The sequence below is a fragment of the Enterobacter chuandaensis genome, assembly GCF_003594915.1.
In the GTDB taxonomy this organism is placed as follows: Bacteria; Pseudomonadota; Gammaproteobacteria; order Enterobacterales; family Enterobacteriaceae; genus Enterobacter; species Enterobacter chuandaensis.
Genome location: NZ_QZCS01000012.1, coordinates 57,672 through 113,974, shown reverse-complemented (window position 1 = coordinate 113,974; position 56,303 = coordinate 57,672). Strand labels below are relative to the sequence as shown.

Sequence of the window (56,303 nt, the reverse complement as noted above, 5' to 3'; positions counted from 1 at the left end):
AGTTGGTCACTTCAGCATTGATAGACTTAGACGCCAGGGTATTCGACTCGCGGTTGAACTCCTGCATCATAAAGTCCAGACGGCGGCCTACCGCTTCCTTCTTCTTCAGGATGTTGTAGGTTTCTTTCACGTGCGCTTCCAGACGATCCAGCTCTTCGGCGACGTCAATACGCTGCGCCATCAGCACCAGCTCTTGTTCCAGACGAGTGTTTTCCAGCTGAACTTCTGCTTCTTCCAGCTTTGCGACCAGGCGCTCGCGCTGCCATTGCAATACTTCTGGCATATGGGTGCGGACTTTGGCTACTTCGGTGCTCACGCCTTCAAGACGCTGCTCAATCATCGCTTTCAGCGCCTGGCCTTCGGTTTCACGAGCAACGATAAAGTCGTCCAGCGTGCCGTCGAGGGCTGCCAGGATTTCTGCCGCAATGGCATCCAGATCCTGTTCACCGGCGGCCATGACGCCAGGCCAGCGCAGAATATCAACCGGGTTGATTTCGCCTTCATCACTCTGCATTTTGACCCAGTTCGCCGCATTCACGAGCTGTTTCGCCAGCTTTTCGTTGAGGATCAATTCGCCCTGCGCGCTGGCATCTGGCTCAAAGCGCAGGTTGCATTCTACTTTCCCGCGGGTCAGACGCGTGCGGATACGCTCGCGCACCACAGGTTCAAGGCTGCGGAACTGTTCCGGCATACGGAAATATGTTTCCAGATAGCGCTGGTTTACCGAACGCATTTCCCAGGTAGCGCTACCCCAGCTACCCTTGATTTCACGCCGGGCGTAGGCGGTCATACTGCGGATCATAGACATTCCCGTTTTTAAAGGAGAGATGGGGGGATTATAGCTTTCGGGGGCTTCTCAGGATAGGAATAAGCGTCCTTTATCCGTATAATGCGCAGCCACATTCGTTTCAAGCCGGAGAATCCATCATGCGTCCATCAGGTCGTAGCGCCAACCAGGTGCGTCCCGTCACCCTGACCCGTAACTATACAAAACACGCTGAAGGCTCCGTGCTGGTTGAGTTTGGTGACACTAAAGTGCTGTGCACTGCCTCCATCGAAGAAGGCGTTCCGCGCTTCCTGAAAGGTCAGGGCCAGGGCTGGATCACCGCCGAGTACGGCATGCTGCCGCGTGCGACCCATACCCGTAACGCCCGCGAAGCGGCGAAGGGCAAGCAGGGCGGTCGTACCATGGAGATTCAGCGTCTGATCGCGCGTGCGCTGCGCGCCGCCGTAGACCTGAAAATCCTCGGCGAATTCACCATCACTCTCGATTGCGACGTCATTCAGGCTGATGGCGGCACGCGTACCGCGTCCATTACCGGTGCCTGCGTAGCGCTGGCCGATGCCCTGAACAAGCTGGTTGCAGCCGGTAAGCTGAAAACCAACCCAATGAAAGGGATGGTCGCGGCGGTTTCTGTTGGTATCGTTAACGGCGAAGCGCTTTGCGATCTGGAATATGTTGAAGATTCCGCAGCCGAAACCGACATGAATGTGGTGATGACCGAAGACGGTCGCATCATCGAGGTGCAGGGCACGGCGGAAGGTGAGCCGTTCACCCATGAAGAGCTTCTCTCCCTGCTGGCGTTGGCCCGAGGGGGAATCGAATCCATTGTAACGACGCAGAAAGCGGCGTTAGAAAATTGATTTTAAAGGCGACCAATGAGTCGCCTTTTTTTTGCCTGTAAGACAGAAAAAACCAAAGGAGCGAATCCATGAAATCGTATCAGCGCCAGTTTATTGAGTTTGCAATTAATAAACAGGTACTTAAGTTTGGCGAGTTTACGCTGAAATCCGGGCGTAGGAGCCCCTATTTCTTCAACGCCGGGCTGTTTAATACCGGGCGCGATCTGGCACTGTTAGGCCGTTTCTATGCCGAAGCGCTGGTGGATTCCGGGATTGATTTTGACCTGCTGTTTGGCCCGGCCTACAAAGGCATTCCGATTGCGACCACCACTGCGGTGGCGCTGGCGGAACACCATGACCGCGATGTGCCCTACTGCTTTAACCGCAAAGAGGCTAAAACCCACGGGGAAGGCGGGAATCTGGTCGGCAGCGCGCTGCAGGGCCGCGTCATGCTGGTGGACGATGTGATTACCGCAGGCACGGCGATCCGCGAGTCGATGGAGATTATTCAGGCCAACGGTGCGACGCTTGCCGGTGTGCTCATTTCTCTGGATCGTCAGGAGCGTGGCCGCGGCGACATTTCCGCTATTCAGGAAGTCGAGCGTGATTACGCCTGCAAAGTGACTTCCATCATCACCCTGAAAGACCTGATTGCGTATCTGGAAGAGAAGCCAGAGATGGCGGACCATCTGGCGGCGGTACGTGCGTACCGGGAAGAGTTCGGGGTGTAGTTAAATTGCCCGGTGGCGCGACGCTTACCGGGCTTACGGATTACTGCAACTGAGCAGCCACTAACGGCCAGCGGGCGTCAAAATCGTCCGTTGGACGGTATTTGAATTCGCTGCGCACGAAGCGGGAGAGCATGCCTTCACAAAACGCCAGTATCTGGCTTGCCAGCAGCGTTTCATCAATGCTGTATCCTTCGCCTTCACGCATTTTCTTCTCGCGCAGTACCTGGCGCAACTGCGCTTCAATACGTTCGAAAAGCTGATTGATGCGGCCCTGCAGCCTGTCCTGCTCAAACATCAGTGCGTGGCCGGTCAGGATACGGGTTAAACCCGGATTGCGTTCCCCAAAGCCCAGAATTAACAGCACAATCAGACGCAGACGCGCGGTGGTGTCTTTTTCGTCTTTCAAAATCAGGTTGATGCGCGTGATCAGGCTGTCTTCGATAAACTCGATCAGGCTGTCGAACATCCGGGTTTTGCTCGGAAAATGACGGTACAGCGCCGCCTCAGACACGCCCACAGAGGCGGCCAGTTTGGCGGTGGTGATGCGTTGACTGCCATCGCTGGATTCAAGCATCAGAGCCAGAGATTGAAGTATTTCTTCGCGACGATTCCTTTTCGCGGTTTGTTTTTCTGCCATGTTACAAAATACCCCTGAAAATAAGCACTTGCCAGGCTGGCATCCACACAGCGACCGCAAACTGACGTTTGCGGTTTGTTATTGCATTATGGCGCTGCGAGATACGTATATGTCGGGCGGTTATTTGCGCCCGGAATGGCCGAAGCCGCCTTCGCCACGGTCGGTGGCATCAAAGTCTGCCACCAGGTTAAATTCTGCCTGAACCACCGGTACAAAGACCATCTGCGCAATACGCTCGCCGGGTTCAATGGTGAAACTGTCCTGACCACGGTTCCAGACGGACACCATCAGCTGACCCTGGTAGTCGGAGTCGATCAGGCCGACCAGGTTACCCAGTACAACGCCGTGCTTATGGCCCAGGCCAGAGCGCGGCAGGATTACTGCTGCCAGAGACGGGTCAGCAATGTGGATCGCAAGGCCAGTCGGGATCAGGGTAGTGGCACCCGGAGCCAGTTCTACGGCGTCATCGAGACAGGCGCGCAGGTCAAGTCCAGCAGAGCCGGAGGTGGCATAGGTTGGCAGCGGGAATTGCTCGCCAACACGCGGGTCCAGAATCTTAACGTCGATTTTTTTCATCATAACGGGTAACGATCTCGTCCAGTAATTGTTGGCCCAGGAGTTCCTTGCGCTCAAGCGGTAAGATTTTATCTCCATCCTGCCAGAAAAGGTGCAGTGCGTTGCTGTCGCTGTTAAATCCTTGCGTGGCCAGCGATACGTCGTTCGCGCAAATTAAATCGAGGTTTTTGCGGGTACGTTTTTGCCGGGCATATTCTTCCACATTATTCGTTTCTGCGGCAAACCCAACAACGTAAGGACGATGGCTTTTTAATGCGGCGACACCGGCAACGATGTCCGGGTTTTTCACCATTTTCAGTGTTAATTCATCGCCTTGCTTTTTGATTTTCGACTCGGCGATGGTCTCGGCGCGATAGTCTGCCACGGCCGCACAGCCGATAAAAATCTGCTGACTTTGCGCATGGGCCTGCACGGTGGCTTCCATCTCCAGCGCGGTGGTCACATTAATACGCTGCACAAAAGGTGGCGTAGGTAACGAAACCGGGCCGCTGACCAGCGTGACGTTAGCACCGCGTTTTGCCGCTGCGGCAGCAATTGCAAAGCCCATTTTGCCGGAGCTGTGGTTGGTGATGTAGCGCACCGGATCCAGCGGCTCGCGCGTCGGGCCCGCGGTAATCATGATGTTGAGATGTTGCAGGTCGTTGACAGGCGAGAAATGGGCGGCGGCCATATCGACAATCGTCAGCGGGTCGAGCATACGCCCTGGGCCAACGTCGCCGCAGGCCTGGCTGCCGCTGTCCGGGCCCCAGATAAGCAGGCCGCGCGAGGCCAGCGTCTCCAGGTTGTGCTGGGTGGCAGCGTTGCGGTACATCTGCTGGTTCATGGCCGGCACGACGGCGACGGGTGCAGGCGTCGCGAGACAAATGGTCGAAACCAGATCGTTCGCCATTCCGGCCGCCACGCGGGCAATTAAATCTGCCGTGGCAGGGGCAAGAATAACCAGGTCTGCCCATTTACCCAGCTCAATGTGGCCCATCGCGGCTTCGGCTGCGGGATCGAGCAGGCTGTCAGATACCGGGTAACCTGAAACCGCCTGCAGGCTCAGAGGGGTGATAAAGGCTTTACCGCCTTCCGTTATCGCGACCCGCACATTCGCCCCTCGCTCACGCAGACGACGCACCAGCTCCGGCGCTTTATAGGCGGCAATACCGCCACTTACGCCAAGAACGATTTTTTTACCGGCCAGGCTCATCATGATTCTTTCCTGTTGGGTTTCACCAGAGAGCGGGCATTTTATCACAATCCCTAAAACGGGGTGATGATGTCCTTTGGTCACTTTGCGAGGCGCCACGCAAGAACGTAACGTCGCCGTCGAGTCCCCGATCCTGCTGTGGCAGCATGTGAATAAACACAGGGAGAAAGAGCATGGAAGAAGAGGATGAACTGCTATTGCCGCGTGAAAAAATGCTGCGCTATGGCGTCACGTTGTTAAAAGATGACGAGTTGCTGGCGCTCTTTTTGCGGACCGGGATACCGGGAAAAACGGTCTTTACGCTGGCAAAAGAGCTGATTGCGCATTTCGGTTCACTGTATGGTTTGCTGACCGCCGAACTGGCGCAATTTAAAAACGTTGAAGGAATTGGCGTGGCGAAATATGCCCAGTTGAGGGGCATTGCTGAACTTGCCCGCCGTTTTTACAACGTCCGCATGGAGATGGAAGATCCTATCCTGACACCCGCGATGACGCGTGAATTCCTGCAAAGCCAGTTAACCGATGTCGAACGCGAGATCTTTATGGTGATCTTTCTCGACAACAGGAACCGGGTACTGAAGCACAGCCGCTTGTTTTCGGGTACACTGAGCCACGTTGAGGTACATCCGCGTGAAATTGTGCGTGAAGCGATAAAAGTGAATGCAGCGGGCGTGATCCTCGCGCATAATCACCCCTCTGGCTGTGCAGAACCGAGCAGAGCTGACAAAGAAATCACCGAACGCATTATCAAATGCTGTCAATTCATGGACATTCGTGTGCTGGACCATTTGATAATTGGCCGCGGAGAGTACATTTCTTTTGCCGAACATGGCTGGATTTAGGCTATTTCTGGCGATCCATCGGGATCTTTGTCTGTTCGGGACTTGAGCACACCGCCGAGTCAGCGTATACTACGCCACCTTTGAGAATCTCGGGTTTGGCATTTGGGCCTGGCAATCGAGAGTTCACTTAGAACTACGCGATGACCGGGCTGTAAAGCCTGACGAGGCGCCGATACCCCATACGAAGCTCGAGCTAATTTGATTTTTGGAGAATAGACATGTCCCGAGTCTGCCAAGTTACTGGCAAGCGTCCGGTGACCGGTAACAACCGTTCCCACGCACTGAACGCGACTAAACGCCGTTTCCTGCCGAACCTGCACTCTCACCGTTTCTGGGTTGAGAGCGAGAAGCGTTTTGTCACCCTGCGCGTATCTGCTAAAGGTATGCGTGTAATCGATAAGAAAGGCATCGATACAGTTCTGTCTGAACTGCGTGCCCGTGGCGAAAAGTACTAAGTACTTAAAGAGGAAATAAATCATGGCTAAAGGTATTCGCGAGAAAATCAAGCTGGTTTCTTCTGCTGGTACAGGTCACTTCTACACCACCACGAAGAACAAACGTACTAAGCCGGAAAAACTGGAACTGAAAAAATTCGATCCAGTTGTACGCCAGCACGTACTGTACAAAGAAGCTAAAATCAAATAATTTTAGCCTCCTTGTATTGAAAAACCCCGCAACTGCGGGGTTTTTTGCATTCTGCATCTCAACGGAGGAACCATGCCTGAATTACCTGAGGTAGAGACCAGCCGTCGCGGCATTGAGCCCCATCTGGTCGGCGCGACTATTCTTCATGCTGTCGTTCGCAATGGGCGACTGCGCTGGCCGGTGTCCGATGAGATCCACGCGTTAAGCGACAAACCCGTCCTTAGCGTGCAGCGCCGCGCGAAATACCTGCTGCTGGAGCTACCTGACGGCTGGATTATTATCCATCTTGGGATGTCGGGGAGCCTGCGCATCCTCACTGAAGAACTGCCTGCGGAAAAGCACGACCACGTCGATCTGGTGATGAGCAACGGCAAAGTGCTGCGTTACACCGATCCAAGGCGTTTTGGCGCGTGGCTGTGGACGAAGGAGCTCGACGGACACAACGTGCTGGCGCATCTCGGGCCTGAACCGCTCTCAGACGCGTTTAACGCGGAATACCTGAAAGAGAAGTGTGCGAAGAAAAAGACCCCGATTAAGCCCTGGCTGATGGATAACAAGCTGGTGGTCGGCGTGGGGAATATTTACGCCAGTGAATCGCTGTTTGCGGCCGGGATCCATCCCGATCGGTTGGCCTCGTCGCTGTCTGCGCAGGAGTGTGAGCTGCTGGTTCGGGTCATTAAAGCGGTACTGCTGCGCTCTATCGAGCAGGGTGGGACGACGCTGAAGGACTTCCTGCAAAGCGACGGTAAACCGGGCTATTTTGCCCAGGAGCTGCAGGTGTATGGCCGTAAGGGCGAACCGTGCAGAGTCTGCGGTACGCCAGTTATTGCCACGAAGCACGCCCAGCGCGCCACCTTCTACTGCCGTCAGTGTCAGAAATAGGGCTACTTTAGCTTTTCCATCAGCGCCTGGTGGACGTTATCCGGCAGGAAATGGGTAACGTCCCCGTGATGGCGCGCCACCTCTTTCACCAGCGTGGACGAGATAAACGACCACTCTTTCGATGGCATCAGGAATACGCTTTCCAGCTCCGGCATCAGATGGCGGTTCATGTGCGCCAGCTGCATCTCATACTCGAAATCTGCCACCGCGCGGAGACCACGAATCAGAATATTGGCCTGCTGGGCGCGGGCGAAATTGGCCATCAGGTCGCTGAACCCGACAACTTCAACATTCGGCAGGTGCGCAATCGCATCGGTGGCAAGCGCCACGCGCTCGTTGAGATCAAACATCGGCTTTTTACTGGGGCTGGCGGCAATCGCCAGAATCACCTTGTCGAACATGCTCGCCGCACGGGTAATGATGTCAAGATGACCGTTAGTGATCGGATCGAAGGTACCCGGATAAATCGCTTTTGTGCTCATGGCTCACGTTTTCTCTGAGTAGCCGCGGCAGAGCGCCCACAGCTCGGTGTATTTGTTGAAAGTATACTGGGCATTCACTACCGCCAGTAACCAGCCCTGCTTACCGTCCAGTACGCCGCCGCGCAGCAGCAGCGTTTTCAGGAACGCCCCCAGCGTATGGGTGAAGATACCCGTCAGCGAAGCCTTCTTGCCGCGCTGGTGACGCTCCTGCGCCCATGCGGTGGCATAGTTGAGCTGCTTTTGCTGGAAGCTCGCGAAATCCCGGCAGGTCAGGTGCAGCAAATCACCCGTCAGGGGGATGACCCGGGCACTGTCGCAGGCCAGTGACTCATGGACCAGGTTGTCGTTGTACTGATAGCGCTCGCGCTCGTAGAGGCGCATCACGCGGTCGGGATACCAGCCGCTGTGGCGCATGAAGCGGCCAAGGAAGTAATTACGACGCGCAATGCTGTAGACCGCGCCAGGCTGAGGAGCGGCGAGTACGACCTGAATGGCCTGCTGAAGCTCCGGCGTGATGCGTTCGTCGGTGTCGAGCATCAGCACATAATCACCGGTGGCATACCCCTGTGCGCGTTGGCGCTGGATGCCATAGCCTTGCCAGTCAGTATCGGTAAAGACTTTTGCACCCGCTGCCCGGGCAACGTCCACCGTGTTATCCGTGCTTCCGGAGTCGAGGATAACAATTTCGTCGGCCCAGGCGACGGAGGCCAGGCAGTCCGGAAGCAGGTCGGCGGCGTTTTTGGCGATCATTACGACCGACAGACGCGTTGACATTAGTGGCTCCGCTGAGGCAGATAAGGTTGCAGAAGCTGCAGCAGACGGGTGAGTGCGCCCTGATTCTGGTGCAGCACTTCGACGGCGTGGCGACCGTACCACAGGCGGTAATCTTCGTCCGTCAGAAGGGTTGAAACCTCTTTGACCACCGAGTCCGCATCGGTCACGGTAATTAAACCATCGGCCTGCTGCAATTTCGCGCAGATATCTTTGAAGTTAAACGTGTGTGGGCCCATCAGCACCGGAATGGCGTGTGCTGCGGGTTCCAGCGGGTTATGACCGCCGCGCTCGACAAGGCTGCCGCCGACAAACGCGAGGTCAGCAATGCCGTAGAGCAACATCAACTCGCCCATCGTATCGCCAATCACTACCTGAGTGCTGCCGGAAGGGATCTCTCCGCTGCTGCGCAGCGTGAAGCTGAAGCCGCCTTTCTGCACCATTTCACGGGCATCTTTAAAACGCTCAGGATGGCGGGGAACCAGAATCAGCAGTAAATCCGGGAATGTTTCCAGCAGCTTACGGTGAGCCTGGAGGATAATCGCCTCTTCGCCGTCGTGAGTACTGGTCGCAATCCAGACCTGACGACGCGGCGCCCACTGGCGACGCAGCGTGATGGCGCGGGCAGCCAGTTCAGGGGTCACGGAAATATCGAATTTCAGGCTGCCGGTTACGGCAAGCTGATTGCGTTTCAGGCCCAGCGCGATAAAACGCGCCGCGTCTTCTTCATTCTGCGCGGCAATCAGCGTGATTTTGCTTAGCAGACGACGCATAAATTTGCCCAGCTTGCCGTAGCCCTTCGCCGAACGCTCAGACAGGCGCGCGTTGGCAATCACCAGCGGAATTTTACGGGCATGCAGAGCGGAAATCATATTCGGCCACAGCTCGGTTTCCATCACGATCACCAGCTTCGGGCGAACGGTATTCAGGAAACGATTCATGGCGCAGGGCAGATCGTAAGGCAGATAGACGTGATGCACGTCTTTACCAAATGCGGATAACGCGCGCTCGGAGCCGGTTGGCGTCATGGTGGTGACGGTTATCGGCAGAGATGGGTAGCGGTGACGCAGGGCGCGAACCAGCGGGATTGCCGCCAGCGTTTCACCGACAGAAACGGAATGGAGCAAAATACCGTCCGGAGCGACTTTATTGCGGCAAAAGCCATAGCGTTCAGCCCAGCGTTTACGATACGCAGGCGCTTTACGGCTACGAAGCAACAGTCTCAGCCACACCAGTGGCTGAATGATATAGAGCAGGGCGGTATACAACAATTCCAAGCGATTATCCGTCTTTTTAGTTTCGGCGGGCAAATTCTAAGCATTTAAGCCAGGTAAAGCTATCTCTTATGCCAGATACCGTTTTAAACGGAAGTAGCGTCGGCCCAGGCGCCAGCGCAAACGCGGGCTTTTGGCACTTTTCCAGATAAGCTTCCAGATCCCGGTATCGAAGAACTCTTTGATAATCATTGTTTTCTTCGTCTCATCCTTCATGTTGTCGAAGGTATGAATGATCCCGAGCCCCTCTTTGGCGATTTGCCAGTGGCAGGCGGGGATATTTTTCACTTTATCCGGGTAACGCTGGTTAATGGCATCAAGCATCTGCAGGATTTTCATGTAATGGCGCGCGGAGCGAATCAGCGTGTCGTCATTATCCGGCATGTGCGATACCGAGGCAGAGTGAATGTAGTAGTCATAAAAGCGTTCGCTGGTGTACTGAACGCGCTCTGCGGCAAGCAACACTTCGGTGGTCCACGGGATATCCTGATGGCGCAGGCCGGGTTCGAAATGGAAACGGTGCTTACGGATAAAATCGTGGCGGTAGATATTAAGCCAGGTCACGTGCAGGAATTTACGCGAATCCAGCGCCATTTTTAGCCATGCCGGGCCAGTCATAACGCCCGTCGAGGCGAGTTTATCCTCAGGGAAGATAGGACGAGATGGTTTCTTATCATTTTCCCAGACGTAGTTGCCGTTGCAGGTGGCGACATCCAGATCCTGCGTAACGGCCATATCCAGCAGACGCTGGTACATGCCTGGTTTGAAGACGTCATCAATATCCGGGAAAGAGAGATATTGACCAGTTGCAACGGCCAGGCCGGTATTACGCGCGATGGAAACGCCCTGGTTTTGCTGTTCAATCACCTGCAGCTGCGGCAGTTTTTCACGCCAGCTTTCGACGATCTGCAGCGAGCGGTCAGTCGAGCCGTCATTAACAATGATGACTTCCATGCTGTCGATGCGTTGATTTACAAGGCAGGTAAAGAACTGATCCAGAAAAGCTTCGCCGTTATATACGGCAACCACCACGCTTAACAATGGCGCTGAATTTTGCATAAGAAACCTGATTATTTTTGATTGTCGACCAAAGCAATGTATTGCTGGCAAATGGCATTGATACCGAACGACGCAATCGTTGCATCGCCAACGACCGGTGGGGCGGTATAAATGTCCACCAGCGTTTTTGCCAGTGACGCGTCATCTAGCTCTGCCAGCCCGCGCGCTAAGGATCCGGTGAGGATTTCTGCGGGGCCGCCGGGGCAATTGGTACTGACCGGTGGCGTCTGGCAGATTATGGATTCCACCAGCACATTACCAAAACCTTCGCAGTCAGAACTTAACACTAAGAGGCGTGCCCCTTTTATCCAGGGGTAAGGGTTGGCGTCGAAGGGACGGAAAACCGTTTTATTTTCAATACCCAAGTCGCGGGCAAGCTGTTTGAGCTTTTGAATTTTGGCGTCGGAACCATTGCCCATCATGACAAGCGTGGTGTCAAGCTGACTCAGCGCGAACGCGCGTAAAAGGCGGTCGTGACGCTTGTGTTCATGGAAGCGGCCTACGTGGATGATGTAATCCTCCCCTTGCATCTCAAAGGAAGCACCCGCCAGACGCTGAATTTCAGGGATATCGAAAGGATTGTGGATAACCGCCTGGCGCCGAAGCTTGAGGGCCAGCGTCTCTGAAAGATCTTTCAACACGGCGCCTGAGACGGCGACAACGTTTCGGTTTTCGTAGGTATGACGAATTTTAAGGTGTTTGAACCAGCGTGAAAGCCCGCTGCGATGGCGAAGATAAGAGAACGAGAACATGCCATGCACGCAGAACCAGACTTTATCACGCTCCAGCGCGCGGCAGTGCGCCACAATGCGGTCCGTTTTGTGCAGGTGAGAGAACACCACGTCAAATTTTCCACTGCGTTCAGCCCGCTCAATTGCCTGATCCAGCAGACGGGCGCGGCGTGGGATCTCCGTCAGCTTTCGCCACGGTTTTTTGCAGGTATCCTGAACGACCTGATAATCAATGCCTTCCGGGATGGCGTAGTCGCACACTTTCCGCAGAGAGAAGAGAGAGACCTGATGCCCCATCTCTGTTAATCCACTGGAAAGTGTAAGAACCGTTTTTTCAGCTCCCCCACCGGGTAAACCATCAATAATCATTAGGATGCGCATTTTTAATCCAGTAATTTTTGATAAAGCGTAATAAGCTGACTTGACAGTTTTTCAGGGGTGGCGTCTTTAACACGTTCACGTGCCGCTTGCCCCATATTGTTATTTTTTCCCAGAGAAGGGGTAGCAGCAATCGCTTCCTTCAATGTGTGGATATCAAGTGCGTCACAATAAAATCCGTTCCGGCCTTGCTGAATAAATTCGGCACCTCCACAACTTTCTGAAGTAATGACTGGCAATCCGCAGGCCATCGCTTCAAGAATGACGTTTGGAAAGGGATCATACAGCGTTGGCAGCAGTAAACCATCGGATAGCTGATAAAAAGGCAGCGTCTCTTTTTGCATCCCCAGGAAGCGGATTTGACCTTCGCAGCCTAATGAGCGGGCGAGGTCGCGATAACGGCTTTCTGCTTTATCCTGTCCCACCACAATCAGCCAGGCTGCTGTGCCTGCGATAGCGCGTATAGCGCTGGCCAGGCCTTTTCGTTCAAACCCTGACCCAACGAAGCAAAATATTACGGCATCGGCTGGCAAGCCAAACTGCTGACGTAGTGTAATACGCTGTGCCTCTTCAACCGGAACGAAACGGGTGGAATCTATTGAATTATAAATCACATGTATTTTTTTTGCGTCAATATCAAAGTCTTCTACGATTTCGCGTTTGATCATCTCCGCATTACAAATAACCGCTTTCAACTCGGGCGCCTGGTACATTTCACGTTCGGCGTGCATCACGTAGCGGTGATAGCGGTCGACCATCAGCATTTTCGCGCGCCAGGCGGGCAGAATGCGCGCGCGCTGCAGCAGCCAGCGTCGATGGACGCCATCGCCAGCGCGGTAAATGTCGCAGCCCGGAATTCGCTCGTGGCTTTGCACAATATCAAACTGCTGTTGCTGCCACAGCGCACGGGCAGCATGGGCAAACCCGCGCTCGCGGCTAATTCGGCCCCATTTGCGTGGGTCGCAAATATGGATATGCCAGTCGTCCTGCTTCTCGCCCTGCCACTCACGCGTAATGACGTTGAGTTCAAGATTCTGGTTGCTCAACGCGGTGAGCGCACGTGAAACGAAGCGCTCCGCTCCGCCATCAGGGCGATATTTTTGGCGAACAATCGCCAGACGATGGTGTTTCATGGCAAATATCTCCTTGCAGCGGAGACGACAGCATCAACAGGAATGGCGTCGAGATAGCGTTCTTTCGTTTTGGTATCAATAGCGTCGGGATCGGGGAGGGGGCCGTAGTCGCCAGCCCAGATGACTTCACCGTTGACTTGCCATGGAGACCAAAACGTCAGTTTGGAAGGACCAAACAGCGCCACGCAGGGCGTCTGCAGCGCGGCGGCCATATGCATTGGAACGGAGTCAACGCCAATAAAAAGACGCGCGTGATCGATAAGTGAGGCCAGCTGGCGCAACGTGAGCTGGCCCGCCAGCGAGACGACTCCCGTCTTCGGTGAGGTGGCGAGAATGCGTTCGATCATCGCCAGCTCTTTTTTATCCGGCCCGGCCGTGAGTACGATAGTGTGACCATCCTGCTGCAGCGCGGTGATGGTTTGCGCCATTTTGCCTTCGTCCCAGCATTTAAAGAACCAGCGCGACGTAGGCTGAATCACGATGTAGTTGTCGCCCACACCGTTTTGCCTCAGCTTTTGATGGGCGTCGTGCCAGTCTTCGGCACGGTAGGCCATGGTCACAGCAGGTTGAGCGGTTACCGGTAATGGCGACAAAATGGCGAGGTTCTGTTCGACAGTGTGCAGCGCGTTGTGCCCGGCCACAGAGACTAAATCGCTATGGCAAAACCGCCAGAATGCGTTGTTGCGTTTGTTAAAAGCGAAGCCGAGTCGAACCGGCGCACCGGTGAAACGGGTGACGATAGCGCTGCGCCACTGATCGGCAAGATTGATCACCAGGTGATAGTGCTGTTTTCGTAACGTGCTGAGCAACTGCCACTCTTTTTGCAGATGTTTCAGCGTGCCCAGCTGCTTCCATTTACGATCGATCTCGTAAACAGTACCGATCGCCGGGTGCGCAGCGAGCATATCGCGGGTTTCTTCATACAACAGCACATCAATCTGTGCCTGCGGCCATTTTTGACGTAATGAATCAATGACGGGAGTGGTCAGCAACATATCGCCGTGATGGCGGAGTTTGATAAGTAAAATGCGCAAATCAGGCGTGTCAGGTAAGTTATTCATCATCATCTTATCGGCGTTGTACTGTTGGCAATTCTAATAGACCTGATAGCGACTTGCACTCTTTCTCCATAATCTCAGGAATTTCCCAGGAAGGGTTTACTCAGGCTTTGGAGAGTGCGTAACATAGCGCTAACTTCCCTGTCTTGCGGACTCATTATGAAAAAACCAGCGTTTATCATCACGATTGATACTGAGGGCGATAATCTCTGGCAGAACCACCGCGTCATTAAAACGGAAAACGCGCGCTATCTGGCCCGGTTCCAGACCCTGTGTGAGCGTTTTGGTTTTAAGCCCGTCTGGCTGACAAACTATGAGATGGCGATCGAGCCCGTTTTCATCGAATTCGCAAGGGACGTGATCGCCCGTGGTCAGGGGGAGGTGGGAATGCACCTTCACGCATGGAATAGCCCCCCTGAGCACGATCTCACGGGAGATGACTGGCGCTGGCAACCTTATCTGATTGAATTTTCAGACGAGATGATGCGTGAGAAAGTGCTGTACATGACCCGTCTGCTGGAAGAGACATTCCAGACCAAAATGCTGAGCCACCGCGCCGGTCGTTGGTCATTTGATAGCCGCTATGCAAAATTGCTCGTTGAACTGGGCTACCAGGTTGATTGCTCCGTGACGCCACGCGTTAACTGGCGCAATGCGAAAGGTGCTCCGCAGGGTAATGGCGGAACGGATTATCAGCACTTCCCCGATCACGCCTATTTTATGGATTTAGATACGATTTCCCGGGAGGGCAATAGCCCTTTACTCGAAGTGCCAATGAGCATTCAGTATAAACATCCGGCCTGGCTGAATACGATCAAACAGGGATACGATCGGCTTCGCGGTAAATATCGTTCGCCCTCCGTGAACTGGCTACGACCGACCGGTGGCAATGCCTCGCAGATGATTCAGGTGGCGCAGCAATGCCTGTCGCAGGGGCAGGATTATGTGGAGTTTATGCTTCACTCGTCTGAATTTATGCCGGGTGGAAGTCCTACGTTTAAAGACGAAGCGGCGATTGAAGGGTTATATCAGGATTTAGAAGCGCTTTTTAGCTGGCTATCCGATAAGACGACAGGGATGACGCTGGCGGAGTTTTATCAATACAAGAAAAAATAATGCCCGCCAGGCGGGCATTATCGCTTAGTGATGTTGTCTGGTTTGCGAGAACGGTGTGCTCAGTGCAAACACGGTGACAAAGAAGATTAGGGCTTCTGAGCTCAGTAAAATAACGTCCGTCAGGCCATAAAGTAATAAAAGCAGCATGGTCGATAGCAGCAGGCCATTTCTGTTCTTCAGCGCGTACGCGATCATCGAAACGAAGAAAAAGAGTAATATCGCCAGACCCGGAAGCCCCTGCAGGGAGTATTTTTCGATGAATTCGTTGTGCAGATGTATCCTAATATACTGCAGCGCCGAGACGAGGTGGGGATGCCCCTCTTGAATATAACGCTGCGTCCATACCTCTCGCTCTTCAATTGATTGTCCCAGTGGGTGGGCAAGTCCGTTCTGAATACCAACAATCCACATGGAAAAACGCGCGCCGAGTGACGTGGCGTCATAGCCTTGTTGGTAGCGCTCTACTTCCATCTGCGTTTGATCTATTTTTGGCGAGATCAACGGCTTGTAGCTAACGATAATAATGCCCGCCACAACACATAAGAAAATGAGCATCGATTTAAGATGAATTCTTCTGAAGTGGTAAAGCGTTAGCACAATCGCCAGAAGCAAATACAGCCCCATTGCAGCACGCGTCCCCGTCAAAAGAATGACGAACCAGGAAATTAATACGGTGAAACCCGCTACCACATACAGTTTTCTGTTTTTTTGAAGATAAAGACTGTATACCAACGCCAGCGACAGAACAGAGTAAACATAGGCCGATACGGTAGGACGATTTATGGCCATCTCAACACGATCTACACCCTGCGTCGCCTGCCACAAGCCATATCCCGTGGCGAGGACAAACCCTGCACCTGCCGCGTACAGGAAGTACTTCTGGAAAGCGCGTTTATCGACGTAAGTTTTAAAGCGGTCAAGATAGAAAACGAGAACGCTCGCTAATATCAGTTTCTTACTGGCACCCAGATAATCACTGTAAGCGTTTAAACCTTCGCTATGATATTCGTACACCATATACCAGACAAGATTGAGCAACCCAATCAGCAATATGGGGAGCGCGATTGAAAAGGGGCGCAGGGTGATTTTTTTATATTCGCAAGCTAAGCCGATAATGCTGGCATAAACCGCAATATAGAAAAATTCGCGTTGTTTTCCTGAGCTCAGCAGCGCCAGTGCAAACGAAATGAGGCTCAAAATCAGCGTCAGCTGATAGAGCCGCAGTTTTACTTTTTCCATAATGCCTCAATGACCCTTTTTTTGTAGCTGAAACGTACATCTCCGGAGAGGAAGAAAGAGAAAGAATAAAGTGCGTTTACCCGCTGCTTAACCAGTTTGAGCTGCGGGTCGGTCAGATGTTGCCGATGGTTACTGTAGATATCAAACCAGTGGCAATTAACAAGATGCTTAAACGAGCGCGGGAATGTTTTTTCCATCTGTAACGTACATTCAACGAGTGTAGTGATTTTACCGGCGTCGAGACGGCTCGATAAACTGTCGCTGCGTTTGATGTAATAATAGTGCCCCTGACGCTGGTAGAATATTTTACCCGCTTGCATCAGCATGCCGGGAAATACCGCGAAATCCTCATAACAGACCATTGAAGGGATCGGATTGCTTGCATACAGTTTGCGATGCACGAATTGCCCGATGAGATGCGCCTGAAAATCTTTGTGCTGGAGGAAACGCTTTATTGCATCGCTTTGCGACAATAAGGCAGGCGTGAATCCCTGCCAGTCGGAGGTGATTTTCCGCATGTCCCGTATTTCCAGCAGGCGCGTCAGCAGCATATCAGGCCGCTCTGCTTTCAGGAATGCGACGGCGTCCCGGATGCTGCCTGGTTTCAACAGGTCATCGCTATCCAGCATCGTAATGTATTCGCCTGATGCCAGAGAGACCGCGCCGTTTCGAACATGTCCTACGTTACGGTACTCAACGTATCGGGATTGCGCATTCGGAAGCTTTGGTAACCACGTCTCAATGATATCCTGAGTGGCATCATCGGAACTGTCATTAAAGATAATGATTTCTACATCATCGCCTGCATTCTCTATCGCGTTTTGCAGGCTTTCCAGCGTGGCGTGAAGCGTGTTTTCGGCATTATGTGCGGCAATAATGATGCTGAGAAAAGCCATAGTAATTAGTTTCCCTGCGCATCAAAGGCAGAATTTGCTGTTGGCAGCCCGCAAATGAAATGTTTGAGTTCGTCCAGCGATTCATCTGTTACCGCGAAGAGCTCTTCCCGGCTTTGTGAGAAGTAATAACGAGTTTCAAAAACATACGAGCAAATATTGTCATCATTACCAATCAGCAATACGTTGCCAAGCGGGCGCTGCTCGTAGTGACAGCACGGACCGAACAGTAAGACGACCGGCACGCCCACTGCATCGGCAATGTAGACATTTCCGGAGTCAGACGCGATATAGCAGTCCATCTTAGAAATGGCCCACGGAAGTTCTTCCAGCGAGAGCTTGCCAATAAGATTAATAAAGTTGGGCAACTCACCGTAAGCGCGGGTGATATCGTCCATCCATGATTGTTCATTTGGTGCGCCAAACACGTAAAACTCGCAGGGCAGGTCGGCGAGGCGATCGGCAATCCGTTTCCAGATGCCCGGTGGAACGGTTTTCGCTTTATTCCCTGCGGCGATACTGATGCCAATGCGGATAACGCCGGGTTTATCAAGAATAGCCGGATAGGTTGCGGGTTTAAACAGTGGCTTTGTGGCGTGCTTGGGAGAGTCTTTCCAGGTCAGCGAGCGATCCGCCAGCTTAAGATAGTTCGTGACGGACAGCGTCTTCTTTTCGTGCTCAACCGTACCGTCTGCCGTTGCATAGAAAATACCGTGATACCACCTGCGCGTGTAAGTGCTCAAAAATTGCTTGTTTTTAGCATTGCACACGGAGGCGAAAAAGAGATTTACGCTGTTGGGTTGCAGGAGATAGACGTTGTCATAGCGGTTCATGATCCTGCAGGCAAAGAGCAGCTTTCGCCACAGGTTACGCTTATGCTGCTCGATAAAAAAAATCTCTTCGATTGTCTCATCATTCTTCGCCAGCGCGCCTACGCCGCGACTGATGAGCACGTCGCTTTTTTGCAGCCAGGCCAGAAGGGGCGTTGCATTAACAAAATCGCCGATTTTGGCTGTCTGAATGACCAGGTTTTTCCCTGTCTCTTTGCGGAACAGCTTTCGGAGAAGCTTTACCGGAAAGAGTAAAATCAGCAGAAATACGTAACTCATGGGTTAAATATCCCTGTTGGAAAGCCAATGGCTGCCCTGTAAAAATGAAAAAATTGCATCTGCGCTGATATCCTTCGTTTGCTGAGTCGGGCTGACCATCTGATGCTGGTTTTTGCCATAGCCCCCGATCAGGCCGGGATCGGTCGGGCCAAAAAGAGTGATATTTGGACGATCCAGCGCCGCGGTTAAATGGCTTAAACCCGTATCCACGGAAACGACGGCGTTAGCGCCTGCCAGCTCTGCGGCAACCTGTGCCAGCGTGAGTTTGGGTAACACCTCGACGTGGGTAAAGCCTGCTGCCAGACGCTCCGCACGTTGCCGCTCATGCTCAGCGCCCCACGGGAGTTTAATATGGATACCGGCGGGTTGCATTAGTTCAATCAGCCTTCGCCAGTGCGTTTCCGGCCAGTGCTTATCGTCGCGCGTTGTGGCATGCAGGAAGACAAGATAAGGCTGAGCAGAGGGATCTGTATTGTGCAAAAAATGCTGTGCAATGGCATAGTCACCCTGGGTTTCCGGTTTCGCATAGCCCAGGCTTTTCGCGAACAGCTCGCGGGTGCGTTCCACAGCGTGCTGCTGCTTCGCAATATGATGGCGACGGTTATAGAACAGGCTCGCCAGCGGTTCGCGGGCGGTGTGCCAGTCCATGCCGTGCTTTATGCCGTGCGCTAAACGCGTCACCAGCGCGGCGCTTTTGACCAGCCCCTGCGCGTCGATAATCGCGTCGTAACGCTGCGCCTGCACCGCCTCGCGGAAGGCTTTGCGTTCGGCCTTAATCGGTGCGGAGAACCACGCTTTGCGCCAGCGGCGAATCGCCACCGGGATCACGCGGTCAACCGCTTCATGCCAGGTGGGGATCTGCGCGAAGCCTTCTTCCACCACCCAGTCAAAACGGATGCCGGGAATGGCCCGCACGGCGTCCGTCAGCGACGGCAGCGTATGCAGAACATCGCCCATCGAAGAGGTTTTTACGATCAATACCCGCATCCGTTATCCTTCTTCGCTCAACAGCAGTGCGTTGAGTTCCTCAAGAACTCGCTGGGGGGTAATGTCGATCAGGCTCTGATGGTAACCTTCTGCGGCGTCGCCTTTGCGTACCTTGTGGTAGCCGGTGATCAAACGAATTACGCGCGCTTTGTGCGACAGCGGCGGCGTGAAGTCCGGGCTGCTTGGGCCATACAGCGCGACCAAAGGACGGTCCAGCGCGGCGGCGACGTGCATCAGGCCAGAGTCGTTGCTGACCACGGCCTTACAGGCGGCAATCAGGATAACCGCCTGCTCGAGCTGCGTTTCGCCGGCCAGATTGCGGCACCAGGCCTGCTGCTCGTTGCTCAGCGTGGCGAGAATTTCGTTGCCCGCCTCGTGATCCTTTGCCGAGCCAAACAGGACAATCTGATAACCTTCGTCGATCAGCTGTTTTGCCAGCTCGGCGTAGTGGTAGTGCGGCCAGCGTTTCGCCGGGCCAAATTCCGCGCCAGGGCAGAAGCCAATCATCGGGCGTTCGGACGAAATGCCAAACGCGTTACAGATTTGGGATTTCTCCCCGTCGTTAACCTGAAGCTGCGGCCACAGCAGCGGCTGCGGCAGGTCTTTCGCGCTGCGCATCACGCCTTTGTCGTAGGCCAGCGCCACGTAGCGCTCCACCATCAGCGGCCAGGCCTCTTTATCCAGCACTCGCGCGTCGTTCAGCAGGCCGTAGCGCATTTCACCGCGCCAGCCGGTACGGTGCGGGATGCCCGCAAAGAAAGGCACGAGGGCGGATTTAAAGGAGTTTGGCAGCACGTACGCGCGGTCATAGCGCTTCTCGCGAAGGCTATGGCCGAGCTTGCGACGTTCGCCGATCTCCAGCGCCCCGTGGCCAAGCGGCATCGGGATCGCCTCGTTTACTTCCGGCATACGCGATAACAGCGGACGGCACCATGCGGGTGCCATCACGTCGATTATCGCCTGGGGATAACGCGCCTTGAGCGTGCGATAGAGACTTTGCGACATCATCATGTCGCCCACCCATGACGGGCCGATCACCAGAATCTTCATGCTTATGCGTCGCGGTTCAGCCAGGACATATATTCCGTTACGCCTTCGGCAACGGTCTTGAACGGCTTGTCGTAGCCCGCGGCGCGCAGGTTGGTCAGGTCAGCCTGGGTGAACGCCTGGTAGCGGCCTTTCAGCTTGTCCGGGAACGGAATGTACTCAATGCTGCCTTTCTTATGGTATGCCAGCGTCGCGTCAGCCACCGCCTGGAAGGATTCTGCGCGGCCCGTGCCCAGGTTAAAGATGCCGGAGACACCGTTTTCCCAGAACCACAGGTTTACGGCCGCAACGTCGCCCACGTAGACGAAATCACGCTTAAAGCCGTCGCTGCCTTCGAACAGTTTCGGGCTTTCGCCGTTATTCAGCTGGGTGTTCAGGTGGAACGCCACGCTCGCCATGCTGCCTTTGTGGCCTTCGCGCGGACCGTAGACGTTGAAGTAGCGGAAGCCGACAATCTGCGAGTTCGCTTCTGGCAGAACCTGACGCACGTATTCGTCGAACAGGAACTTGGAGTAGCCATAGACGTTCAGCGGCTGCTCGTACTCGCGTGACTCGATGAAGTCAGAGGTGCGGCCGCCGTAGGTTGCCGCGGAGGAAGCATACAGGAACGGAATTTCACGCTCCAGGCAGTAGTGCAGGAGCTCTTTGGAGTACTGATAGTTGTTGTCCATCATGTACTTGCCGTCCCACTCGGTGGTGGAGGAGCACGCACCTTCGTGGAAGATGGCCTCGATCTCGCCGAACTCTTCACCCGCCATAATCTGGATAAGGAAGTCTTCTTTATCCATGTAGTCAGCGATGTTCAGATCCACCAGGTTAATGAACTTGGTGCCGTCTTTCAGGTTGTCCACCACCAGGATGTCGGTGATGCCTTTGTCATTGAGGGCCTTGATAATGTTGCTGCCGATAAAGCCCGCGCCGCCGGTAACGATGATCATAACTGTAACCTTTGAAGTGTGGAGCCCGGGGACAATCCCGGACGCTAATATTCATATCATATCATTAGTATGGCGACCCTTCAGCCATTCACCGATATGCAGCAGGGTTACACGTGATTTATGCTGCAAAAACGAGAAGAGATACTGCGTCATCTCGTCATGAACTATAGGTTTGGGTAATATGTGCCGAAATTTGCCGAGTCTGGAGAATTGCAATGCGTGGTGATTTTTACAAACAGTTAAACAGCGACCTCGACACCGCACGTGCGGAAGGGTTGTTCAAGGAAGAGCGTATTATCACGTCTGCTCAGCAGGCGGACATCACCGTTGCCGACGGCAGCCACGTGATTAACTTTTGTGCGAACAACTATCTGGGGCTTGCGAATCACCCTGAGCTGATTGCCGCTGCAAAAAACGGCATGGATACCCACGGTTTCGGCATGGCCTCCGTACGTTTCATCTGCGGTACGCAGGACAGCCACAAGCAGCTTGAGCAAAAGCTGGCGAGCTTCCTCGGAATGGAAGACGCGATTCTGTACTCCTCCTGCTTCGACGCCAACGGCGGTCTGTTTGAGACCCTGCTCGGCGCAGAAGATGCGATTATCTCCGACGCCCTGAACCACGCCTCCATCATCGACGGCGTACGCCTGTGTAAAGCGAAGCGCTTCCGCTACGCCAACAACGACATGGTTGAGCTGGAAGCCCGCCTGAAAGAGGCCCGTGAAGCGGGTGCTCGCCACGTGCTGATCGCCACCGACGGCGTGTTCTCCATGGACGGCGTGATCGCTAACCTGAAGGGCGTGTGCGACCTGGCGGATAAATACGACGCGCTGGTGATGGTCGATGACTCTCACGCGGTTGGCTTTGTGGGTGAAAACGGCCGTGGTTCCCATGAATACTGCGACGTGATGGGCCGCGTGGACATCATCACCGGTACGCTGGGCAAAGCGCTCGGCGGCGCGTCCGGCGGCTATACCGCCGCGCGTAAAGAGGTGGTCGAGTGGCTGCGCCAGCGCTCCCGCCCGTATCTGTTCTCCAACTCCCTGGCACCGGCGATTGTGGCTGCGTCCATCAAAGTGCTGGAGATGGTGGAATCCGGCGCCGAACTGCGCGACCGCTTGTGGTCCAACGCCCGCCTGTTCCGTGAAAAAATGAGCGCCGCAGGGTTCACCCTGGCCGGTGCCGACCATGCGATCATTCCAGTGATGCTGGGCGATGCGGTCATCGCGCAGAAGTTTGCCCGCGAGCTGCAGAAAGAGGGGATCTACGTCACCGGGTTCTTCTTCCCGGTGGTGCCAAAAGGTCAGGCGCGTATCCGCACCCAGATGTCTGCGGCGCACTCGCCTGAACAAATTGAACGTGCGGTGGAAGCCTTTACCCGCATCGGTAAACAGCTGGGCGTAATTGCCTGAGGACGTGTGATGAAAGCGTTATCCAAACTGAAAGCGGAAGAAGGGATTTGGATGACCGACGTGCCGGAGCCGGAAGTCGGTCATAACGATCTGCTGATCAAAATTCGTAAAACCGCCATCTGCGGTACTGACGTTCACATCTACAACTGGGACCAGTGGTCGCAGAAAACCATTCCGGTACCGATGGTTGTCGGTCACGAATATGTCGGCGAAGTGGTCGGCATCGGCCAGGAAGTGAAAGGCTTCAAGATTGGCGATCGCGTCTCCGGTGAAGGCCATATTACCTGCGGCCACTGCCGTAACTGCCGCGGCGGACGCACGCACCTGTGCCGCAACACCGTCGGCGTGGGCGTAAACCGTCCGGGCTGCTTCGCGGAATACCTGGTGATCCCGGCGTTTAACGCGTTCAAAATTCCGGACAATATCTCTGACGATCTGGCCTCCATTTTCGACCCGTTCGGCAACGCGGTACACACCGCGCTCTCCTTCGACCTTGTGGGTGAAGACGTGCTGGTCTCCGGCGCGGGCCCAATCGGCATTATGGCCGCCGCCGTGGCGAAGCACGTGGGTGCGCGCAACGTGGTGATCACCGACGTAAACGAATACCGCCTGTCGCTGGCGCGCAAAATGGGCGTCACCCGCGCGGTGGATGTCTCGAAAGAGAGCCTGACCGACGTGATGGAAGAGCTGGGCATGACCGAAGGCTTTGACGTGGGTCTGGAGATGTCCGGCGCGCCGCCGGCGTTCCGCACCATGCTGGACACCATGAACCACGGTGGCCGTATCGCGATGCTGGGTATTCCGCCGTCAGATATGTCCATCGACTGGAACAAAGTCATCTTCAAAGGGCTGTTCATCAAGGGCATTTATGGCCGCGAGATGTTCGAGACCTGGTACAAGATGGCGGCGCTGATCCAGTCCGGCCTGGATCTGTCCCCGATTATTACTCACCGTTTCTCCATCGATGAGTTCCAGCAGGGCTTCGACGCGATGCGTTCCGGCCAGTCAGGGAAAGTGATCCTGAGCTGGGATAAGTAATAAAAAAGGGGCCTGCGGCCCCTTTTTTTACTGATTCTTTTTCTCTTCGTCCGTCAGGTAACGCACCTTGCGGGTGTAATCCTGACCTTTGAACAGCAGCTTATTATTCGGCGATGCAAGATACTTCTGCCATTCGGAAAGCGGGAAACCACCGTGCGCGCCAATCACCTCTTTCGGCACAACGGCTTCCTGACCGCCGATCTTCTTGGAGACCGGCCAGTTCATCCAGTCACCCAGGTTAACCGTTTTTAAATCCAGCATGTCCAGCAGCGCGGCGAGCGGCAGCTGATCGGTCGGCGGCTGCGTGTCGTCCATCAGTTCCCAGGTATCCTGGAACAGCGTCAGCCACAGCGGGCAGATACGGCGCCAGGTCTTTTTGGTGGCGGCAAGAAACGCGCCGTTAACGTGATCGACCAGATATGGACGCACCGTCTCTTTGTAATACGCCGGCACTTTCTCCGCTGGTGCGCCGTCCAGTTTGGCAATCATTTTGCCCTGACGGAAGCTGGAGTAGATGTGCATATCGGCCATGTTAATCTCTGGCATCTTCAGCAGGTTGAGATCGGAGTCGATCATCAATACGCCTTCACCACGCGCCTGCAGCGGAGCGTTCAGCTTCACCAGACGGCTGAGGTAGATCTGCTTATAGCGGTAACTTTCCTCGCGTACCGGAAGGGTAAGCGTAACGACGCGGGTTTTTGGCGGCAGTTCGCCGAAAGCGGATTCAGGCTGATCGCTGACGATAACAATTTCGCTGACGCCGGTGGCATAACGCTCTGCAAAGGTCGCTGACAACAACGCTTCTTCTACGAAATCCGCGCCCGTACATGGGATCACGATGGAGTCCACCGCCACGAGCTCGCGCGTGACCGGAAGGGAAGCGTACGGAATGTTATGTCGCCCGGTGATGTGGCGGTAGCGGGCATTCAGGAATTTAAACATGTTGTTCTCGTTTGGTTATTGCGCGCCAAGCACGGCCTCGACACCGTTAACATAGCTTTCAATGGCATACACGTTGCAGACATTCTGATGCGCAGCCGCGGCGAGCCGGGCGCGTAATTCAGGATCCTGCCAGATATTATCCAGATGTTGAGCAAGTTGCGACACATCGCTCCACGGGAAAAGCAGCCCGGTCGACTCGTGGTCGATCAATTCTGCCGTGCCGGTCACCTTTGAACCAATGACGGGGATATTCAGCAGCATCGCTTCCAGCACGACGCGGGGAAGGCCTTCGCTCTGCGAGGCGAGAATAAACGCGTCAAAGGTGGCAAGGTAGTCAAAAGGCGTGTTCTGAAAACCGGTAAAAATCACGTGTTCAGCAATACCCAGCGCGTCAGCCTGTGCCGCCAGCGCGCCACGCTCACCCCCTTCACCAACCAGCACCATCTTCCATTTTGCCTGCGGATGCTTCTGGCTGAACTGGGCCAGCGCCTCCAGCGTGTGGTGGTTGGCCTTGCGAGGGATCAGCGACCCAATGCTGCCGAACACAAACGTCTCATCATCAATGTTCAGGCGCTGGCGCATGGCGCGTCGATCGGGCAAAGGCTGGTGGATGTCGATGGCGTTGTTGACCGTGGTACACAGTTCGGGCCGGACGCCATGCTGAAGTAACACGCGCTCAACGCCGTGTGACACGGCGATGATTTTTGTGGCATGGGCATTCACCAGCTTCACCAGCGGCGGCGTCAGCACCGGTTCAATGCGGCAGTGCTGGATGATCCGCGCGCGCAGCTTCGCGCCCGCCAGATAACCTTCTTCGTTAGAGCCCGGCTGATTGTTCATGTAAAGCGTATCGAAACCGCCATCCCTGAAAATCGTCTCGATCTTGCTGACGTTGGGGCGAATGCGCCACAGGGTATCAATATGGCGCGTAAACGCCTTCCGCGCGCTGCGCGAGAAAAACAGCAGGCTGCGGCCCAGCTCTTTGGCAATCTTCGCCCATGCAGGCTGCTTATCCTGAGGAATGACAATTAAGGGGATACCAATGCCGTTCAACACCTGGCCGATGGTTTGCCCTTCGGCCCGACTGTAGTCACTGTAAAAACAACAGGTAATATCGAACTTCTCGCGGTTAATGCGCTTCAGAAGTTCGAGCATGCTGTTGGTGCCTCCTCCCCACTCTTTACCGGTATCGAGGAGGAGAATCTTGTGTCGTTGCGGCATTTTTCTACCTTAATCGCCTGTCACTGGGGTTGGTTCGCTGAGACTTTTTTACCCCATCCCTGCCACTGGTGCTGGAAGTATTGCACCAGCGTACTCTGGCCCACGCTTTCGCTGATGACCGTAAAGAAGCGGGATGCATGCACCGGCTCGATCGGCTTTTTCAGCGTGCAGTTCTTCACGCCGCGGAACGGATTACGCGGCTGCGTTGCCGGAGGTTGAGCGCTCTCCGGACGAGACGTATCTACCTGCGGTTCATTGAGCAGATCGCTCGGGCGTACCAGCGTGATATCAGCAGGTAGGGTCGGCAGCATTTGTTGCAGGACGCGAACGGTAGATGGGTGCGGGTGCCCAATGGCAATGGCCGAACCGTTACGGCGCGCAAGCTGCACGGCGCGGTTAAACTGCGCGCGAATATCAGCTTCGTTCTGGGTATCGTCAAGGAACACCTTGCGCTTAATCACCTTTACGCCCGTACCCTGAGCGGCACGCATCGCCTGGCTGTTGCCGATGGTCATGCTGTCGAGGAAGTAGAGATTGTAACGTTCCAGCGCCTGCATCACTTTCAGCATTCCGTACAGGCTGGAGGTCATCGCGCTGCCCATATGGTTGTTCAGACCCACGGCATACGGCACTTTGTTGTAGGCGTCGCGGATGATGCGCTCGATCTCATCGCTGCTCATATCCGGGCGCAGGGTGTCTTTTTCCAGCGGCTGCTTGCTGAGCGGTGCCATCGGCAGATGGATGAGCACCTGATGACCGCTATTGTGGGCTTTGGTCGCCATCTCATGCGCGTGTGGCGCATTCGGCAGGACGGCGACGGAGATGGCTGACGGCATCGCCAGCACCTGATTTTCATAGTGCGGACGATAACCGAAGTCATCAATCACGATGGCGAGTTTACCTGCGTATACCGGTGCAGCCAGCGCCAGCGCGCTGACGACGGAGAGAATCATTCGACGAAACTGAAGCAAAACTTATCTTCCCAACCACGGCTGTGGATTGACCGCCTGACCCTGACGACGAATTTCGAAATAGAGTGACGGGCGGCCCTGACCGCCACTGCTGCCCACAAGGGCGATGGGTTGGCCCGCGCGCACCTGGGTGCCGACGCTGACCAGCGCGCTCTGGTTGTAGCCGTAAAGACTCATGTCGCCTTTACCGTGTTCGACCACCACCACCAGCCCGTAACCCTGCAGCCAGTCGGCCAGGATCACGCGGCCATCGGCGATGGCTTTCACTTCGCTACCTTCAGACGCACCGATAACGATCCCTTTCCACCGTAGCTCACCCTGCAGCTGTTCGCCATAGCGATGCAGAATAGTGCCGCGAACGGGCCAGTAGGCCTGGCCGCGAGGGGAACCCAGACCGCCGGTACGGGACATCAGGGAGCGTTCGCTTTCGCTTGGCTTGTAGGTGGTCCCTTTGCGGGAGGCTTCCTGCTGCTTGTCGCGAACCGCCTGCGCCTCGCGGGCCTCTTTTTCGGCACGCGCCTTCGCTGCGGCTTCCGCACGGGCGATACTGTTACGCAGTTTCGATTCGTTGGCGCGCATTTCGCTCAGTTGGCTCTGACCTTCCTGAATGGAGGATTCAAGACCGGACAGCGTTTTCTTGCGCTCGTTACGGGCCTGCTCAAGTTTTGCCTGCTGCGCTTTTTGTTCGTAGAGCAACGTCTGCTGCTGGCTCTGCTTCTCTTCCAGCTCCGCTTTTTGGGTGGAGACCTCTTCACGCGTTTGTTTCAGCTGCGCAATCGTCTCCTGACGCGCCTGGTTCAGATAGCCGAAATAGGCCTGCAGACGCTGGCCGCGCTGGCTCTCTTCACCGCTGAGGATAAGCTGCAGGCCGGTGTGTTCACCCTGACGGAAGGCGGCATTGAGCTGAGCCGCGAGGTTGCGTTCCTGTGCATCACGCTGGCGTTCCAGTTTGGCAATCGACGCGTTCATTTCGTCGATCTGTTTATTCAACTGAGCGAGGGTGTTTTGCGTTTCACGTAACTGACGCGCTGCAGCGGAGATCGCCTCTTCCTGCTTTTTAAGCTGGGCGAGCAGGGTGGCGCGCTGCTGTTGCTGCTGGCGTACCGCACGCTCTTTGGCGGCGATATCGGCCTGAATGGATTTCAGCTGGTCGCGGTCATCCGCGTGGGCGGATGCGGCGCACAGCAATACGCCAGCGCTGAGTGCGCTGGCGCAAAGCAGAGGTCTGACTGATAGCCTAAGCGGCTTCACGACCCATGTGATTGAAAAAATCGCCTTTCCCCTCATGGGGAGCGATTATTCCACGATGAACAGCGGCTTACCAGTCATCTCTTCAGGGATCGGCATGCCCATCAGCGACAACATGGTTGGCGCGATGTCGGAAAGCTTGCCGCCTTCCACTGCTTTCAGTGATTTATCACCCACATAAATCAGCGGAACCGGCAGGTTGGTATGGGCGGTGTGCGCCTGACCGGTCGCCGGGTCGCGCATCTGCTCGGCGTTACCGTGGTCAGCGGTGATCAACAGCTGGCCGCCAACGGATTCAACCGCTTTCGCAACCTGCTCAACGCAGTGATCCAGTGCTTCAACCGCTTTAACCGCCGCTTCCATCACGCCAGTGTGGCCCACCATGTCACCGTTCGGGTAGTTACAGATGATGGTGTCGTACTTGCCACTTTCGATGGCCGCAACCAGTTTTTCAGTCAATTCTGCAGAGCTCATTTCTGGCTGCAGATCGTAAGTTGCCACTTTCGGCGAGTTGATCAGAATGCGCTCTTCGCCCTTGAACGGCTCTTCAACGCCGCCGTTAAAGAAGAAGGTCACGTGCGCGTATTTTTCAGTTTCGGAGATTCGCAGCTGCGTTTTGTCGTTCTTCGCCATCCACTCGCCGAAGGTATTAGCCAGCGAGGCAGGTGGGTAAGCGCAAGGCGCTTTGATGTCTGCCGCGTATTCGGTCAGCTGGATGAAGTCGAGTTTAACCACTTTTTTACGGGCGAAACCGTCGAAATCGCTATTCACGAACGCACGGGTGATTTCGCGCGCGCGGTCAGCGCGGAAGTTCATGAAGATCAGCGCGTCGCCATCTTCCATGGCGGCATCGGCCTGGCCTTCAGCGCGGATCACGCTTGCTTTCACGAATTCATCGTTTTCATCACGCGCGTAAGCGGCTTCCAGCGCTTCAACCGCAGTCGCGAACTGGAATTCCCCTTTTGCCAGGGTCAGCAGGTCATAGGCCTGTTCAACGCGATCCCAGCGGTTATCGCGGTCCATAGCGTAGTAACGGCCAATGATGGACGCTACGCGGCCTTTACCCAGCGCGGCGAATTTCTCTTCGAAGGCTTGCAGAGAGCCTTTTGCACTGCGCGGTGGCGTATCGCGGCCATCAAGGAAGGCGTGCAGGTAGATTTTTTCCGCACCGCGTTCAGCGGCCAGCTCAACCATCGCCATGATGTGATCTTCGTGGCTGTGCACGCCGCCCGCGGAGAGCAGACCCATGATGTGCACCGCTTTACCTGCCGCAACGGCTTTATCTACCGCACCGCAGAGAACCGGGTTCGCGAAGAAGGTGCGTTCTTTGATTTCGACGTCCAGACGGGTCAGATCCTGATACACGATACGGCCTGCGCCGAGGTTAACGTGACCCACTTCGGAGTTGCCCATCTGGCGATCCGGCAGGCCGACTTCCAGGCCGGATGCATCAATCAGGGTATGCGGACGTTTTGCCCACAGCGCATCCATGACCGGGGTTTTTGCGTTGAAAATAGCGTTATCCTGGCTGTCTTCACGGTAGCCGTAGCCATCCAGAATCACCAGTACCATAGGTTTTTTAGAAACCGACATTGCAACAACCTCATGCTCAAGAGTCAAAATTTGCGTAATTTTACTACAGCTGAATCGATCAAATAGCCGCAGAAGATCAAAGAAAGCGCGGGGGCAAGGTACTGACCAGACCATTTTGAGGCATTTTTTTAGGTGGCATGCCGCAGAAAATGGATTAGGTTATGGTCGCTGGCTGTATTTGCCAGAACGCACAGGTATACTCCTGTCCTGGTTTTTTTATCACTTAGTCGGGAGTAGTTACCCTCCATGCAAGAAATTATGCAATTCGTTAGCCGCCATCCGGTTCTGAGCATCGCGTGGATTGGCCTGCTGGCTGCTGTGCTGTTCACCACATTTAAGAGCCTGACGTCTAAGATTAAGGTTATCACCCGTGGTGAAGCGACGCGTCTGATTAACAAAGAAGATGCCGTCGTTGTCGATCTGCGTCAGCGTGACGATTTCCGTAAAGGTCACATTGCCGGCGCAATCAACCTGTTGCCAGCTGAAATCAAAGCCAACAACGTTGGTGAGCTTGAGAAACACAAAGCCCAGCCGATTATCGTTGTTGATGCGACCGGTATGCAGGCGCAGGAATCTGCCAGCGCGCTTTATAAAGCGGGCTTCGAAAATGTAACGGTACTGAAAGAAGGGATTTCCGGCTGGAGCGGGGAAAATCTTCCTTTGGTTCGCGGTAAATAAGGAGTTCAGTCATGGCCAATATTGAGATCTACACCAAAGCGACGTGCCCGTTCTGCCACCGTGCGAAAGCGCTGTTGAACAGCAAAGGCGTCACGTTCCAGGAACTGCCGATCGACGGTGACGCGATTAAACGCGAAGAGATGATTCAACGTAGTGGTCGTACGACGGTTCCGCAGATTTTTATTGATGCGCAGCACATTGGCGGCTGTGATGACTTGTATGCGCTCGACGCCCGTGGTGGACTCGATCCGCTGCTGCGCTAAGAGACTTTAGGACAATTAAAAAGGGTATTTCCATGTCAGAACAAAACAACACTGAAATGACTTTCCAGATCCAGCGTATCTACACCAAGGATGTCTCTTTCGAAGCGCCAAATGCGCCGCACGTTTTCCAGAAAGACTGGCAGCCAGAGGTTAAACTTGATCTGGATACCGCATCTACCCAGCTGGCAGATGACGTGTATGAAGTCGTACTGCGTGTGACCGTGACCGCCTCTCTGGGCGAAGAAACTGCATTCCTGTGCGAAGTACAGCAGGGCGGCATCTTCTCCATCGGCGGCATCGAAGGCAACCAGATGGCGCATTGCCTGGGTGCATACTGCCCGAACATCCTGTTCCCGTATGCCCGTGAATGCATCACCAGCCTGGTTTCTCGCGGTACATTCCCGCAACTGAACCTTGCGCCAGTGAACTTTGATGCGCTGTTCATGAACTATCTGCAGCAGCAGGCTGGCGAAGGTGCCGAACAACATCAGGATGCCTGATGAGCACTGTTAATGCGTCAATGACTGTGATCGGTGCCGGCTCATACGGCACCGCTCTTGCCATCACGCTGGCAAGAAATGGTCACGACGTGGTCCTGTGGGGCCACGATCCAAAACATATCGCCACGCTGCAGCGCGACCGTTGCAATGTGGCGTTTCTTCCGGACGTTCCGTTCCCTGACACCCTGCACCTGGAAAGCGATCTTGCGACCGCGCTGGCGGCCAGCCGCAACATTTTGATTGTGGTGCCGAGCCATGTCTTTGGCGACGTGCTGAATCAGATCAAGCCGCTGATGCGCCCTGATGCGCGTATCGTCTGGGCGACCAAAGGGCTGGAAGCGGAAACCGGACGCCTGCTGCAGGACGTTGCCCGCGAAGCGCTGGGTGATGAAATCCCGCTGGCGGTCATCTCCGGGCCGACCTTTGCCAAAGAGCTGGCTGCGGGCCTGCCGACGGCGATTTCGCTGGCATCCACTGACCAGAACTTCTCTGACGATCTCCAGCAACTGCTGCACTGCGGCAAGAGCTTCCGCGTCTACAGCAACCCCGATTTCATCGGCGTGCAGCTGGGCGGCGCGGTGAAGAACGTGATTGCCATCGGTGCCGGGATGTCTGACGGTATTGGCTTTGGCGCCAACGCGCGTACAGCGTTGATTACCCGCGGCTTAACCGAGATGTCCCGTCTGGGCGAAGCGCTGGGTGCCAATCCGGCCACCTTTATGGGGATGGCTGGTCTGGGCGATCTGGTGCTGACCTGTACCGACAACCAGTCTCGTAACCGCCGCTTTGGCATGATGCTCGGACAGGGCAGCGATGTAAAAACCGCGCAGGAGAAGATTGGACAGGTGGTGGAAGGCTACCGCAATACCAAAGAAGTTCGCGAGTTGGCGCACCGGTTTGGTGTCGAAATGCCAATAACCGAGGAAATTTATCAGGTATTGTATTGCGGAAAAAATGCGCGCGAGGCAGCATTGACCTTATTAGGTCGTGCGCGCAAGGACGAGCGCAGCAGTAACTAGTCGGAACCGTTGTCACCTGAATGACCCAGCCAGCGCAGAACTGGCTAGTCATTATACTATCGTCTGGAGTTAGCAATGCCGTGTGAAGAACTGGATATCGTCTGGAATAACATTAAAGCCGAAGCCCGGGCGCTGGCCGACTGTGAGCCAATGCTGGCCAGTTTCTACCACGCGACGTTACTCAAGCACGAAAATCTCGGCAGCGCGCTGAGCTATATGCTCGCCAACAAGCTCGCCTCCTCGATCATGCCCGCTATCGCCATTCGTGAAGTGGTGGAAGAGGCTTACGCCGCAGACCCGGAAATGATCGCCTCTGCCGCCTGTGATATCCAGGCCGTGCGCACGCGTGACCCGGCGGTGGATAAATACTCTACGCCGCTGCTGTACCTGAAAGGTTTCCACGCGCTTCAGGCTTACCGCATCGGCCACTGGTTATGGAATGAAGGCCGCCGCGCGCTGGCGATCTTCCTGCAAAACCAGGTCTCCGTGACGTTCCAGGTTGATATTCACCCGGCGGCGAAGATTGGCCGCGGGATCATGCTCGACCACGCCACCGGGATTGTCGTCGGGGAAACGGCGGTGATTGAAGATGACGTCTCAATCCTGCAGTCGGTCACTCTGGGCGGTACCGGTAAAACCAGCGGCGATCGCCACCCGAAAATTCGTGAAGGGGTGATGATTGGCGCGGGGGCTAAGATTCTCGGGAATATTGAAGTCGGGCGCGGCGCGAAGATTGGTGCGGGCTCGGTTGTGCTCCAGCCCGTGCCGCCGCATACCACCGCCGCTGGCGTACCGGCGCGCATCGTTGGTAAGCCAGACAGCGATAAGCCGTCGATGGATATGGATCAGCACTTCAACGGCATTCACCATACCTTCGAGTATGGTGACGGCATTTAACTTCTGAGAATGGCGCCGGGATAACCCAGCTGGCGCCAGGCTTCATACACCACCACCGACACCGCGTTCGACAGGTTCATGCTGCGGCTGTCCGGCATCATCGGAATACGGATCTTCTGCTCAGCGGGCAGGGCATCCAGGATCGTGGCCGGCAGGCCGCGGGTTTCCGGGCCAAACATCAGATAGTCACCCTCCTGATAGCTCACGGCGCTGTGCGCTGGCGTGCCTTTGGTGGTCAGGGCGAACATGCGCTGCGGCTTCTCTGCTTCCAGAAACGCGGCGTAATCGTGATGGCGAACCACGGCGGTAAATTCATGGTAATCCAGACCCGCACGGCGCAGGCGTTTGTCGTCCCACGTAAAGCCCATCGGCTCGATAATGTGCAGACGAAAACCGGTGTTGGCGCACAGGCGGATGATATTGCCGGTGTTCGGCGGAATTTCTGGTTCGAATAAAACGATGTTAAGCATGCTGCCCCCTTAATTGCGGGGGCAGAATAGCAGAAAAGAGAGGAACTACGCGACGCCGGGTTCCTGCGCGCGGCTGTACAGCATTTTATAGACGGTTGCCGCCGCGGCCACCAGGGCGGGCACGCTGAGGATCATTAAAATACTGTCTGCCTGCCACTGCATGGAAAGAAGCTGGGCGCTGGTCATGGTGCCTGCTACGCCACCAAAGCGGCCGATCCCCTGCATCCAGGCGATGCCCGTCGCGCGGCACTCGGTAGGGTAAAAGGTGGCGGCCAGGGTTTGCATGCCCGACTGCGCGCCGTTCATGGCGATCCCCATCAGGAAAATCAGCCCGCCAAACAGGGCGATATGGTTATGCTCAAGGCCGAGTAACAGGATCAGGCCCATCGTCAGGACAAATCCCCCTGCGACCACCTTGTGCGCTTCCCAGCGGTCCATCATCCAGCCCGCGAGCAGAATGCCTGCGGTGCCGCCGAAGGTGAACAGCGAGGTGAGCCAGGCGGATTCCGCCAGCGCATAACCCATCCCCTGCATCAGCGTCGGCATCCAGCTCAGCAGGACGTAGTAAATCACCAGTCCCATAAAGTAGGTCACCCACAGCATCAGGGTGCCGGGCAGCCAGGGCATGGAAAACAGCTGCGACACGCTCCCTTTTTTAGACGTGATTTTCTCCTCCGCCAGGAAAAAGCCCGTGACGCTCTCCAGCGTACTGCAGGCGAACCGGCTGGCGATGCGGCGAACCTGCATAACGTCCTTCCCGCGCTGCACCAGAAACTTCACCGATTCCGGCAACAGCAGCGCCAGCAGCACGGTTAAAATCAGCGGGGCAATCGCGCCGGTCAGCAGCACGCTTCGCCAGCCGTGGTGGGGAATAAGCCAGGAAGAGATCGCGCCGCCGCCCGCCGCACCCAGAGGGAAGCCGCAGTACATGGTGTTAATCGCCATGGCGCGGCAGCGCTGGGGAGCGAACTCCGAAATCAGCGTGATGGCGTTTGGCATCGCGGCACCGAGCCCGAGACCCGTCAGAAAGCGCCACAGCGTCAGGGTATTCAGGCTTTGCGCCCAGGCCGTACCCAGGCTCGCCAGGCCGAAGAACAGGCATGAAAAGACCAGCACGCGCTTGCGTCCCATCCGGTCCGATACCGGGCCTGCAATCAGGGCGCCCAGCGACAGCCCCAACAGCGCCGCGCTCAGCACCGGCCCCAGATCCTGTTTGTGTATCCCCCATTCTGCCGACAGCGTAGGCGCGATGTAGCCCATCGCTGCCGTATCAAAACCATCGATCGCCAGAACCAGAAAGCCCAGCACGATAAGAAGCCAGTGAAACCCTGAAAAGGGACTCTCATCGATTACCTGCTGAATATCCACCTTACCTGAATAGGCCATACGCTCCTCTCTGATGTGATGTTGTTTTTGTGCTCTTGTATTTGCTTGTCTATACAATTGCGAACCGGAGGGGTGTGTCAAATTTTCTTATCCAGAATGTTACGTAGGTGTTATTTTCGACATAAAAAGCGCCCGAGGGGAAATCGGGCGCATGAGAAAGGGAGTTTAACCGGAGGAGATCAGGCCGCGTTTCCCTGAGAAAGGGGGGCCAGCGCCGCAGGCAGCTTACTCAGCTCCTGCACCAGCGAGTCCTTGCTGATTTCGCTGATCGACTTCGCACCGGTCAGCGTCATCGCCACCTTCATCTCTTTCTCGATCAGATCCAGCAGGTTCGCTACGCCCGCCTGACCGCTGGTGGCCAGCGCGTACAGATACGCACGGCCCAGCAGCACGCTGTCGGCGCCCAGCGCAATCATGCGCACCACGTCCAGCCCGTTGCGGATGCCGCTGTCGGCCAGGATCGCGATATCGCCTTTCACCGCATCGGCAATGGCGGGCAGCGCGCGGGCAGAAGAGAGTACGCCGTCGAGCTGGCGTCCACCGTGGTTAGAGACCACGATCCCGTCCGCGCCAAAACGCACCGCGTCGCGGGCATCCTCCGGGTCGAGGATCCCTTTGATTACCATCGGGCCGTCCCAGAATTCACGGATCCACTCCAGGTCTTTCCACGAGATCGACGGATCGAAGTTGTTCGCCAGCCAGCCGATGTAATCCTCCAGCCCGGTCGGTTTACCGAGGTAGGCTGAAATATTTCCCAGATCGTGTGGACGGCCGTTCACGCCCACATCCCACGCCCACTGCGGATGCGTAACCGCCTGCCAGTAGCGGCGGAGCGCAGCATTCGGGCCGCTCATGCCGGAGTGGGCATCACGATAGCGCGCGCCGGGTGTCGGCATGTCGACGGTAAAGACCAGCGTGGAGCAGCCCGCCGCTTTCGCGCGCTCGAGCGCGTTACGCATAAAGCCGCGATCCCGCAGGACGTACAGCTGGAACCACATCGGGCGCTTGATGGTTGGGGCGACTTCTTCAATCGGGCAGACGGACACGGTTGAGAGGGTAAACGGAATGCCTTTGGCATCCGCGGCGGCGGCGGCCTGCACTTCGCCCCGGCGGGCGTACATGCCGCATAAGCCGACAGGCGCGAGCGCCACGGGCATGGAAAGCGTTTCGTTAAACAGCTTCGTCTCAAGGCTCAGGTCAGACATATTCTTCAGCACGCGCTGGCGCAGAGCCACCTCTGACAGATCCTCCACGTTGCGGCGCAGGGTGTATTCGGCATACGCCCCGCCGTCGATGTAGTGGAACAGGAACGGCGGCAAAATGCGCTGCGCCGCGGCGCGGTAGTCACTGGCTGCTGAAATAATCATGCTTTGTTCTCCCTGGAAATATCACTGTCGCCAGGCAGACGGGTAATACGCGCCTGTCGGGCCTGGTCTTCATCGAATCGTTTAATGGTGGTGTGCACGAAGCCCAGATGCGCCATCATCGCTTTTCGCGCGGCTTCGGCATCACCGGCCAGAATGGCGTTGAGCACCGCCTCGTGCTGTTCGGTCAGCCGGGCAAACACCGGCGGGACCAGATACATGCGCTGGCGGCTCTGCTTCACGGAGGATTGCAGCAGGTCGAAGAACCCGCGCATGGTCTGGAGCAGCACCACGTTGTGCGACGCCTCGGCAATCGCCAGATGGAAGCGGACATCCGCCTGGGAGGCGATGTCCGGGTCGCTGCTTTGCGTGGCTTCGAAGCAGGCTTTGAGCTTCTCTTTATCGTCCTCCGTTGCCCGCATCGCCGCGTGCCACGCGGTACTGGTTTCGATGGCGTGGCGCGCTTCAAGAATGTCGAAGCTGTAGTCCGGGTCGTTTTCCATCAGCGTCTTCAGCGGCTGGACGATGTTTTGCTCGGACCAGTCGTCATGCTGCCAGCGCACAAAGGTGCCGCCGCCGCGACGGCTCACCAGCACGCCTTCGCTGACCAGCGTCGCCAGCGCCTCGCGCAGTGAGTTACGCGACACGCCAAGCTGGGCGGCGAGTTGACGTTCGGCGGGCAATTTCATGCCCGCTTCCAGCTGTTGTTCTTCAATCAGCGCCCGCACGCGAGAGGCAATCTCGTCGGACAGGCGTCTGGGCATCACTATCATGGGATCATCCAGGTTAAGACATAGGCCTGCAGGGTGGTGATCACCCCGACCATGCAGGTGAATATCAGGCTGTGTTTAACGGTAAAGCGGAACAGGTCGGACTCTTTACCCACCAGCCCCACCGCCGCACAGGCAATGGCGATGGACTGCGGGGAGATCATTTTCCCGGTTACGCCGCCGGTGGTGTTCGCGGCGACCAGCAGCACGTCCGACACGCCAATCTGCTGAGCCGCCGTTGCCTGCAGGGCGGCGAACAGGGCGTTAGACGAGGTATCTGAACCGGTCAGGAACACCCCCAGCCAGCCGAGGAACGGTGAGAAGAAGGTAAACGCGTGTCCGGTGTGGGCCAGCGCTAACGCCAGCGTCGACGACAGGCCGGAGTAGTTCGAGATAAACGCGAACGCCAGCACCATGCCGATGGAGTAGATCGGCAGCATCAGCTCTTTAATCGTTGCTGCAAAGGTTTGTACTGCCGCGGCAGGCTTCATGCGCAGCCACACCACGGAAAGGAGTGCCGCAAACAGAATCGCCGTACCGGTGGCGGAGAACCAGTCAAACTTAAACACCGCTGCATACGGGGTGGCGTCGTGCACCACCGGCGGCATACGGGCGACCATCTTGTCGAGGAACGGCACGGAGATGTTAATCACCATGTCGTACAGCGCGCCGCCGGGAGCGAACAGCGCTTTAAACGGCGGTATGCTCCACAGCGTCACGGTGGCGGTCAGGAACAGGAACGGCGACCAGGCGCGAACAATTTGCCCGGCGGTATAGCCCGTGCGGGCGAGGGTCTGATCCACGTGCGACGCGCCCATGTCGGCAAAACGGAAGATGCGCACCGGCTGCCAGCGTTTCAGGAACAGCGTCAGACAGACCAGAGACACCAGGGAAGAGATAATGTCCGGCAGTTCCGGGCCGAGGAAGTTGGAGCTGAGATACTGGGCAATGGCGAACGAACCGCCCGCTACCATCACCGCAGGCCAGGTCTCCTTCACGCCGCGCCAGCCGTCCATAATCGCCATGATCCAGAACAGGACGATGATGGTCAGGAACGGCAACTGGCGGCCCACCATCTGGCCGATCTCAAAGCTGTCCAGCCCGGTCACCTGTCCTGCTACCAGAATCGGAATACCCATCGCGCCAAACGCAACCGGGGCGGTGTTCACAATCAGGCACAGGCCCGCGGCATACAGCGGGTTAAAGCCCAGCCCGACCAGCAGCGCGGCGGTGATTGCCACCGGTGCGCCGAAACCTGCCGCGCCTTCCAGAAATGCCCCGAAGGAGAAGCCGACAATCAGCATCTGCAGGCGCTGGTCCGGCGTGATGGAGAGAATCGACGAGCGAATAATGTCGAACTGCCCGGTTTTCACCGAGATTTTATAAACAAACACCGCGGCGATGATGATCCACGCAATCGGCCACAGGCCGTAGAAGAAACCGTAGACGACGGAGGCCAGCGCGCGATCGACCGGCATTTTATAGAAGAACAGCGCCACCAGCAGGGCGATAGCAACGGTATACGTCGCGGCGAGGTAGCCCTTCAGCTTGAGCTTAATCAGCGCAAAGAAGAAGAACAGGATCGGAAGCGATGCGATCAGGCTCGACAGCCAGATATTACCGGCCGGGTCGTAGTTTTGTTGCCAGAGGCTCATGCAGGTCTCCTGGGGACCATACAACCAGTGCTGCGGGTGAGTCTCCGCTCATCTCTGCGTCACAGGTTGTGTAAAAGTGGTCCTGCCAATGTTGTGTTGTAGGGTTAATGACAACAAATGGTTAACCAGATGTTATGGAGTGGCAATGGTTTTGTGAGCGGAAATAATTGAATTGTGAACCAGGGAAGGAAGAAAAGGGGGATTGGTTGGGCCAATTTGAAGCGGGAGTGTGGCTGAGGCCCCCCCTCACCCTAACCCTCTCCCCAAAGGGGCGAGGGGACTAAACTGTGCGGTTTTCTCCCTCTCCCTTTGGGGAGAGGGCGGGGTGAGGGGAAGAACGGTTAAAAAGCCGTCTTACAAAAACCCGTCATCTCTTTCAGGCCCATTTCACGGCCAAGCTCGGTCATCGGGTGCACCACCACCAGGCCACGGACGCTTTTCTTCAGCTTGCCCATATCGGCCTGTTCTTTTTTGGTGATCGCGCGGCGGTGCGGCATGTTCATCAGCTTCTGCGCTTCTTTACTCAGCTTCTGGCCTTTCACTTCGCGCAGGCGCTCGATTTCCGCTTCCAGCTTCGTGGTCTCTTTCTCCAGCTCGGCGTACTTCTCGGCGGAATCAACCAGTGACAGGCCAGCCATCTGGTGACGGATCAGATCCAGACGGTCGCTCAGGCGTTTAATTTCGTTTTTTTCGACTTCTTTCATGACAAATGACTCTGAAAACGGGGAATTTACAGGGAAGGATACACCAATGTGGACGGGCTTACTTCTGAAACGCTTTTTTTAAGCTGATTTTAGAAATCAGCTCAGTCAGGGAGAGGACCATCGTGGAACGGACAACCTGTTGATAGCGCAGCTTTTGCATCGCGTACAGCTCAGGGTCGCTGTTATCAAAATGGGGAGCAGGGGGCAGGGCAGTGACACAGTGAAGTTCGCCGAAAGGTCCCAGAATCTCATCATCGGTAAAGGTGTACTCATTACCGTCATGATTGAGTTCTTCGCGCAGCGCCATTAACAGTTCCGCATCTTCATACTCTTGTCGGTTGAGCACGCCAAGCCCATAAATCAGCTTCAGACGCACCGACAGATCGCCCAGCGGTCCGTCTCCGTCCAGTAACGGTTCTACAGCATACTTTACCGCGTAGTCGTCTTTGCGAAACACCTGAAGCACCAGAATGTTCACCGCCTCGGTCAGTAATTCGACGGCGGCAATCAGGAAGCTTCGTACGGTTTTGCCAGCATTCAGACGCTCAAGCACACGATTTTCAAAGGCCTGGGTTTGTTCCATTATTGCCTGCATATCTGACAATCTGTTATTCGGGCGCAGGCTAACCTGCGCCGGATTCTGCATCATTTGGTTGCGTTGTATGCGTTAACCGCCTCCGCAACCACGTCGCTGTTGGCGTCCAGACCGGAAATCTGCGCCAGCGCAGCCTGCGCGCCTTTGTCATCAATCAGCTGAGCCAGCTCAATCGCCTGCGGGTCCTGCTCGCTGCGGTAGTGCATCGCGGCGGCAATCCCTTTCACCAGGTTGGCGTGCGGCAGGCCGTATTCCAGCGTGCCCAGCAGCGGCTTAATCAGGCGGTCGCCCGCGCTGAGTTTACGCAGCGGCTGACGGCCCACGCGCTCAACGTCATCTTTCAGATACGGGTTTTCAAAACGACCGAGGATTTTCTGGATGTATGCTGCGTGTTTATCAGCATCAAAACCGTAGCGTTTGATCAGCACCGCGCCGCTCTCTTCCATCGCCCCTTTTACCACCGCGCGGATCTGCTCATCGAGGATCGCGTCACGAATGGTCTGATGACCGGCCAATTTACCGAGGTACGCGGTTATAGCATGCCCGGTGTTCAGCGTGAAGAGTTTGCGTTCGACAAATGCCATCAGGTTATCGGTTAATTCCATACCCGGAATGGTCGGCAGTTCGCCCTTAAACTGGGTTTTATCGACGATCCACTCGCTGAAGGTTTCAACAGTGACTTCCAGCGGATCGTGGGTGGCGGATTCAGACGGCGGAACGATGCGGTCCACGGCGGAATCCACAAACCCGACGTGCGCTTCCACCCAGGCTTTATCGTCGTCAGCCACGGCCGCCATAACGTGACCTTTCAGCTGCGTGGTGCCGCGCACCATGTTTTCGCAGGCGATGATGTTCAGCGGAGCGTCGTTGCCCTGCGCTTTGCGTTTAGCCAGGCCTTTCGCGACCGCAGGGGCGATGCGCTCAAGCACCACCGGACCCACGGCAGTGGTCACCAGATCAACGCTGGCGATCAGGTCGATAACGTCGTCGCCGATGCTGCTGACCGCGTTGACGCCAGAGACGGTTTCAACCTGCTCGTTTTCACCCACCACATGAACCTGATAGCTATGACGGGCATTCAGGGCATCCAGAACCACCTGATTCACATCGGCGAATGTCAGGGTAATGCCCGCGTCTGCCAGCAGTTTACCGATAAAGCCACGACCGATATTACCTGCGCCAAAATGTAATGCTTTCATAGTGTTAACCTTTATCAATGTTTTTACCCGAGAGGGCTGGGGTGAGGAAACGCATAACTTTCCCCTCACCCTAGCCCTCTCCCCAAAGGGGAGAGGGAAGAGGCGCTGTTATTTGTTAAGCAGAGCCAGAACTTCTTCAACGCTTTCAGTTTGTGCCAGGCGCTCGATGACGGACTCATCGTCCAGCGCGTTGGTCAGGCTGGTAATCACCTGAATGTGCTCGTTGTTGCGAGCGGCGATACCAATTACCAGACGGGCGATGTCGTCCTCTTCTTCACCGAAGCGCACGCCATCAGGATACTGGCAGAACACTACGCCGGTTTTCAGCACGCGGTCTTTCGCTTCAACCGTACCGTGCGGAACCGCGATGGATTCACCCAGGTAGGTTGGCGTCAGTTTTTCACGTTCCAGCATCGCGTCAACGTATTCTGGCTGAACGTAGCCGCCTTTCACCAGTTGCTCACCCGCGAAGCGAATCGCCTCTTCTTTGGTGCTCGCGGTACGGCCGAGGAAGATGTTCTCCGCGCCCAGCTTAAACAGGTGAGCATTGCTCTCGTCAAAGCTGTCCTGCAGGCTGGTACGCACTTTCACTTCATTGTCTTCATGACGCTGCGCGGCAACCAGACGTTCGGTCAGGCTGGTGTACAGGCCGCTGTCCAGGAAGTTGGTCAGCGAGATGTGCTGTGCCTGCGGCACCTGACGCATAGCGCGCTCGGTCAGATCGCGGTGCGTGATCACCAGGTCAACGTCCGGCGGCAGGTTGTTAATCGCGCTGTTGGTCACGGAGATATTAGTCAGACCCGCATCCTGCACTTTCTTACGCAGCACGCCTGCACCCATCGCGCTGGAGCCCATACCGGCGTCGCAGGCAACGATGATTTTACGCACGTGGCTCAGGTCGTTAGAGACATCGCCAGCCGCCAGCGGGGTCGCGCCTTTGGATTCGGCTTTCATGTCGTGCATACGACGGGTTGCCGCTTCGATATCGTCGTCTTCTTTCACCTTGCTGGTTTTCAGCAGGATAGAAGAGACCACGAAGGAGACCGCCATCGCCGCACAGATAGCTGCGATATTCGCGAAGTACGCGCCTTTCGGGGTCATTGCCAGCACTGCCAGGATTGAGCCCGGAGAAGCAGGGGAGACCAGACCGCCGCCCAGCACGCTCAGAGTGAACACGCCGGTCATACCACCGAGGATTACGGCCAGGATCAGACGTGGGTTCATCAGCACATACGGGAAGTAAATTTCGTGGATACCACCCAGGAAGTGGATGATAGCCGCACCGCCAGCAGACTGCTTCGCGCTGCCGCGGCCAAAGAACATGTACGCCAGCAGAACGCCCATACCCGGACCCGGGTTCGCTTCAATCAGGAAGAAGATGGACTTGCCGAGATCGTGAGACTGCTGAATCCCCAGCGGCGAGAAGATACCGTGGTTGATGGCGTTGTTCAGGAACAGGATTTTCGCTGGTTCAACGAAGATAGACGCCAGCGGCAGCATGTCGTGCGCCACCATGAAGTTAACGCCCGCAGCCAGCAGTTTTGAGAGCACTTCAACCGCCGGACCAATGCCGAGGAACGCCAGAATCGCGAGGATCATCCCGATGATGCCCGCAGAGAAGTTGTTCACCAGCATTTCGAAGCCGGATTTGATCTTGCCATCAACCCAGACGTCGAATTTCTTAATCGCCCAGCCGCCCAGAGGACCGGCAATCATCGCACCGAGGAACATCGGCATATCCGCACCGACGATAACACCCATGGTTGTGATGGCACCCACGACGCCACCACGGTCACCGCCCACCAGACGACCACCGGTATAACCGATGAGCAGCGGCAGGAGATAGGTAATCATTGGGCCAACAAGTTTCGCCAGCGTTTCGTTAGGCAACCACCCTGTCGGAATGAACAATGCGGTGATAATACCCCACGCGATAAACGCGCCGATATTTGGCATCACCATGTTGCTGAGGAAACGACCAAAGCTTTGAACTTTGATCTTGAAATCGGATGACATAAAACACCCCTTCTTATGTTTACGCTTAGGCTTGCGGCCCGAGGTTTATCGTTAATGTGCGGCGGCAGAGGTAGCCGGGCCCTGTTCTGATGCTGTGAAATCTGGCACTGAATCGTTCAACTGTCCAGACAATGAAAATTTATGTGACGTGTGTCACGTAAATGTGGGGGGTTGAGAGATTAATGAGGTGATCTGAATCACAAAATAAGTGGGCAAAAAAAATACGATGGCGATAAATGAAGCAAAAACCACCCATTTCTGTGATTGCGATCCCGTTTTGATTTTGTGGCTTTGTTTCTGGATTGTGACTGATTTCACAAAATATTTTTATGCAGAAATCTCCGACTGCGATCGGCGTCAGGATGGCCTGAAGTGACACGGAAAGCTAAAAAAACACTTTTCAGATGTAGTATGGCGGAAAGTTAAAACGTGGATTACGCTCATAATGTAAGGTTAAGTATATTATTATTCAGGATATATTTTGACACGCTTATAAACTTGCATGGAGATATTATAAAAAACGATACTCCCCGGCTCTGAAATAACCAGCATACCTTTTGTATTTAAAAATAAATTAATTAGGTTGCGTACTGTTTTATTAATTTAATGAGTTGACGTGGTTTAAGTGAGGAGAATATGTTTCTCAACTATTTTGCGCTGGGCGTGTTGATTTTTGTATTCCTGGTTCTTTTTTACGGAATCATCGCCATTCATGATATTCCCTATAATATGGCCAAAAAGCGTAATCATCCCCATGCCGATGCGATTCACACGGCTGGCTGGATCAGCCTGTTTACGCTCCATGCCATCTGGCCGTTTCTGTGGATTTGGGCCACGCTGTACCGCGAAGATCGCGGCTGGGGCATGCAGAACCACATCACTAAGCCTGATGAGGTTCCGGGTATGGATGCGCTGGCTAAACGCGTGGCCGAATTAGAACAAAAGCTGGCAGCGGTACAGCCCGCGGCTGATAAGAACACGCTGGAGCGCTAATCATGGATCTGTTGATTATTCTGACCTATGTGGCATTTGCCTGGGCGATCTTTAAAATATTCCGTATTCCGGTCAACCAGTGGACGCTTGCTACCGCGACGTTGGGCGGAGTATTTATTGTCGCCGGGCTCATTCTGCTAATGAACTATAACCATCCGTACACCTTTACGGCGCAAAAAGCGGTTATTTCTATTCCGATTACGCCACAGGTTACGGGGGTGGTTACTGAAGTCACTGATAAAAATAACCAGCTCATTAAAAAAGGCGAAGTGTTATTTAAACTGGATCCAGGCCGTTATCAGGCGCGCGTCGACAGGCTCCAGGCTGACCTGGTGACCGCGACGCACAATATCGACAATCTGAAAGCGCAGCTGTCGGAAGCGGTTGCCAATACCACCCGCGTGTCTGCAGAACGCGATCGCCTGTTTAAAGATTATCAGCGCTACCTGAAAGGCAGCCAGGCGAAGGTGAATCCGTTCTCTGAAAGCGATATTGATAACGCGCGGCAGAACTACCTGGCGCAGGATGCCATGGTGAAAGGCTCCGTTGCTGAACAGACGCAGATTCAAAGCCAGTTAGACAGCATGGTGAACGGCGAGCAGTCGCAGATTGCCTCGTTACGCGCTCAGCTTGCTGAAGCGAAATATAACCTTGAACAGACCGTGGTGCGCGCGCCGAGCAATGGCTATATCACCCAGGTGCTGATCCGTCCGGGAACCTATGCCGCCGCGCTGCCGCTGCGCCCGGTGATGGTGTTCATTCCTGAACAGAAGCGCCAGATTGTGGCCCAGTTCCGTCAGAACTCGCTGCTGCGTCTGAAGCCGGGCGATGAAGCGGAAGTGGTGTTTAACGCGCTGCCGGGCCAGGTGTTTACCGGTAAGCTCACCAGCGTTCTGCCGGTGGTGCCGGGCGGGTCGTATCAGGCGCAGGGCGCGTTACAGGCACTGACCGTTGTGCCGGGTACGGATGGCGTACAGGCGCTGATTGAGCTGGAGCCTAACGCCGACGTCGATGCACTGCCAGACGGTATTTATGCCCAGGTGGCGGTCTATTCGGACCATTTCGCCCACGTCTCGGTGATGCGTAAAGTGCTGTTGCGTATGACCAGCTGGATGCACTACCTCTATCTCGATCACTAATCCTTCCAGGGCAGGAATGCGACACGCATACCTGCCCTTTTTTCATCGCTTGATCCATACTGACTCTTTTCCGGCATCAAGGATCAGGCAATGAAACTCATCGGTAGCTACACCAGTCCCTTCGTGCGAAAAATTTCGATTCTCCTGCTGGAGAAAGGAATTGAATTTGAATTCGTCAATGAACAGCCCTACAACGCCGAAAACGGCGTCGCGCAGTATAACCCGCTGGGGAAAGTTCCGGCGCTGGTAACGGACGAGGGCGAATACTGGTTCGATTCCCCGATTATTGCGGAGTATATCGAACTGCTGGGCGTCGCCCCGGCAATGCTGCCGGCTGACCCAAAAGCGGCGCTGGCGATGAAGCAAATTGAAGCCCTGGCCGACGGCATTATGGATGCGGCACTCACCTCCGTTCGCGAGCAGGCAAGACCCGCCGCCCAGCAGTCAGAAAGCGAGCTGTTGCGCCAGCGGGAAAAAATCAGCCGCAGTCTGGATATGTGCGAAAAGCTTATCCGGGAGGGCAAGATTCACGCCGACAGCCTGAACCTGGCAACCATCGCCATCGCCTGCGCCATTGGCTATCTCAATTTCCGCCGGGTGTCCCCTGGCTGGTGCGTGGACCGTCCGCTGCTGGTGAAACTCGCAGAAACGCTTTTTAGCCGCGAGAGCTTTGCCCGTACCGAACCGCCAAAGGCTTGACGCGGGTTATAACACTTCGGCGTCGGAGGCGGTACAATCCCTCCACATGTTAACTCCCTCTCCCGTCGGGAGGGGGGAAGATATTTACTCGCCAGGCGCTTTCATGACTACTCATCATTCGCTGTACAGCCAGATCCCCGCGACCGACCGACTTCTTCGCGATCCCCGCATTCATGCTGCCGTTGAGCGCTTCGGCCATACCGCGACGGTGGAGATGCTGCGTCTGCTTCAGGATGAAGCCCGTGGCCATATCCAGGCTGAAAACGCCTTGCCCGACTGGTGCGCAGCGTGGGAAAAAGAAGTTGAGCATCGGCTGGGCGAGAAGGCGCAAAGCGCGTTACGCCCGGTGATTAACCTGACGGGGACCGTGCTGCACACCAACCTGGGACGCGCCCAACAGGCGGAAGAGGCGGTGGCTGCGGTCGTGCAGGCCATGCGCTCGCCGGTAACGCTGGAGTACGATCTGGACGGCGCCGGTCGCGGGCATCGCGATCGCGCGCTGGCGGAACTGCTGTGCCAGCTGACCGGCGCGGAAGATGCCTGCATTGTGAATAACAACGCGGCGGCGGTGCTGCTGATGCTGGCGGCGACCGCGAGCGGCAGAGAGGTGGTGGTGTCCCGCGGCGAGCTGGTGGAGATTGGCGGTGCGTTTCGCATCCCGGACGTGATGCGCCAGGCGGGCTGCACGCTGCATGAGGTGGGTACGACTAACCGTACCCATGCGAAAGATTATCGCGCGGCGGTGAATGAAAACACCGCCCTGCTGATGAAGGTCCACACCAGCAATTACCATATTGAAGGCTTCACCAAAACGGTTGAAGAGGCCGAGCTGGCGTCGATGGGGCAGGAACTGAATATTCCGGTGATTGCCGATCTCGGCAGCGGCTCGCTGGTGGATCTGAGCCAGTACGGGCTGCCAAAAGAGCCGATGCCGCAGGAAATGATTGCCGCCGGCGTCAGCCTGGTCAGCTTTTCCGGCGACAAACTGCTGGGCGGGCCGCAGGCCGGGATTATTGTCGGCAAGCGTGAGATGATTGCGAAGCTGCAGCAGCACCCGCTGAAACGCGCCCTGCGAGCCGATAAAATGACCCTTGCCGCGCTGGACGCGACGCTGCGGCTTTATCTCCACCCGGAGAAACTGGCGGACCGCCTGCCCACGCTGCGTCTGTTAAGCCGGGATGCCGCTTCGATTCGCGAGCAGGCAGAACTGCTGTTGCCGCGCATTGCCCCGCACTACCCCGATTTTGACGTTCGCATTGAGCCCTGCCAGTCGCAGATTGGCAGCGGTTCGCTGCCGGTGGACAGGCTGCCGAGTGAAGCGCTGACCTTCACCCCGCGTGACGGGCGCGGTAGCCGCCTTGAGGCCCTGTCGTTGCGCTGGCGCGGCCGGCCGACGCCGGTCATCGGGCGGATTTACGACGGCCGAATGTGGCTGGATCTACGCTGCCTTGAAGATGAAGAGCGATTTCTGGAGATGTTGTTGAAATGATTATTGCCACCGCCGGTCACGTCGACCACGGAAAAACCACGTTGCTGCAGGCGATTACCGGCATTAACGCCGACCGCCTGCCGGAAGAGAAAAAGCGCGGCATGACCATCGATCTGGGCTATGCCTACTGGCCCCAGCCGGATGGCCGCGTGCTGGGCTTTATTGATGTTCCGGGGCATGAAAAGTTCCTTTCTAACATGCTGGCGGGCGTTGGCGGCATTGATCACGCTCTGCTGGTGGTGGCCTGCGATGACGGCGTGATGGCGCAAACGCGTGAGCATCTGGCGATCCTCCAGCTGACCGGCAACCCGCAGCTGACCGTGGCGCTGACCAAAGCCGATCGCGTGGACGACGCGCGCGTCAGCGAGGTGCGCGAAGCGGTACAGACGACCTTACGGGAATATGGTTTTGCCGATGCACCGCTATTTGTCACCGTGGCGACTGAAGGGCGCGGTATCGACGAACTTCGCCACCATTTGCAGCAGCTTTCGTCGCGTGAGCACGCCAGCCATCACCGTTTCCGTCTGGCGATCGACCGGGCATTTACCGTCAAAGGCGCGGGCCTGGTGGTCACTGGTACGGCGCTGAGCGGTGAAGTGAAGGTGGGCGATAGCCTGTGGCTGACGGGCGTTAACAAACCGATGCGCGTGCGCGGGTTACATGCGCAAAACCAGCCCGCAGAGCACGCCCACGCCGGGCAGCGGATCGCGCTCAACATTGCCGGGGATGCAGAAAAAGAGCAGCTTAACCGCGGCGACTGGCTGCTGGCCGACGCCCCGCCCGAGCCGTCTGACCGCGTCATCGTCTCCCTGCAGGCTAATGTGCCGCTGACCCAATGGCAGCCGCTGCATATTCACCATGCGGCGAGCCATATCACCGGGCGCGTGTCCCTGCTGGAAAACGATCTTGCCGAACTGGTTTTTGATTCGCCGCTCTGGCTGGCGGACAACGACCGGCTGGTACTGCGGGATATTTCCGCGCGGGAAACGCTGGCCGGAGCGCGGGTGGTGACGCTGAACCCGCCGCGACGCGGCAAGCGTAAACCTGAATACCTGCAATGGCTGGCTGCGCTGGCGAAGGCCAGCGACGATAACGCCGCGCTGCATGTTCATCTTGAACGCGGGGCGGTGAGCCTGAGTGATTTTGCATGGGCACGCCAGCTGAGCGGTGAAGGGTTACGCCAGCTGAGCCAGCAGCCGGGCTTTATTCAGGCAGGAAACAATCTTCTGAACGCCCCGGTTGCGGCAAACTGGCAGCGTAAAATCCTGAACACGCTCGCCACTTACCATGAACAGCATCAGGATGAGCCTGGCCCAGGCCGCGAGCGCCTGCGCCGCATGGCGCTGCCGATGGAAGACGACGCGCTGGTGCTGCTGCTGATTGAAAACATGCGTGAAAGCGGGGTGATTAAAAGCCACCACGGCTGGCTGCATCTGCCGGATCACAAGGCCGGGTTCACCGCAGAGCAGGACGCAGTATGGCAAAAAGTGGCCTCGCTGTTTGGCGATGAGCCGTGGTGGGTTCGCGATCTGGCGCGTGAAACGAACACCGATGAGCAGGTGATGCGCCAGGTATTGCGCCATGCGGCGCAGCAGGGGCTGATAGTCGCGATCGTGAAAGATCGTTATTACCGTAACGATCGCATTGTGGCGTTTGCTAACCTGATCCGCGAACTGGATCAGGCGCGCGGCTCCACCTGCGCAGCGGATTTCCGCGACCGGCTGAACGTTGGCCGCAAGCTGGCGATTCAGATCCTGGAGTATTTCAACCGCATCGGCTTTACCCGTCGCCGGGGTAATGACCATCTGCTTCGCGACGCGCAGCTGTTTCCCTGAGGATTACGTGTCGCGGGAGAGTTTCTGCTTAGCCAGCCATACCGCGCCCAGTCTTCCCGCCTGGTTACCCAGCTCGCAGGGCAGAATGGGCACCTTGAGTGCCTCCCACTCCTCGAAACGCTGCAGGTATTTATCGAGCAGGAGATAGATTTTCTCCTGCTCGCTTATTCCGCCGCCTATCAGCATGGCCTGTGGATCGAACATCGAGATCACGCTGTAAACGCCGCGCGAGAGGCAATGCGCCCACTCCTCAATGGCCTCACGCAGATGCACGTCGCTGTCCATACGTTTAAACAGCTCTTCACCGTCAGGCATCTCTTCTTCTGATACGGACAGCGCGCGACGACAGGCTTTCATCAGGCCGCTGGCCGACGCCACATCATGCATGGGTTCGCCGTTATTGCCCACGGGCAGCACGCCAAATTCACCAGCACGGTAATGCGACCCGCGATAAAGATCGCCTTCCATCACAATCCCACCCCCGATGCCGGTGCCGATGGTGATGCAGACAAAATGCTCGTAGTCCTTACCCGCGCCCTGCCAGCGCTCGCCCAGCGCCGCACAGTTGGCGTCGTTTTCTACGGTGATGGGAAGGTCGGTCAGCCCGGCGAAAAGCTCGCACAGATTTTCGCCGTCGAGATAGTCGAGCGCGCCCGCTTTTGCTGCTTCGCCGCTGTGGTGGTTAATATGGCCGGGAAAGCTCACGCCGATGCCGACGATGTCATGTTCTTCCTGATACCCTTCAACCACCGCTTTCCACTTCTTTTTGAACGTGTTTTCATCTTCAGGGGTATCGTACTCGTCCGTCGTCAGCTCCTTGCCATTTTCATCAATCACGCCGTGCTTGATGTGGGTTCCGCCTACGTCAAAACCGATAAACAGCTGCATCGCATCGTTCCTCATGAGCCCTTGAGCTGTTAAGTATGGCTCAGTAGCAGAAACGAAACGTAAAGTACGGTAATCCGTGATACGGCTCGTAAACCCGTCACTCACTGGCGAGAAAACCGCCAGCCGGGACTACCCTTGTTGTACATCAACAGCAAGGAGACGGTCATGACAAACAATCCTCCCTCTTCGCGTATCCAGCCCGGCGAGTATGGTTTTCCCCTCAAGCTGAAGCCCCGTTATGACAACTTTATCGGCGGCGACTGGGTGGCCCCCGTCGACGGCGAATACTATTCCAACCTGACGCCCGTTACCGGCCAGCCGCTGTGCGAGATCGCCAGCTCCGGCAAGCGGGATATCGATCTGGCGCTGGATGCGGCGCACAAAGCGAAAGATAAGTGGGGCCACACCTCCGTTCAGGATCGTGCGGCCATCTTGTTCAAAATCGCCGACCGGATGGAGCAGAATCTGGAGCTGCTGGCGACGGCGGAAACCTGGGATAACGGCAAGCCGATCCGGGAAACCATGGCGGCCGACGTGCCGCTGGCTATCGACCACTTCCGCTATTTTGCCTCCTGTATTCGCGCTCAGGAGGGCGGGATCAGTGAAGTTGACAGCGACACCGTGGCGTACCATTTCCACGAGCCGCTGGGCGTCGTCGGGCAAATTATTCCGTGGAACTTCCCGCTGCTGATGGCGAGCTGGAAAATGGCGCCCGCGCTGGCGGCCGGGAACTGCATTGTGCTCAAACCGGCGCGCCTGACTCCGCTCTCGGTTCTGCTGCTGATGGAAATCGTTGGCGATCTTCTGCCGCCGGGCGTGATTAACGTGGTCAACGGTGCGGGCGGTGAGATAGGGGAATATCTGGCTACCTCAAAACGGATCGCCAAAGTGGCGTTTACCGGGTCGACGGAAGTGGGCCAGCAGATTATGCAGTACGCCACGCAGAACATTATTCCCGTGACCCTGGAGCTGGGCGGGAAGTCCCCGAACATCTTCTTTGCGGACGTGATGGAGGAAGAGGATGCCTTCTTCGACAAAGCTCTGGAGGGGTTTGCGCTGTTTGCGTTTAACCAGGGCGAAGTCTGTACCTGCCCAAGCCGCGCGCTGGTGCAGGAATCCATCTATGAGCGCTTTATGGAGCGGGCCATTCGCCGCGTCGAGTCTATCCGCAGCGGTAACCCGCTCGATAACGTCACGCAGATGGGCGCGCAGGTCTCGCACGGACAGCTTGAAACTATCCTCAACTACATTGATATCGGTAAGAAAGAGGGCGCGGATGTTCTGACCGGCGGTCGCCGTAAAGTGCTCGGTGGGGATCTGCAGGAAGGCTATTACCTGGAGCCGACGATCCTCTTCGGGCAGAACAACATGCGCGTGTTCCAGGAGGAGATTTTCGGACCGGTGCTGGCGGTGACCACCTTCAAAACGATGGAGGAGGCGCTGGAGATTGCCAACGATACGCCGTATGGACTGGGGGCAGGCGTCTGGAGCCGCAACGGTAACCTGGCCTATAAAATGGGCAGAGGCATTCAGGCGGGGCGCGTATGGACTAACTGCTATCACGCTTACCCGGCGCACGCGGCATTTGGCGGGTATAAGCAGTCGGGCATCGGGCGTGAAACGCACAAGATGATGCTTGAGCATTATCAGCAGACGAAATGTCTGCTTGTCAGCTACTCCGATAAACCGCTGGGGCTATTCTAATCGCCCAGCTCAGGCCGCCCATGGACGGCCTGAGCAATTTGCTGGCGCAGGCAGTTGAGGACACCATCCAGAACATACTGCACGCGCCAGGGCTGGTATTCGCGCTTGCGGAAGATGGCGGTCAGATCGAGCCACCACTCTTCCTGATGCGGGAAGCAGGGAACCAGCATCCCTTGCGTTAATTCTTTTCTCAGGCTCTCTTTCGGTGCGAACACAATGCCAAGGTTATTTCTTGCCAGCTCCAGGGCTGTCTGCGTATTGTCGCAAATATAATTTCCGGTGACCCGGTAGTCATTGACGTTATCACTGCCGTGTACGCGAAAACGCCAGATGTTTGCGTCATCAACCAGCATGGAATCTATCAGGATACAGGAGTGATTAATTAAATCTTCCGGCCCGGCTAAGGGATGGTTATTTAAATATTCACGGGTTGCGAATGCCGTAACGGAATATTTTGTTAAGACGCTGGCGACCAGACTTTCATCTTTTGGTTGAGCATAGGTAATTAAAATATCGCAGTCATCGGGGAAGGAAACGCCTTCTGAAAACTCATTGCGATCCAGATTGTAGGTTTTCAGGCAGATGCGAATGTCACCGATGTCGTTTATCTGGTGGATCACATGGCGCGCGAGATAGGTCACAATCCCCGTAGGGGCGTAAAGGGTCACTTTCCCGCTTTTTTCATGCTTATAATCGGCAATGAAATTAGCAAGTTGGTTGTTCTTTTCCAGCGTGGCATTCACATACGGGAGCAACGCCTCACCGAACTGGGTAAGGGCTAACTGGCGCGTGGTACGCTCAAAAACCTTAAGCCCAACTCGCATTTCAAAATCAGAGAGGTATTTGCTGACGTTGGCCTGCGCCATACCCAGCAGGGCGGCGGCATCACCAATGCTGTGGGTGGCTGCGATGACGGAGATTATTTTTAATTCGCGTGGCTTTAGCTGTAATTTACTCATCATGCGCGCCCATCTATATGATTCTATATATAATATTATATAAACCGCAGCGTTGCATTGCCAAATTTGTAACCATTATTATTCGCCCCGCTTGTTTGGCGTTTAAATGGATTACTTAGCATGACTATTAAATACAATTTACTCATCGCTGCCACGTTATTTGCAACATCTTCTGCAATGGCCGGTGACTTTTCACTTGGAGCGGGGGCCGTATTTAATGAGTCTCCTTACAAAGGCTATAACGAAAATACCACCGCGGTGCCGTTAATTAGCTATGAAGGCGATCGCTTCTATGTTCGCCAGACCACGGGCGGATGGATCCTGTGGAAAGACGCAAAAAATGAATTCAGCCTGACCGCATCCTGGATGCCGCTGCATTTTGATCCGGATGATAACGACGACCATCAGATGAAGCAGCTGGATGAGCGTAAAGCCTCTGCGTTCCTCGGCGGTGCGTATTACCGCCATGAAAGCTGGGGCTCGCTGAAAGTTGCCGTTTCGGGTGATGCGATGGATGAAAGCGGCGGCGTGGTGGGCGAGGTATCTTACTTCCGCCCAATCAAAATGGAACGCCTGACCCTGACGCCTTCTGTCGGTATTTTCTACAGCGACGAAAGCTATAACGACTACTACTACGGCGTATCCGGCAGCGAGTCTCGCCGTTCTGGTCTGGACGAATACACCGCCGGTGACAGCTGGACGCCATACGTTGGCCTGGCGGCTAAATATCAGCTAACCCAGAAGCTGTACCTCAACGCCAGCGCGGTTTACACCGTGTTGCCTGATGACGTGAAGAACAGCCCGATGATCGACCGTGACGACAGCTTCGCGCTGATGACCGGCCTGACCTGGCGTTTCTGATGCGGTAAAGCCGGGTGGCGGCGTTGCCTTACCCGGCTTGCGATCGTGCCTGCATTTTTATCTGCAATACAACCTATTCCTTTTTCATTTCTCGATGCTTCTTCCTGTTCCGCCAAAACACGGCTGCACTGATGTTGCTTATGCGCTAATGTGATTCGACCCGATAGCAATGGTGTGTATCATGTGTGTAATCATGGAAGGATTGGGATGTGAAAAGTGCGGATGTCATTACTGCTCTGATCGACCATGGCTGGAAATGTGTCAGAACGAAAGGAAGCCCTCATCAGTTTCGCCATCCCGAACAGAAAGGGTTGGTTACTGTCCCACATCCTAAAAAGGATATTAAACCGGGCACTCTTGCCCAGATTTGGCGGCAGGCGGGAATTAAACACTGATATCAGGGGTAGTTATGTTTTATCCGGCTTACATTCATTCTGACTCCGACGGTAGCGCCAGCGGCTTTTTCCCTGACGTACCAGGCTGTTTTTTTGCAGGTAATTCTCTGGACGACGCTTTTCAGGATGCACGTGATGCGCTCACCGCGCACTTCGAAGCGATGATTGAAATGGATCAAGCATTGCCTCTTCCGGGTAATGTGGAAGCGCACCTGGAAAGTCACCCTGACGACTTCACGGGCGGGCAATGGTTGCTGGTGGACATTAATATGAAACAGTTCGACGGCAGGGCCGAGCGTATCAACATCACGATGCCTCGTCGTTTACTGATGAAGATTGATTCCTTTGTCAGTGAGCATCCTCAGTTCAGCAATCGAAGTGCGTTTCTGGCTGAGGCAGCACGTCGCGTGCTGCCTGGATAAAAATTAATTATATAGTGCTGCTGTTGCTTTCAGGATGTCTGCAAAGGAATAGATATCATCGACTGTCGATATAGGGTGACGCGTTTCGTTTTTTTCTATGTCGAAAAGTCCGATGTATTTTTGCGTACGATTAAAATGCAATCGGCAAATTGGTTTGCGGTTGTTATCGTCAACAAGGATGCCAAAGTAGCTTTTGGTATCTCTGTGAGTGATACGTGGTGCCTCTAGTACTGCTCTGGTGATTGCTTTAACTACATGATATCCTTCAAGTTCTTCTAGCGTGGTTATCACATCGCTTTCATCTTTATGGTCTTCTTCTTCAATATGCGGTGGCTCATTTGATGTTTCGGTAATTACTGGGGTTATACCCGTAATGGCAGACTTAAGGCGCTCATTAACTTGATCATTTATATACTGACTTGCAGCCTTTTTAGTTAAATTTAAAAATGAATCTCTTACTTTTTGAGTCAGAATTCCATCATAAACTCTGGATGCAAAAAATTTCACAAAATCATCTTCGGGATTATTAAGCTGAGAATGTAGAATTTTTTTGATTTGGCTAACATATTTTAACTCACCAGCAGCATTGATAATTGATTCGAGATCAAATGAAGATTTCGTTAGTTTCTTTAGTTCAGGTATTATATTTTCGTCAATATCAAGCAGGTCCACTTCCAGAAATGGTTTCTCGTCCATTTTGTTCGGTGCGTCAAGGTCAGTGAAAAATTTATAATTTCGACCATTGGTAAGAATTGAAATCCTTGCGTTTGTTACGTGGAAATATCTAAACAACTGCGACGCATGATTTATATTTAATGGCTCGCCAATTTTCTTACATTCAATAAGTATTTGTACGTCATTATTTTTCATTATGGCGTAATCGATTTTTTCGCCTTTTTTTGTGCCAATGTCACAGACAAATTCAGGTGTTACCTCTGAAGGATCAAAAACATCGTAGCCCAGGACATTATGAATGAATGGCATTACAAATGCAGTTTTTGTTCCTTCTTCAGTATTAATTACATCAATTTGTTGTTTTATTTTATTTGATAAGGCATTTAATCTTTCAGTGAATTCCATGGGATATCCTTATTTTTAGCTGTGTGTCTTTATGGAATAACACTAAAATGTGTACCAGACAATGGTATGCTGAGGTGATGGGCACCAAAAAAACAATACCGAGGGTTAGATCACATTGTCTTTCGATTGATAATTAATCAGAGAGCTCGGCATCACCGAGCTCGATAAAAATATTATATATTATGAAAATCAGTATTACCCTTATTTATGCTTCATCCACCCATATCCGCATTTCCCCTTCTCCCCGGTTAGCCCAGCTAAACCACGGAATAAAGGTCAGCGTCCGGGGCCGACGCTGTACCGGCGAGCGGTCGTACTGCCACAGTGCATTCGTGTCCTTTGCCTGGCACCCAATCCCCTCTGTCTGTATCAGCATCTTGTGCGCGAAAATGCCTTTGCCTTCAAACACCCGGAACTCGCTATCCTGAGGCAAGGAGAGGTTATGCAGGTTGGCGCCGTTATCGGCTTCTTCCAGGCAGTAAACCAGCGGCCCGCGCTGAAGCGCGACTTTACCCGCCTGCTGGCGCACCAGCGGGTTGCCGTATACGCGGCGGA

58 protein-coding genes (2 of these 58 cut by a window edge) are annotated in these 56,303 nt (G+C 55.4%); 23 read left to right on the top strand and 35 right to left on the bottom strand.

The annotated features are described in order from the left end of the window. Positions 1-802, bottom strand: partial view of a YicC/YloC family endoribonuclease gene (locus D5066_RS17500; protein ID WP_023309886.1) — the 5' portion only. It extends 62 nt beyond the left edge of the window; 802 of the gene's 864 nt are visible here — the first part of the coding sequence; the start codon lies at positions 800-802; its stop codon lies off the left edge, out of view. Positions 803-927: 125 nt separating this feature from the next. Between D5066_RS17500 and rph the strand changes: the two genes are divergently transcribed. Further along, entirely contained in the window at positions 928-1,644 is a 717-nt protein-coding gene (rph, locus tag D5066_RS17495; RefSeq protein WP_010426431.1) for a ribonuclease PH, read from the top strand. A 68-nt stretch (positions 1,645-1,712) separates the two neighbouring features. Further along, positions 1,713-2,354 (top strand): orotate phosphoribosyltransferase, encoded by a 642-nt coding sequence (gene pyrE, locus D5066_RS17490; RefSeq protein ID WP_119916669.1) that lies wholly within the window; start codon positions 1,713-1,715, stop codon positions 2,352-2,354. 40 nt (positions 2,355-2,394) lie between these two features. Here pyrE and slmA read toward each other — a convergent pair whose 3' ends face one another. The 3 genes from slmA to coaBC form a co-directional block, all read right to left on the bottom strand. Next, on the bottom strand, positions 2,395-2,991 hold the full coding sequence (slmA, locus tag D5066_RS17485) for a nucleoid occlusion factor SlmA (protein ID WP_008502690.1): 597 nt from the start codon (positions 2,989-2,991) through the stop codon (positions 2,395-2,397). 120 nt (positions 2,992-3,111) lie between these two features. Continuing rightward, positions 3,112-3,570, bottom strand: coding sequence for a dUTP diphosphatase (gene dut, locus D5066_RS17475; RefSeq protein WP_015570042.1), 459 nt, complete (start codon positions 3,568-3,570; stop codon positions 3,112-3,114). Next, the gene (gene coaBC, locus D5066_RS17470) at positions 3,548-4,759 is read right to left on the bottom strand and encodes a bifunctional phosphopantothenoylcysteine decarboxylase/phosphopantothenate--cysteine ligase CoaBC (RefSeq protein ID WP_119916683.1); all 1,212 of its coding nucleotides are present in this window, start codon (positions 4,757-4,759) and stop codon (positions 3,548-3,550) included. The genes dut and coaBC overlap by 23 nt, the downstream gene beginning before the upstream one ends. Before the next feature lie 173 nt (positions 4,760-4,932). On the opposite strand from coaBC, the gene radC reads away from it, so the two are divergent. From radC to mutM, 4 genes are all read left to right on the top strand, one after another. After that, positions 4,933-5,601, top strand: a complete 669-nt coding sequence (gene radC, locus D5066_RS17465) for a RadC family protein (RefSeq protein ID WP_119916668.1) — start codon at positions 4,933-4,935, stop codon at positions 5,599-5,601. Between the two features lie 218 nt (positions 5,602-5,819). Next, a complete protein-coding gene (gene rpmB, locus D5066_RS17460; RefSeq protein WP_002436699.1) occupies positions 5,820-6,056 on the top strand; it encodes a 50S ribosomal protein L28 in 237 nt (78 codons plus the stop codon). Between the two features lie 22 nt (positions 6,057-6,078). Then, positions 6,079-6,246, top strand: coding sequence for a 50S ribosomal protein L33 (gene rpmG, locus D5066_RS17455; protein WP_003024094.1), 168 nt, complete (start codon positions 6,079-6,081; stop codon positions 6,244-6,246). A gap of 72 nt (positions 6,247-6,318) precedes the next feature. After that, complete coding sequence (mutM, locus tag D5066_RS17450; RefSeq protein ID WP_080329827.1) at positions 6,319-7,128, top strand: bifunctional DNA-formamidopyrimidine glycosylase/DNA-(apurinic or apyrimidinic site) lyase; 810 nt, start codon at positions 6,319-6,321, stop codon at positions 7,126-7,128. Positions 7,129-7,130: 2 nt separating this feature from the next. Here the strand turns inward: mutM and coaD are convergent, their stop codons facing one another. The 7 genes from coaD to rfaQ all read right to left on the bottom strand — a co-directional run bounded on the left by coaD (position 7,131) and on the right by rfaQ (position 14,023). Next, positions 7,131-7,610, bottom strand: coding sequence for a pantetheine-phosphate adenylyltransferase (gene coaD, locus D5066_RS17445; protein WP_059353791.1), 480 nt, complete (start codon positions 7,608-7,610; stop codon positions 7,131-7,133). A 3-nt stretch (positions 7,611-7,613) separates the two neighbouring features. After that, entirely contained in the window at positions 7,614-8,384 is a 771-nt protein-coding gene (locus D5066_RS17440; RefSeq protein WP_119916667.1) for a glycosyltransferase family 2 protein, read from the bottom strand. Then, complete coding sequence (gene waaA, locus D5066_RS17435) at positions 8,384-9,658, bottom strand: lipid IV(A) 3-deoxy-D-manno-octulosonic acid transferase (RefSeq protein ID WP_080329829.1); 1,275 nt, start codon at positions 9,656-9,658, stop codon at positions 8,384-8,386. Before waaA ends, D5066_RS17440 begins: the two co-directional genes overlap by 1 nt. A 66-nt stretch (positions 9,659-9,724) precedes the next feature. Continuing rightward, a complete protein-coding gene (locus tag D5066_RS17430; protein WP_119916665.1) occupies positions 9,725-10,714 on the bottom strand; it encodes a glycosyltransferase in 990 nt (329 codons plus the stop codon). An 11-nt stretch (positions 10,715-10,725) separates the two neighbouring features. Continuing rightward, positions 10,726-11,826 carry a glycosyltransferase gene (locus tag D5066_RS17425; protein WP_119916664.1) on the bottom strand — a complete coding sequence of 367 codons (1,101 nt, stop codon included), beginning with the start codon at positions 11,824-11,826 and terminating at the stop codon, positions 10,726-10,728. 2 nt (positions 11,827-11,828) lie between these two features. Further along, positions 11,829-12,956: a glycosyltransferase family 4 protein gene (locus tag D5066_RS17420; RefSeq protein WP_119916662.1), complete on the bottom strand. Its 1,128-nt coding sequence runs from the start codon at positions 12,954-12,956 to the stop codon at positions 11,829-11,831. Next, on the bottom strand, positions 12,953-14,023 hold the full coding sequence (gene rfaQ / locus D5066_RS17415; RefSeq protein WP_119916661.1) for a putative lipopolysaccharide heptosyltransferase III: 1,071 nt from the start codon (positions 14,021-14,023) through the stop codon (positions 12,953-12,955). Before rfaQ ends, D5066_RS17420 begins: the two co-directional genes overlap by 4 nt. Before the next feature lie 150 nt (positions 14,024-14,173). On the opposite strand from rfaQ, the gene D5066_RS17410 reads away from it, so the two are divergent. Next, the gene (locus D5066_RS17410; protein WP_119916659.1) at positions 14,174-15,130 is read left to right on the top strand and encodes a polysaccharide deacetylase family protein; all 957 of its coding nucleotides are present in this window, start codon (positions 14,174-14,176) and stop codon (positions 15,128-15,130) included. Between the two features lie 24 nt (positions 15,131-15,154). On the opposite strand, the gene D5066_RS17405 is transcribed toward D5066_RS17410, so the two are convergent. Genes D5066_RS17405 through rfaD form a run of 6 tightly spaced genes read right to left on the bottom strand, consistent with a single transcriptional unit; the run spans position 15,155 to position 21,343 of the window. After that, positions 15,155-16,369: an O-antigen ligase family protein gene (locus D5066_RS17405; protein ID WP_119916658.1), complete on the bottom strand. Its 1,215-nt coding sequence runs from the start codon at positions 16,367-16,369 to the stop codon at positions 15,155-15,157. Next, positions 16,357-17,265, bottom strand: coding sequence for a glycosyltransferase family 2 protein (locus D5066_RS17400; protein ID WP_119916657.1), 909 nt, complete (start codon positions 17,263-17,265; stop codon positions 16,357-16,359). Before D5066_RS17400 ends, D5066_RS17405 begins: the two co-directional genes overlap by 13 nt. A 5-nt stretch (positions 17,266-17,270) precedes the next feature. Then, on the bottom strand, positions 17,271-18,371 hold the full coding sequence (locus D5066_RS17395) for a glycosyltransferase family 9 protein (RefSeq protein WP_119916655.1): 1,101 nt from the start codon (positions 18,369-18,371) through the stop codon (positions 17,271-17,273). A 3-nt stretch (positions 18,372-18,374) separates the two neighbouring features. Then, on the bottom strand, positions 18,375-19,358 hold the full coding sequence (gene rfaC / locus D5066_RS17390; RefSeq protein ID WP_119916654.1) for a lipopolysaccharide heptosyltransferase RfaC: 984 nt from the start codon (positions 19,356-19,358) through the stop codon (positions 18,375-18,377). Positions 19,359-19,361: 3 nt separating this feature from the next. Then, a complete protein-coding gene (rfaF, locus tag D5066_RS17385; protein WP_119916652.1) occupies positions 19,362-20,408 on the bottom strand; it encodes an ADP-heptose--LPS heptosyltransferase RfaF in 1,047 nt (348 codons plus the stop codon). 2 nt (positions 20,409-20,410) lie between these two features. After that, a complete protein-coding gene (gene rfaD / locus D5066_RS17380; RefSeq protein ID WP_119916651.1) occupies positions 20,411-21,343 on the bottom strand; it encodes an ADP-glyceromanno-heptose 6-epimerase in 933 nt (310 codons plus the stop codon). A 215-nt stretch (positions 21,344-21,558) separates the two neighbouring features. Here rfaD and kbl point away from each other — a divergent pair, with 215 nt between their 5' ends. Beyond that, positions 21,559-22,755 carry a glycine C-acetyltransferase gene (gene kbl / locus D5066_RS17375; RefSeq protein ID WP_080329841.1) on the top strand — a complete coding sequence of 399 codons (1,197 nt, stop codon included), beginning with the start codon at positions 21,559-21,561 and terminating at the stop codon, positions 22,753-22,755. A gap of 9 nt (positions 22,756-22,764) precedes the next feature. Continuing rightward, the gene (gene tdh / locus D5066_RS17370) at positions 22,765-23,793 is read left to right on the top strand and encodes an L-threonine 3-dehydrogenase (protein WP_042717745.1); all 1,029 of its coding nucleotides are present in this window, start codon (positions 22,765-22,767) and stop codon (positions 23,791-23,793) included. 27 nt (positions 23,794-23,820) lie between these two features. Here tdh and D5066_RS17365 read toward each other — a convergent pair whose 3' ends face one another. From D5066_RS17365 to gpmM, 5 genes are read right to left on the bottom strand one after another with little or no spacing between them, the layout of a single operon-like run. Beyond that, complete coding sequence (locus D5066_RS17365; protein WP_119916649.1) at positions 23,821-24,735, bottom strand: hypothetical protein; 915 nt, start codon at positions 24,733-24,735, stop codon at positions 23,821-23,823. 15 nt (positions 24,736-24,750) lie between these two features. Further along, positions 24,751-25,956, bottom strand: coding sequence for a glycosyltransferase (locus D5066_RS17360; RefSeq protein ID WP_119916648.1), 1,206 nt, complete (start codon positions 25,954-25,956; stop codon positions 24,751-24,753). A 20-nt stretch (positions 25,957-25,976) separates the two neighbouring features. Continuing rightward, positions 25,977-26,927, bottom strand: coding sequence for a divergent polysaccharide deacetylase family protein (locus D5066_RS17355; RefSeq protein WP_080329844.1), 951 nt, complete (start codon positions 26,925-26,927; stop codon positions 25,977-25,979). Positions 26,928-26,930: 3 nt separating this feature from the next. Continuing rightward, positions 26,931-28,190, bottom strand: a complete 1,260-nt coding sequence (gene envC / locus D5066_RS17350; protein WP_244288151.1) for a murein hydrolase activator EnvC — start codon at positions 28,188-28,190, stop codon at positions 26,931-26,933. A 33-nt stretch (positions 28,191-28,223) separates the two neighbouring features. After that, positions 28,224-29,768: a 2,3-bisphosphoglycerate-independent phosphoglycerate mutase gene (gene gpmM / locus D5066_RS17345; RefSeq protein WP_080329846.1), complete on the bottom strand. Its 1,545-nt coding sequence runs from the start codon at positions 29,766-29,768 to the stop codon at positions 28,224-28,226. Between the two features lie 246 nt (positions 29,769-30,014). Between gpmM and D5066_RS17340 the strand changes: the two genes are divergently transcribed. From D5066_RS17340 to cysE, 5 genes are all read left to right on the top strand, one after another. After that, positions 30,015-30,446 (top strand): rhodanese-like domain-containing protein, encoded by a 432-nt coding sequence (locus D5066_RS17340; RefSeq protein WP_014882007.1) that lies wholly within the window; start codon positions 30,015-30,017, stop codon positions 30,444-30,446. Between the two features lie 11 nt (positions 30,447-30,457). Then, positions 30,458-30,709, top strand: a complete 252-nt coding sequence (gene grxC, locus D5066_RS17335) for a glutaredoxin 3 (RefSeq protein WP_080329847.1) — start codon at positions 30,458-30,460, stop codon at positions 30,707-30,709. A gap of 32 nt (positions 30,710-30,741) precedes the next feature. Continuing rightward, positions 30,742-31,209 carry a protein-export chaperone SecB gene (gene secB, locus D5066_RS17330; RefSeq protein WP_003860835.1) on the top strand — a complete coding sequence of 156 codons (468 nt, stop codon included), beginning with the start codon at positions 30,742-30,744 and terminating at the stop codon, positions 31,207-31,209. Then, positions 31,209-32,228: an NAD(P)H-dependent glycerol-3-phosphate dehydrogenase gene (gene gpsA / locus D5066_RS17325; protein ID WP_119916646.1), complete on the top strand. Its 1,020-nt coding sequence runs from the start codon at positions 31,209-31,211 to the stop codon at positions 32,226-32,228. The genes secB and gpsA overlap by 1 nt, the downstream gene beginning before the upstream one ends. 75 nt (positions 32,229-32,303) lie before the next feature. Next, positions 32,304-33,125: a serine O-acetyltransferase gene (gene cysE, locus D5066_RS17320; protein WP_008502718.1), complete on the top strand. Its 822-nt coding sequence runs from the start codon at positions 32,304-32,306 to the stop codon at positions 33,123-33,125. On the opposite strand, the gene trmL is transcribed toward cysE, so the two are convergent. From trmL to D5066_RS17275, 9 genes are all read right to left on the bottom strand, one after another. Next, a complete protein-coding gene (gene trmL, locus D5066_RS17315) occupies positions 33,122-33,595 on the bottom strand; it encodes a tRNA (uridine(34)/cytosine(34)/5-carboxymethylaminomethyluridine(34)-2'-O)-methyltransferase TrmL (RefSeq protein ID WP_028015039.1) in 474 nt (157 codons plus the stop codon). The two genes, cysE and trmL, sit on opposite strands and share 4 nt — an antisense overlap. A 45-nt stretch (positions 33,596-33,640) precedes the next feature. Further along, on the bottom strand, positions 33,641-34,981 hold the full coding sequence (locus D5066_RS17310) for an MFS transporter (RefSeq protein ID WP_119916644.1): 1,341 nt from the start codon (positions 34,979-34,981) through the stop codon (positions 33,641-33,643). A gap of 179 nt (positions 34,982-35,160) precedes the next feature. Continuing rightward, positions 35,161-36,348 carry an FMN-dependent L-lactate dehydrogenase LldD gene (gene lldD, locus D5066_RS17305; RefSeq protein ID WP_119916643.1) on the bottom strand — a complete coding sequence of 396 codons (1,188 nt, stop codon included), beginning with the start codon at positions 36,346-36,348 and terminating at the stop codon, positions 35,161-35,163. Next, on the bottom strand, positions 36,345-37,118 hold the full coding sequence (gene lldR / locus D5066_RS17300; RefSeq protein WP_119916642.1) for a transcriptional regulator LldR: 774 nt from the start codon (positions 37,116-37,118) through the stop codon (positions 36,345-36,347). Before lldR ends, lldD begins: the two co-directional genes overlap by 4 nt. Beyond that, positions 37,115-38,770, bottom strand: coding sequence for an L-lactate permease (lldP, locus tag D5066_RS17295; RefSeq protein ID WP_045630254.1), 1,656 nt, complete (start codon positions 38,768-38,770; stop codon positions 37,115-37,117). The genes lldR and lldP overlap by 4 nt, the downstream gene beginning before the upstream one ends. Before the next feature lie 341 nt (positions 38,771-39,111). Beyond that, positions 39,112-39,474, bottom strand: coding sequence for a YibL family ribosome-associated protein (locus D5066_RS17290; RefSeq protein ID WP_119916641.1), 363 nt, complete (start codon positions 39,472-39,474; stop codon positions 39,112-39,114). 58 nt (positions 39,475-39,532) lie between these two features. Continuing rightward, positions 39,533-40,123, bottom strand: coding sequence for a mannitol operon repressor MtlR (gene mtlR / locus D5066_RS17285; protein WP_028015045.1), 591 nt, complete (start codon positions 40,121-40,123; stop codon positions 39,533-39,535). Beyond that, a complete protein-coding gene (mtlD, locus tag D5066_RS17280) occupies positions 40,120-41,268 on the bottom strand; it encodes a mannitol-1-phosphate 5-dehydrogenase (RefSeq protein WP_119916639.1) in 1,149 nt (382 codons plus the stop codon). Before mtlD ends, mtlR begins: the two co-directional genes overlap by 4 nt. A gap of 108 nt (positions 41,269-41,376) precedes the next feature. Next, on the bottom strand, positions 41,377-43,284 hold the full coding sequence (locus tag D5066_RS17275) for a PTS mannitol transporter subunit IICBA (protein ID WP_028015047.1): 1,908 nt from the start codon (positions 43,282-43,284) through the stop codon (positions 41,377-41,379). Positions 43,285-43,920: 636 nt separating this feature from the next. Between D5066_RS17275 and D5066_RS17270 the strand changes: the two genes are divergently transcribed. The 5 genes from D5066_RS17270 to selB all read left to right on the top strand — a co-directional run bounded on the left by D5066_RS17270 (position 43,921) and on the right by selB (position 49,439). Continuing rightward, entirely contained in the window at positions 43,921-44,277 is a 357-nt protein-coding gene (locus tag D5066_RS17270; protein WP_023334046.1) for a DUF3302 domain-containing protein, read from the top strand. A 2-nt stretch (positions 44,278-44,279) separates the two neighbouring features. Beyond that, entirely contained in the window at positions 44,280-45,416 is a 1,137-nt protein-coding gene (locus D5066_RS17265; RefSeq protein WP_119916637.1) for an HlyD family secretion protein, read from the top strand. 90 nt (positions 45,417-45,506) lie between these two features. After that, positions 45,507-46,115 (top strand): glutathione S-transferase, encoded by a 609-nt coding sequence (locus D5066_RS17260; RefSeq protein WP_080329856.1) that lies wholly within the window; start codon positions 45,507-45,509, stop codon positions 46,113-46,115. A gap of 103 nt (positions 46,116-46,218) precedes the next feature. Then, entirely contained in the window at positions 46,219-47,604 is a 1,386-nt protein-coding gene (gene selA, locus D5066_RS17255; RefSeq protein WP_119916636.1) for an L-seryl-tRNA(Sec) selenium transferase, read from the top strand. Then, on the top strand, positions 47,601-49,439 hold the full coding sequence (selB, locus tag D5066_RS17250) for a selenocysteine-specific translation elongation factor (protein WP_119916635.1): 1,839 nt from the start codon (positions 47,601-47,603) through the stop codon (positions 49,437-49,439). Before selA ends, selB begins: the two co-directional genes overlap by 4 nt. 3 nt (positions 49,440-49,442) lie before the next feature. Here selB and D5066_RS17245 read toward each other — a convergent pair whose 3' ends face one another. Continuing rightward, positions 49,443-50,327: an ROK family protein gene (locus D5066_RS17245; RefSeq protein WP_119916633.1), complete on the bottom strand. Its 885-nt coding sequence runs from the start codon at positions 50,325-50,327 to the stop codon at positions 49,443-49,445. A 165-nt stretch (positions 50,328-50,492) separates the two neighbouring features. Here D5066_RS17245 and aldB point away from each other — a divergent pair, with 165 nt between their 5' ends. After that, positions 50,493-52,031 (top strand): aldehyde dehydrogenase AldB, encoded by a 1,539-nt coding sequence (aldB, locus tag D5066_RS17240; protein WP_119916632.1) that lies wholly within the window; start codon positions 50,493-50,495, stop codon positions 52,029-52,031. On the opposite strand, the gene D5066_RS17235 is transcribed toward aldB, so the two are convergent. Then, positions 52,028-52,993, bottom strand: coding sequence for a LysR family transcriptional regulator (locus tag D5066_RS17235; protein ID WP_119916630.1), 966 nt, complete (start codon positions 52,991-52,993; stop codon positions 52,028-52,030). The genes aldB and D5066_RS17235 overlap by 4 nt on opposite strands. A gap of 117 nt (positions 52,994-53,110) precedes the next feature. On the opposite strand from D5066_RS17235, the gene D5066_RS17230 reads away from it, so the two are divergent. From D5066_RS17230 to D5066_RS17220, 3 genes are all read left to right on the top strand, one after another. Next, positions 53,111-53,851 (top strand): MipA/OmpV family protein, encoded by a 741-nt coding sequence (locus D5066_RS17230; protein WP_119916628.1) that lies wholly within the window; start codon positions 53,111-53,113, stop codon positions 53,849-53,851. Between the two features lie 209 nt (positions 53,852-54,060). Then, positions 54,061-54,246, top strand: coding sequence for a type II toxin-antitoxin system HicA family toxin (locus D5066_RS17225; protein ID WP_119916627.1), 186 nt, complete (start codon positions 54,061-54,063; stop codon positions 54,244-54,246). Between the two features lie 14 nt (positions 54,247-54,260). Beyond that, positions 54,261-54,668, top strand: coding sequence for a type II toxin-antitoxin system HicB family antitoxin (locus tag D5066_RS17220; protein WP_119916626.1), 408 nt, complete (start codon positions 54,261-54,263; stop codon positions 54,666-54,668). A gap of 3 nt (positions 54,669-54,671) precedes the next feature. Here the strand turns inward: D5066_RS17220 and D5066_RS17215 are convergent, their stop codons facing one another. After that, on the bottom strand, positions 54,672-55,748 hold the full coding sequence (locus D5066_RS17215; protein ID WP_119916625.1) for a type I restriction endonuclease: 1,077 nt from the start codon (positions 55,746-55,748) through the stop codon (positions 54,672-54,674). A 205-nt stretch (positions 55,749-55,953) separates the two neighbouring features. Beyond that, on the bottom strand, positions 55,954-56,303 hold the 3' portion of the coding sequence (locus D5066_RS17210) for a glycoside hydrolase family 127 protein (RefSeq protein WP_119916623.1). 1,600 nt of this gene lie beyond the right edge of the window; the window shows 350 of its 1,950 coding nt (coding positions 1,601-1,950); its start codon lies beyond the right edge, outside the window; it ends in the stop codon at positions 55,954-55,956.

Bases quoted from the DNA above. Each gene is read 5' to 3' on its own strand.
- D5066_RS17425 (WP_119916664.1), bottom strand. From the start codon at position 11,826: ATGCGCATCCTAATGATTATTGATGGTTTACCCGGTGGGGGAGCTGAA.
- D5066_RS17365 (WP_119916649.1), bottom strand. From the start codon at position 24,735: ATGTTTAAATTCCTGAATGCCCGCTACCGCCACATCACCGGGCGACAT.
- D5066_RS17310 (WP_119916644.1), bottom strand. From the start codon at position 34,981: ATGGCCTATTCAGGTAAGGTGGATATTCAGCAGGTAATCGATGAGAGT.
- aldB (WP_119916632.1), top strand. From the start codon at position 50,493: ATGACAAACAATCCTCCCTCTTCGCGTATCCAGCCCGGCGAGTATGGT.
- tdh (WP_042717745.1), top strand. From the start codon at position 22,765: ATGAAAGCGTTATCCAAACTGAAAGCGGAAGAAGGGATTTGGATGACC.
- kbl (WP_080329841.1), top strand. From the start codon at position 21,559: ATGCGTGGTGATTTTTACAAACAGTTAAACAGCGACCTCGACACCGCA.
- gpmM (WP_080329846.1), bottom strand. From the start codon at position 29,768: ATGTCGGTTTCTAAAAAACCTATGGTACTGGTGATTCTGGATGGCTAC.
- trmL (WP_028015039.1), bottom strand. From the start codon at position 33,595: ATGCTTAACATCGTTTTATTCGAACCAGAAATTCCGCCGAACACCGGC.
- rpmB (WP_002436699.1), top strand. From the start codon at position 5,820: ATGTCCCGAGTCTGCCAAGTTACTGGCAAGCGTCCGGTGACCGGTAAC.
- rph (WP_010426431.1), top strand. From the start codon at position 928: ATGCGTCCATCAGGTCGTAGCGCCAACCAGGTGCGTCCCGTCACCCTG.
- D5066_RS17405 (WP_119916658.1), bottom strand. From the start codon at position 16,369: ATGGAAAAAGTAAAACTGCGGCTCTATCAGCTGACGCTGATTTTGAGC.
- D5066_RS17215 (WP_119916625.1), bottom strand. From the start codon at position 55,748: ATGGAATTCACTGAAAGATTAAATGCCTTATCAAATAAAATAAAACAA.
- D5066_RS17430 (WP_119916665.1), bottom strand. From the start codon at position 10,714: ATGCAAAATTCAGCGCCATTGTTAAGCGTGGTGGTTGCCGTATATAAC.
- D5066_RS17265 (WP_119916637.1), top strand. From the start codon at position 44,280: ATGGATCTGTTGATTATTCTGACCTATGTGGCATTTGCCTGGGCGATC.
- pyrE (WP_119916669.1), top strand. From the start codon at position 1,713: ATGAAATCGTATCAGCGCCAGTTTATTGAGTTTGCAATTAATAAACAG.
- D5066_RS17220 (WP_119916626.1), top strand. From the start codon at position 54,261: ATGTTTTATCCGGCTTACATTCATTCTGACTCCGACGGTAGCGCCAGC.
- rfaF (WP_119916652.1), bottom strand. From the start codon at position 20,408: ATGAAGATTCTGGTGATCGGCCCGTCATGGGTGGGCGACATGATGATG.
- rfaQ (WP_119916661.1), bottom strand. From the start codon at position 14,023: ATGATGATGAATAACTTACCTGACACGCCTGATTTGCGCATTTTACTT.
- D5066_RS17395 (WP_119916655.1), bottom strand. From the start codon at position 18,371: ATGAGTTACGTATTTCTGCTGATTTTACTCTTTCCGGTAAAGCTTCTC.
- coaBC (WP_119916683.1), bottom strand. From the start codon at position 4,759: ATGAGCCTGGCCGGTAAAAAAATCGTTCTTGGCGTAAGTGGCGGTATT.
- lldD (WP_119916643.1), bottom strand. From the start codon at position 36,348: ATGATTATTTCAGCAGCCAGTGACTACCGCGCCGCGGCGCAGCGCATT.
- D5066_RS17340 (WP_014882007.1), top strand. From the start codon at position 30,015: ATGCAAGAAATTATGCAATTCGTTAGCCGCCATCCGGTTCTGAGCATC.
- lldR (WP_119916642.1), bottom strand. From the start codon at position 37,118: ATGATAGTGATGCCCAGACGCCTGTCCGACGAGATTGCCTCTCGCGTG.
- cysE (WP_008502718.1), top strand. From the start codon at position 32,304: ATGCCGTGTGAAGAACTGGATATCGTCTGGAATAACATTAAAGCCGAA.
- slmA (WP_008502690.1), bottom strand. From the start codon at position 2,991: ATGGCAGAAAAACAAACCGCGAAAAGGAATCGTCGCGAAGAAATACTT.
- D5066_RS17235 (WP_119916630.1), bottom strand. From the start codon at position 52,993: ATGATGAGTAAATTACAGCTAAAGCCACGCGAATTAAAAATAATCTCC.
- D5066_RS17420 (WP_119916662.1), bottom strand. From the start codon at position 12,956: ATGAAACACCATCGTCTGGCGATTGTTCGCCAAAAATATCGCCCTGAT.
- selA (WP_119916636.1), top strand. From the start codon at position 46,219: ATGACTACTCATCATTCGCTGTACAGCCAGATCCCCGCGACCGACCGA.
- mtlD (WP_119916639.1), bottom strand. From the start codon at position 41,268: ATGAAAGCATTACATTTTGGCGCAGGTAATATCGGTCGTGGCTTTATC.
- D5066_RS17230 (WP_119916628.1), top strand. From the start codon at position 53,111: ATGACTATTAAATACAATTTACTCATCGCTGCCACGTTATTTGCAACA.
- rfaD (WP_119916651.1), bottom strand. From the start codon at position 21,343: ATGATCATCGTTACCGGCGGCGCGGGCTTTATCGGCAGCAACATTATC.
- D5066_RS17275 (WP_028015047.1), bottom strand. From the start codon at position 43,284: ATGTCATCCGATTTCAAGATCAAAGTTCAAAGCTTTGGTCGTTTCCTC.
- secB (WP_003860835.1), top strand. From the start codon at position 30,742: ATGTCAGAACAAAACAACACTGAAATGACTTTCCAGATCCAGCGTATC.
- lldP (WP_045630254.1), bottom strand. From the start codon at position 38,770: ATGAGCCTCTGGCAACAAAACTACGACCCGGCCGGTAATATCTGGCTG.
- gpsA (WP_119916646.1), top strand. From the start codon at position 31,209: ATGAGCACTGTTAATGCGTCAATGACTGTGATCGGTGCCGGCTCATAC.
- coaD (WP_059353791.1), bottom strand. From the start codon at position 7,610: ATGAGCACAAAAGCGATTTATCCGGGTACCTTCGATCCGATCACTAAC.
- rpmG (WP_003024094.1), top strand. From the start codon at position 6,079: ATGGCTAAAGGTATTCGCGAGAAAATCAAGCTGGTTTCTTCTGCTGGT.
- grxC (WP_080329847.1), top strand. From the start codon at position 30,458: ATGGCCAATATTGAGATCTACACCAAAGCGACGTGCCCGTTCTGCCAC.
- D5066_RS17270 (WP_023334046.1), top strand. From the start codon at position 43,921: ATGTTTCTCAACTATTTTGCGCTGGGCGTGTTGATTTTTGTATTCCTG.
- D5066_RS17440 (WP_119916667.1), bottom strand. From the start codon at position 8,384: ATGTCAACGCGTCTGTCGGTCGTAATGATCGCCAAAAACGCCGCCGAC.
- D5066_RS17260 (WP_080329856.1), top strand. From the start codon at position 45,507: ATGAAACTCATCGGTAGCTACACCAGTCCCTTCGTGCGAAAAATTTCG.
- rfaC (WP_119916654.1), bottom strand. From the start codon at position 19,358: ATGCGGGTATTGATCGTAAAAACCTCTTCGATGGGCGATGTTCTGCAT.
- D5066_RS17400 (WP_119916657.1), bottom strand. From the start codon at position 17,265: ATGGCTTTTCTCAGCATCATTATTGCCGCACATAATGCCGAAAACACG.
- mtlR (WP_028015045.1), bottom strand. From the start codon at position 40,123: ATGATGCAGAATCCGGCGCAGGTTAGCCTGCGCCCGAATAACAGATTG.
- radC (WP_119916668.1), top strand. From the start codon at position 4,933: ATGGAAGAAGAGGATGAACTGCTATTGCCGCGTGAAAAAATGCTGCGC.
- D5066_RS17290 (WP_119916641.1), bottom strand. From the start codon at position 39,474: ATGAAAGAAGTCGAAAAAAACGAAATTAAACGCCTGAGCGACCGTCTG.
- mutM (WP_080329827.1), top strand. From the start codon at position 6,319: ATGCCTGAATTACCTGAGGTAGAGACCAGCCGTCGCGGCATTGAGCCC.
- D5066_RS17245 (WP_119916633.1), bottom strand. From the start codon at position 50,327: ATGCAGCTGTTTATCGGTTTTGACGTAGGCGGAACCCACATCAAGCAC.
- selB (WP_119916635.1), top strand. From the start codon at position 47,601: ATGATTATTGCCACCGCCGGTCACGTCGACCACGGAAAAACCACGTTG.
- D5066_RS17410 (WP_119916659.1), top strand. From the start codon at position 14,174: ATGAAAAAACCAGCGTTTATCATCACGATTGATACTGAGGGCGATAAT.
- dut (WP_015570042.1), bottom strand. From the start codon at position 3,570: ATGATGAAAAAAATCGACGTTAAGATTCTGGACCCGCGTGTTGGCGAG.
- D5066_RS17360 (WP_119916648.1), bottom strand. From the start codon at position 25,956: ATGCCGCAACGACACAAGATTCTCCTCCTCGATACCGGTAAAGAGTGG.